Genomic DNA, 53,877 nt, shown 5'->3' with positions numbered 1-53,877 from the left:
AAAGGGAGAGGTGACCGTGTTCGGCCTCGGTCCGAAGTGCGACGACTTGCAATGCCTGGGTGCGATGCGCCTGGGTGAGCAGAAGCTGATTGACGTACTTCTGGAAGGCGGGGCGGGGTAGGTGTGCCGCAAGTGAGTGCGGCACGAGTGGATCACTTTACTTTCAATGCTGCCTGAATCAGATCTGCGTAAGCTGAGAGCCTTCCTAATTCTTCTTGCACAATTGCATGGCGCTCCGGCGAGTTTGAGACTTTAGCTTGGATCAACACCAAAGCAGCAGCCACTGCGGCTTCGCGGGCATCAGCCGTGGTTTCGCTGCCGTAACCATCCCGTGCGCGTAGGTTTTTGAAGAATTCAGACATATTTGTTGCCTCTGGAGATTTAACTTCACCAATACCGGCAACGCGCCACTATTTCAATCCCGCCTTTAGGCTTACCTGAGACAATTTATGACAACCAAGCAACCCGACTGGGAGGCAATCGAACGTGCCTACCGGGCGGGCCTGCTTTCCATCCGAGAGATCGCCTCTACTCAAGGCATAACCCATGGCGCCATCAACAAGCGCGCCAAGCGGGATGGATGGGGGCGAGACCTCAAGGCGAAGATCCAGGCTAAGGCTGATTCGCTGGTATCCAAACGCACGGTATCCACTGAGGTATCCACCAAACAGGCGGATACCGAAAGAGAGATCATCGAGGTAAACGCTGAGGTCATCGCCAATGTGCGGATGGCTCACCGTGGCGATATCTCGCGCGGCCGCCGGCTCACGAACAAACTGCTGGATGAACTGGAAGGCCTGACAGATAACCGTGAGCTGTTCGAGGAGCTGGGCGAGCTGATGCGCGACCCGGACGACAACGGCTTCGATAAGCGCAACGAACTGTATGGCAAGGTGATCAGCCTGCCTGGCCGCTCCAAGGCGATGAAGGAAATGGCCGAGACGCTGAAGACCCTGATCTCCCTGGAGCGCCAGGCCTACGACCTCGACACCAAATCTGGCGGCAGTGACGCCGACGCGCTCTCGAAACTGATGGACGATCTATCGAAGGAAGCCTGACATGAAGCCCGAGCACTTGAAGCTGCTCCGGGATAAGCGCTGGCGGTTGAACAACCTCTACTTCATCACGGACAAGCAGGGCAAGAAGGTCCGCTTCCGGATGACGGATGAGCAGATCGAATACTTCGACGGGATGCACACTCGGAACATCATTCTGAAGGCCCGGCAGCTCGGCTTCACAACAGAGTGCTGCATCATCCAGCTCGACGCGGCCCTGTTCGAGTCCGCCAAGTGCGCCCTGATCGCTCACACCCTGAACGACGCAAAGCGCCTGTTCCGGGAGAAGGTCAAATATGCCTACGACAACCTTCCTGCTGAGATACGCGCTGCCAACCCTGCTTCTAACGATGCTGCTGGTGAGCTTGTGTTTAGCAAGGGCGGATCGCTCTACGTGTCCACGTCCTTCCGGGGCGGGACTCTACGGTATCTGCACGTATCCGAGTTCGGGAAGATCTGCGCCAAGTTTCCGCACAAGGCGCGGGAGATCGTCACCGGCGCCTTCGAGGCCGTCGCCACCGATTGCTTTGTCACGATTGAATCGACGGCGGAGGGCCGGGCGGGCTACTTCTTCGATTACTCGCAGAGCGCGGAACGGCAGCAACTGGCCGGTGCACCGCTCGGCAAGCTGGATTGGAAGTTTTTCTTCTTCTCCTGGTGGAAGAACAAGGCCTACTGGCTTGACCCGACTGACGTTGTCCTCCCGCAGCGCCTGACCGACTACTTCAACGAGCTGTTCGCGAAGCACGGCATTGACACGAACCCAGGCCAGCGAGCCTGGTACGCCGCCAAGGAGAAGACTCTTGGCGACGACATGAAGCGGGAATACCCGTCACTGCCGGCGGAAGCCTTTCAGCAGTCGATCGAGGGCGCCTACTATGCCAAGCAGTTCACCAAGCTGTATGGCGCGCAGAGGATCGGCCCGCTACCGGACAACAGTCATCTGCCGGTCCACACGATTTGGGATATCGGCGTCGGCGACTCCACGGCCATCTGGTTCGTTCGGATCGTCGGCGAGGAATACCACGTCATCGATTTCTACGAGAACAGCGGCGAAGGCCTGCGGCACTACATGAAGGTGCTCAAGGATCGCAAATACACGTATGGCGATCACTGGGGCCCGCACGACATCGACAACCGCGAATTCGGCAGCGACGGCAAGACCCGGCGCGAACTGGCCCGTGAGGGCTACGAGATCGACGGACATAAATACAGCCTCAAGTTCAGCGTTGTTCCAAAGCTCGGCATCGACGAAGGCATTGAGCAGGTTCGGGAGATCCTTCCGGCCTGTGCCTTCGATGAGTCCAAGTGCGAGCTGGGTATTTCCTGTCTGGAGAACTACCGAAAGGAGTGGGACGACAAGCGGGGCTGCTGGAAAGACAAACCACTTCACGACTGGTCATCGCACGGCGCGGACGCCTTCCGCTACTTCGCCGTCTCGATGGGCCGACGCAAACGCACAGGCGGAACACGCCGAATTGGAGGCTTGGCCTGATGCCAGTGCAATCGACAAACCCCGACTACGACGCGCACATCGCCGAGTGGGAGATGATGGACGACGCGCTCGAGGGCGAGTGCGCCGTGAAGCGCAATGAGCGCAATCTGCCAAAGCCGAGCGGCATGGTTGAGGCTGAAAAGCTCGACGGCGTCGGCAACAAGTACCTGTATCAGAACTACACCAATCGGGCTCAGTACGAGCACTGGGTGCGCGACTCGCTGCGCTCGATGATGGGCCTGGTCTCCAGGCTTATCCCTGAGATTGAGCTGCCTTCCGGTCTGAAGGGGTTGGAGGACAACGCTACGGCGGATGGCTTCGGCCTGAAGCAATTGTTCTTCCGCATGGTGCGCCAGGCCATTTCCCACGGCCGGGTGCCGCTGGTGGTGAACATTGATGAGAGCGGCGAGCCGTATTTCTCCACGTACGCCACCCGCAACGCGATTAACTGGGATACCGCTGATCAAGGTGGCCGGCAAGACCTGGTGCTTTCGGTGTTCCGCGAGTTCCGCAAGAAAGGCGGGGATCGCTACAGCCATGATTGCGACACGGTGTTCCGAGAGTTCTTCATGCAGGGCGACGTTTGCCACACTGCTGTGCGTAATGAGGGCGGTGAGCTCGTCGAGGATGAGAAACCACTGGGCACAACAGGTACGGACAACCGCCTGGTCAAAGGCCTGTCGTACTTGCCGGTGATCTACTGCGGATCGACCGACAACTCGCCGGACGTCGACGAGGTACCGTTGCTGACCATGGCACGGGCCGCGCTGAAGTCCTACCAGTTGAGCGCTGACTACTTCACGTCGTTGCACTACACCAGCCATCCACAGCCGTGGGTAGCAGGGATGGATGATGTGGAGCTGAGCGTCACCGGCCCATCCGCTGCTTGGGATCTTGGTCCGACGGGCTCCTGCGGCTACCTTGAGTTTCAGGGCGCCGGCATCGAAGCTGTCCGCAAGGCAATGGATGACCAAAAGAACGCCGCGCTTGAAGCCGGCGCCAAGGTCATGGACGTGGGCGGCACTGAGTCGGGGGAGGCCCGGAAGACGCGCCAGAACGACCAGCACGCCACGTTGCACAGCATCGTCATCACTGTGGCCGAGGCGGTGGAGCAGGGCCTTCGATACGCCGCCGAGTGGAAGGGCTACGACCCCAAGCAGGTCAAGTTCAAGGTTAACCCTGAGTTCGTTACCCCGGTGGTCGACGCCCAGGTGCTCGCTGAGCTGCTGAAAGGCGTGATGGCCGGCACGATCAGCGCCGACACCTACTGGCAGTACCTCACCACCGGCAAGTTGCCGGAGCGCCCATACGAAGACGAAGCCGAACTGATCAGCGATGAGCGCGAGTCGGCCGGCATCAACTTGGACAAAGACGATGCCATCGACAAACCTGGTGCAGGCGGACAGCCAACTGCTGGAGCAGACGACGCGCCACTCGGTAATGCTGGAGCGACTTAAGGCCGGCGAGGTCAAGAAGTTCGAGAAGTACCTGCGCCAGATCGACAAGCTGGTGCGGGATCAACTCACCCGCAAGGAACTGACCACCTACAGCCGGGACCGCCTTGAGCAGTTCCTGGCCCGGGTCGACGGCAAGCTGCTGGAGATATACAAGGCCTACGGCGACCTGGTGCAGGCCGATCTGGTCGATATCGCGCTGTACGAGGCGAGCTTTGAGGCCAAAAGCCTGAGCAATGCACTGTCCATCGACGCGGTGGTGCCGACCAACACGGTCATCCGTGCGGCGGTGTTCTCCTATCCGCTTCAGGTAAAGGGCATCGACGGCGGCAAGCTGTTGAAGAGCTTCGTCAGCGGCTGGACGCGGACCGAGACGATGCGCGTCACGAACACGATCCGGCTGGGCTTCGGCCAGGGTCAGGCCAATTCCCAGATCATCCAGGCGATTCGCGGCACCGCGGCGCAGAACTTCACGGACGGCGTCCTGGCGGTGAGCAACCGCAATGCTGCCGCCGTGGTGCAGACGGCAATCCAGCACGTAGCCACCACGGCACGAATGGAGACGCTAAAGGCCAACAGCGACGTGGTGCTGGGCTATCGCTGGGTGTCGACGCTCGACCGCAAGACCTCGCAGCAATGTAAGGGCCTGGATGGGATGCGTTTCGACCTGGGCAAAGGCCCGCTGCCGCCGGCGCACATCAACTGCCGGTCAACTACGGTGCCGACCACCAGGCTTTCGGAGATGTTCGCGAAGGACGCCACGCGCGCCTCGGTGGGCGATAACGGCGGGGCCCAGGTCGACGCTGGCCTGAATTATTACGAGTGGCTAGCAACGCAACCGGCGAGCTTCCAGGATCATGCCCTCGGCCCGGTCCGGGGCAAGTTGTTCCGCGATGGAGGGCTGACGCCGGAGAAGTTCGCCAAGCTGCAGCTCGACAAGTCGTTCAAGCCGCTGACCCTGGCGCAGCTTAAGGACGCCGAACCTGACATGTTCACCCGAGCAGGCGTTACACTCGGCGCTCAACCAGGTTGAGATAGCACATGCAGATCATCGTTGAGGACGGGAAGGGCAGGCCAGACGCGAATAGCTTCGTGCCGCTGGAGAAGCTGACCTTCTACCGCGACTACTACGGGTTCCGGATACCTGAAGCTGAGGCTGACCAAGTCGAACTGCTGCTGCACGCTGCGGCCGACATCAACGGCCGCCAGTGGAAAGGGCGCAGGGCCAACCCTGACCAAGCAATGGCTTGGCCCCGGCGTGACTGCAAAATCGAATACCAGACGCTGTCCGAGACGCTCGTGCCTTTTGAGCTTGAGTGGGGCCAGGTGCGGCTGGCGGTCGAGCTGTACGCCGCAGAGCAGGGCTTTCAGATCGAAGAGCCGACCCACTGCACTGAGCCGAATGGCCGGCGCACTCGACTCAATCGTGATACGCCTGGGCTGCGCATGCGTCCGCCACCATACGCGCCGAGTAGGACGCAGTTTGCTGATTTTCTGCTGATGCGCGGGCTGAGTGTCGCGAAGTAGCGTGGCTGCAGTGACTTGTTATTTGGTATAACGCCACCTTTAAATGGAGGCGTCATGAAGTGGATTACAGTGGCATGTTGCTCAGTAGCGTTCCTGATAATCGGAGGGTTTGCCGGACTTACTATGGGAATAAATCTTCATCCTGAGTCTACTGTTAGATTTGTTCCGAACTGGGGGAGTCTAGGGGATTGGGTTGCTGGTATTGCTGCAGTGCTGACATTCGGAGCGGCTTGCTTCGCGATGACTACCTGGAGAGTTCAGGAGCGTAATCGGCTTGTGCTTTTGTGGAAAGCTGACCTCGTAGATTATGCATTTACGTTGCCTTATTTGAAGGAGCGACTTGTTTACTCTGACGACAAGGATCTGGTAGATAAAATTGCAGCTAAATTTTACTGCTGTGTCAAAAGTTATATGTTAATGATTGAGTATGCCACTCCCGAAAAGGCTGAGTTCTACAAGCTGATATGGAGCGAGGCTTTCCATGCTCATAATGGATACGTAACAGGCGAGATCGAACGGTCCGTCACTAAGGAAGCTTTTACCAAGGCTTACCTAAATCAGTTCATTTAGTTGAGATCATTCACACCAAACCGCCCAATGGGCGGTTTTTTTATGCCTGCAAAGCGGGCCGACCAGACCCAAGGGGTGCACGAAGTGGCAGACGAAAACCAGATTGATCTTGAAGACCCGGCAGTTAAATCCGCGATCGCCGAAGCGGTGGAAGCGGCCACCCTGGGCCTCAAGAACAAAAACACCGAGCTGCTTGGCTCGCTCCGGACCACCAAAACTGAACTGGACGGTTTCAAGTCCCAGTTCGAAGGCCTGGACATCGCCGCCGTCAAAGGGCTGCTGACCAAGGTTGGCCAGGATGAAGAAACCAAGCTCATCGCTGAAGGCAAGCTGGACGAGGTGATTACCCGCCGTACCGAGCGCCTGCGCACCGATTACGACACAAAGTTGGCCGCCGAGAAGGCCCGCGCCGACAAGGCCGAAGCCTTCGCTGCCAAGTACAGCGACAAGGTGCTGGCAGATTCCATCCGCGCTGCCGCCATTAAGGCCGGCGCACTACCTGAGGCTGCAGAGGACATCATCCTGCGCGCCCGGGGCACTTTCAAACTCAGTGAAGACGGCGAGGCGATTGCCACCGACCGTGACGGCGAGGTCGTTTACGGGAAGGACGGGAAAACCCCGCTGTCGCCGCTCGAATGGGCGGAATCTCTGCGTGAAACAGCAACACACCTGTGGCCAAGGGCTCAGGGTGCCGGGCAGACCGGCGACAACGGTGGCAAGGCCACGAAAAAGTGGGGTGAGTACACGGAAACCGAACGCGCTGCGATCGCCCGTGACAATCCTGATCTCTTCAAGAAAATCCAGGCCACCAAAGGAACCTAATCCATGGCAACTACCCAACTGACCGACATCTTCGTCGGCGACTACTACGCCTCGCTGGCGCCGGTTAACAGCCCAGAAAAGACCGCTGTGTATGAGTCGGGCATCGTGACCCGCTCGCCTGTTCTGGACGCTATCGCTTCCGGCAGCCAAGGCACCGCCGAGATCAGCTACTGGCAGGATCTCAACGCTGATGAAGCCCCGAACATCAGCAACGATGACCCGAACGATCAAGGCGAAGTCGGTAAGGTCACCCAGGACAGCATGCGTGCCCGCGTTCTGTACCTCAACAAAGGTTATGGCGTTGCCGACCTGACCGCTGAGCTGGCCAACACCGAGCCTCAGCAGCAGATCCGCAACCGCTTCGGCACCTACTGGACCCGCCAGTGGCAGCGTTACACCCTGGGCGCGGCTCGCGGCATCATTGCCTCGAACATCGCCAACAACGGCGGTGACATGGTCATCGACGCCGGTGCGACCATCAGTGCGAATGCCTTCCAGGATGCCGCGTTTACCGCCGGCGATGCCGCTGACCAGTTCGGTGCGATCGGCGTGCACTCGGTGGTGATGAACCAGATGGTCAAGCAGGACCTCATCGAGTATCTGCGTGACTCCGACGGCAAGATCATCCTGGCCACCTACCTCGGCAAGCCAGTGTTCATGGACGATGCCCTGGTGTATGGCGCGGGCAAGTACCTGTCCGTGTTCTTCGGCCAGGGCGCTTTCGGTTACGGCGAAGGCACGCCGAAGGTGCCGGTAGAGCTGGAGCGTAAGCCTGGCGGCGGTAACGGTGGTGGTGCCGAAGTGCTGTGGGAGCGGAAGACCTACATCCTCCAGCCTGCCGGCTTCAGCTGGAAGGGTTCCGAAGCTCAGAACCTCAGCCCAACCGCGACTCAGTACGCCTCCGCAGGCAACTGGGAGCGTGTGTTCAGCCGCAAGCAAGTCCCGTTCGCCGCTGTCATCAGCGGTACCACCACGCCGTAATCCGGCCCACACAACCTGGCGTCTTTATGGGCGCCGGGGTGTTTTTGAGGTGACTCATGAAAGTGATCTACACGGACAAGCCGGGCAAAGAGCGCGGCGTGTGCTACCGCCTGCTGAGCGAATTCTTCGGTGTCATCGGCGCCGCTACCGAGGTGGTGGTCGATGGCGATGCCCCGGACATCTACGACGCCTACCAAGCGGCCGGCATTAAGGTGTCCGACGGCAAGGAGCCAGAGAGCAAAGAAACCGACCCTCTGAAAATGAAGGTCCCCGAGCTGAAAGAATGGCTGACCGAGAAGGGCATTGCCTTCGACCCGTCCGCCAAGAAAGAAGACCTGCAGGCCCTGGTGCCAGCGGAATAAGGACAAGCACATGACTGACTTCATCACCGTTGCCGATGTTGATGCCTCGCTGGGTCCTGACTGGGCTGGCACCGGTGATCCGGTCCTTGCCGTAGCCATGGCCAACGCCTGGCTCACGGCCAAGATTAAGCGGGTTGTTCCTGATCCGGTTCCGGGCGAGATCAAAACAGCCGGCGCCCAGGCCGCCAAAGAGGCGGCGGCGGGCAAGCTGTACACGTCCACGCAGAAGGAAGTGCAGAGCAAGACGGTATCGGCGCAGTCCGGCACGTCGGTGAGCAAGACCTACGTGGCAGGCTCTACCGATCAGTCGGCGGGCGTGAACTTCGCGTTGGCCTTGCTGGAACCGTGGATCAAGCGTTCCGGCGTGATGATGCTGAGGAGGATCTGAAGCCCATCAATTGCGCCAGCCTTGTTTCAGCTCCTCATCGAACCATTGCTCGGCATCGTACGAGGCTCCCATGGTGCTCCTGAAATCCAAATATTGGCCATGACCATGTTCTTTCAGCCAACTGACGAACACACCAAATGACGGGTGCCAATTTGCTGGCCTTTCTTGCGTCTCCGCCCATTCATGAACTAGGCGCCGAATCGCAATTTTGCATTCTGGTCTTTTCATTAACAGCTCCTTTGTGAGTTAGGGAGTATTGCATATGGGCATGCGCGAAGAGATCCAGGCCGAACTGGCCGAGTCGTTCGATGATCCTGATGGGCTGGCTGACGCTGTCAAGCCGGTGACGGGGGTACGCAAGGTTGCAGGCGAATATGACCCAGACCTGGGCGGCGAAACGCCGGATACCACCGTGACGTACGCGGGGCGCGGTGTTCTGGGCAGCTATCTTTCCAAGGAAATCGACGGCTCCCTCATCCAGACCACCGACAAAAAGCTTCTGGTGCTGCAAAACGAGCTGTTCGTGTCAGAGGGTGGCGTGTCGACGACGGTGCCGGCAGCGCCGGTCATTGGCGACATCATCAACGGGTTGCGGGTGATGAATGTATCCGCTGATCCGGCAGACGCAACGTGGACGGCCCAGCTGAGGAAATGACATGGCGAATAAGTACGCGAACATGAACGGCAGCTTTGCCGAGAACATTCGTGACTTCGCTGAGCGGGCCCAGGCTGGTATCGATGCAACCATCCGAGAGATCGTTATCGAGATCGGAAGCAGCGTTATCCGCATGTCACCGGTGGGCAATCCTGAAATATGGGCCGCGAACGTAGCTCACCGCCAGACCAACACCCGCGCAGCCGACGACTATGACTTCAAGGTCGCAGTGCGCAACACGATCATCAACCTGAACGAATCAAACTTCACCAAGGCCGGTAAGCTGCGGCGCGGGGTCAAGTACGCAAAGCCCCTGACAAAGACCGAGCGCGACGAGAACTTCAATGTGAATGGCCTGGTGGCGGGCAAGGATTACGTCGGTGGGCGGTTTCGGGGGAACTGGCAGTTTTCCATCGGTACGCCGGCGGAGGGCACGCTTGACCAGGTTGACCCGGCTGGTGGTGTGACGCTGGCCAAGCTGCGACTACAGGTCCAGGCACTTACGGCCGGCGAGACAGCCTACATCGTCAACAACCTCCCGTACGCAATCCCGCTTGAGTACGGACACTCGACCCAAGCACCCGGCGGCATGGTCCGAATCACTCTGGCCCGATTCCAGCAGATCGTCGACGAAGCCACAAGGAACAACCAGGTATGAGCCACGCCATTATTGCTTCGATCTATGAGGCCAAGCTGATTGCCTGGAGCAAGGCCCGGACGGTACCCATCAAGGTCGTGTTCGAAAATACTCAGTACGACCCGGCGGATGCTGAGACCTATCTGCGGGCGTTCATGCTCCCGGGCGACACCGCTAGCAATACGCTTGCTGGCGACCACCGCGCTTTCATCGGCGTCTACCAGGTCAGCATCGTGGCCCCGGCCGGCACCGGCAAGACCAAGACGAACCCACTTGTGGCTGAGTTGACCACGCTATTCCCGCTTTATGCGCGAGACACAAAGGCAGGCCTCACTGTCGTTACTATGTCGCCAGTTGATACTGGTCCGGGCATTCCTGATCCGCCCACATATACCGTGCCGGTGTCGTTCGAGTATCGAGCCGACATCGGCACCTGAATACGCCCGTTGGGCAAACCCCGAAACCCGCCTCTGCGCGGGTTTTGTCATTTCTGAAAAGAGGAAACACCCATGGCCGGCATCCAAATGCCCAACGGCGCTACCTTCGAGATTGCAGCCACCTACGGCCCCGCGATCCCATTCAGCGCCTTGACGAACGCCAATCCAGCCGTCGCTACCGCTGCAGCGCATGGCCTGGCCGAAGGCGATGTCATCGCCGTCAACTCCGGCTGGACTCGCCTTGAAGGGCGAGGCGTTCGTGTCGGCGAGATCGCCAGCGGCACTTTCGCGCTGGAAAATGTGAATACCGTCAACGTTCAGCAGTATCCGGCCGGCTCGGGCATTGGCTCAGTGCGGGAGGTGACCGGTTTCACTGAGATTTCGCAAATCACCGAGCTGAACTCCAGCGGCGGCGATCAGCAGTTTCTGACCTTTGGTTTCCTGGCCGACGACGATGATCGTCAGATGCCGACCACCAAAAATCCGATCACGCTGACCATCACCGTCGCCGATGATCCTTCCAAGCCCTATGTGGAGGTCTGCGAGGCCGCCGATGACGACAAGCAAGCGCGCCTGCTCCGACTCAACCTTCCTGGCGGCAGCAGCATCATCTACAACGGCTACGTGTCGATCACCTCGACGCCGACCATGTCCCGCAACAACTTGATGACACGTGTCATCAGCATCGCCCTGACCGGTCGTCCAACCCGCTACGCGGCCACGGTGTAATCCATGGCCAAGTTCAAATTGATCCAGAAGCCGACCTTCAAGGCGCCGGTGATGATCCAGCGCGCGGGCTACAACGCTGAAAAGGTTGAGTTTGAGTTCAAGTACCTGGACCGCACCGCGCTTGCCGAGCTGTATACCGGCTGGAACGAGCGGCACGACGAGCTGAGCAAGCTGGTCGGCGACATGGACCTCAAGGCTTTCACCGCTGCCCAGATCGCCCTGCAAGCAGACCAGCTGATGGACGTAGTGGTGGGCTGGGATATCGAAGAGGAATTCACGCCTGAAAACGTGCGCATCCTCGTTAACTCGATCAACTCGGCGCCCAAGGCAGTGCTGAACGCGTACGCCGAGGCCTTCAGCGAAGCCCGCTTGGGAAACTCCTAAGCGCCTCGCGCGCACTGTATGAGCCAGGGCCGTCAGATGCAGATCTGATGGCCTTCGGTTTATCGCGCCAGGACATCCCCGACAGGGAAGTCGGAATCTGGCCGGACAACTGGGAGGCCTTCAAAGTCTTCGAGGCCATGAGCACCCAGTGGCGCACAGGCGCGTGCGGCGCAACAGGCATGGACTACAGCGTTCTCTCCGGTGTGATTCGGATGTGCGGCGTACCGATCAGCCAGCGACAAACCATTTTCAGCGACTTCCGGCGGATGGAGGCTGAAGCCCTGCAGGTGATGGCGGAACAGAGAGAAAACAAATGAGCACCAATTTCGCTTCCCTGGGTATTGCGGTCGAGTCGTCCCAGGCCGCAAAGGCTGCTGATGATCTGGATAAACTGGTCGATTCCGCTGAAGGCGCCCAGAAGGCCATTGATGACTTGGGCAAAACAGGCGAAGGCCTGGCCAACACCGGTAAAAAGGTTTCCCAGGCAGAAGCGGAGATTGCGCAAGGCATCGATAAATCGACGGCGGCAAGGGACCGTCAAGCCGGGGCAAGTCGCAAAGCAACTGACAGCGCAGTAGCGGAAATCTCCGTCATCAGTCAGCTCGACAAGGCGATGACGGGCAATATCTCAAGCATGGAGTCACTGGTTCAGGCCGAAGGTTTGCTGGAGCGCGCCCGCAAGGGCGGCTTGGTCACCATCGAGGAGCAGGCGAAGTACCAGGATCACCTGGGTAAGGCCTACGACAAGATTGAAAAAGCGGAAGCCAAAGAGCTGGTCCAGAAGCAAAAGCTGATCGAGGCTGAGAATCGCCAGATTGAGGCACTGAAGCGCACCGTCAACGGTATTGATCCAGTGACCGCCAAGTTGGCGAAGCTGGAGGCGCAGGAGAAGGCGCTAAACGACCTGCATAAAACGGGTCAGATCGACGCCGATCGTTACAACGAAGCCTTGGCCAAGATCGGTAAGGATAGGGCGGGGCTCACCGAGGCGGCCGGTGCATTCGACAAACTGAAGCTCGGCACCCGCCAGGCTCAGGAAAACGTAATGCAGCTCGTCAACGCCATTCAGGCTGGCGACCTGGGTAGCGGGGCGCGAGCCATTGCTCAATTGGGCGCCGGCGCTGGTGTGTCAGCGAAAAGCCTTGCAGGGATGCTGATCCCGGCCGGCCTTTTGGTCGCTGTAATTGGGTCGCTGGGCTACGCCTACTTCGATGCGATGAAGCAGGCGCGCGAGTTCAATGCCGCGATCAATGGCGGTACGAATGGTGCTGGGCAGACCATCGCCAGCCTGAAGGACATGGCCGACGGCGCCGGGCGCGTCACCGGCAACCTGTCCGGCGCGCGCGAGGCAGTCGTTTCGCTTGCATCTGGAGCAGCTACCAGCAGTACGCAGATGCGTAATCTGGCTGAAGCTGCTGCGGCTGTGAGTGAAGTAACCGGGCAGGGCGCTGGCGAACTTGCCAAGTCCTTTGCCAGCGCTGGCGATACAGCAACTGAAGCCGCCAGCAAGATCAGCAGTCAGTACGGATTGCTCACCCTTGAGCAGTACCAGGTGATCAAGGGGCTGGATGACCAGGGCGACAGCCAGCGTGCCCTGGATGTGCTCAGCGAAGATTTGAATCAGGCCGCCTTGACGCGCCTGAACACCTACCGCGAGTCGTTATCCGACGTAGAGCGCGATTGGGACAACATCAAGAACGCCATCAAGGGCGCTTACGCCGAAGTCCGGTCGGAGATATTCCCAGACCTGGCAAAGCAGATCGAGATCACTCAGCGAGTGCTGGATACGCGCAAGGGCGGCGGGTTTGCGGGGGCTATCTCTAACGGGCTGAGTTCTTTGAACTCGGCTCTTGGTCTGGGCACCGGTGAGCATGACGACTCAAATGAAGCGCTTGAGAAAAAACTTGCTGAACTCAGGGCCAGACAGACGGCAAGCGCTAATCTGGCAATCGCCACGGGCGAAAACACCGACGCGAACCAGAAGGCCATTGAGGCTCAGAAAGCGCTGGATGCTCAGCTCGACAATATCAATCCGCTGAACAAGCGTAAGGCGGCTCAGGACAAGCTGAATCAGCAGTTCAGAACGTTGTACGAGAACGCTGAGAAAACAGGTCAGAAGTCCCCGCTGCTCAACGGTGTCAATTATGACGGCGGTAAGTTCTCTGGCGGGGCCTACGACACTCTCCTGAAAGGGATTCAGGACAAGAATAAAGACCCGAAGGCAGCCGGCACGCAGGTCGACCTTACGGGCTTCAACAACGCCAAGAACGACCTGGCGGCGATCACCGACACCTACAAAAACTACCAGAAGGAACTGGAAGCGGCGCAGAAGGCAGGACTGCTGTCCGAGGAAGACTATCTGCAGCGGCGCCAGGCGCTGATCGGCAACCAGCTCGACCAGACGACGGCAGCCTATGAGTCCGAGATTTCGGCGCTGGAGGCCGCGAAGGGCAAGAAAACTACTTCAGCAGCGCAAAGTATCCAGCTTGACCAGAAGATCGCTGACGCGCGCGCAGGGATGGTCAAGGCGCAGAAAGACGCTGACAGCCAGCTTGAAGTGCTGGCGACCAATGAGACCGGGCGTCTGGCAAAGCAAGAGCGGGCGATCAGCTCCTACGTGTAAGCATTTGGTCAGCAACAGCGCGCCCTGGAGCTCGCTGGGCAGCGTGCCGTATTGGGCGTGGGGCAGGGTGACCGCCAAAATGCACTTAACGGTGAGTTGAACAGCCAGCAAGACCGGTTTGCTCAGCAGTCGCTGGACCTGGAAAACCAACGCTCCGATCCTTCTCGGTACATGTCGGACGAAGAGTTCGCCCGCAAGTCGCAAGCTCTCGCAGATGCGAATAAGAAGGCTACCGACCAAATCCGGCAGAACTACGCGGATGTGGAGGCAGCCCAAGGCGACTGGACGAAGGGCGCGACATCGGCCTGGGCCAACTACCTGGATTCGGCGCAGAACGTAGCAGGGCAGACCAAGAGTCTATTCGGCAATGCGTTCAGCTCCATGGAAGATGCAGTAGTCAACTTCGCCACGACTGGCAAGTTCTCGTTCGCTGACTTCACGAAGTCGGTTCTCGCGGACATGGCGCGCATTGCTACCCGGCAAGCAGCCTCCGGGCTTCTCGGCTCACTTGTAGGGCTCGGTATATCTGCCGCTGGCTCGTACTTTGGCGGCGGGGCTACCACGTCAGCAGGCTCGACAGCGGCAGGGTACAGCCCTGATGTATTGGCGGGCTGGTCTGGCGTTACCCAGGCCAATGGCGGCGCCTGGTCGGGCGGTGTGCAAATGTTCGCCGACGGGGGCGCCTTCACCAACACCATCGTCAGCAAACCCACCGCATTCGGTATGTCCAACGGCAAAACCGGGATCGCTGGCGAGGCGGGGCCGGAGGCGATCATGCCGCTGACACGGACGTCCAGCGGAAAGCTTGGCGTAATAGCAATGGGTGGCGGCGGGGCCGGCAGTACGCAGATCAACGTCGAGGTGCACATCGATGGCGACGGTAACGCCTCATCGAGTGCGGATACACCTGGCTATGACCTCTTCGGCAAAGAACTGGCCGCGTTCGTTGAGCAGAAGTATCAGCAGATGCGCAACAAGGACATGGGCCAGGGCGGCGTCATCAACAAAGCAATCAAGGGGCGCTGATGGCAATCGAACGATTTACGTGGGCAACAGAGAAGGGCGCGGAGGGTGAAATAACTCAGCGTGTCCGGACCAAGCAGTTTGGCGATGGGTACACCCAGTCGGTGGAGGACGGAATCAACAACCGGTCGCAGTCTTGGCCGGTGACCTTTACCGGGCTCAAGCCCCGCATCAAGGACATCATGGCTTTCCTCGATCGACACAAAGGGGCAAGGGGCTTCCTATGGGAGCCACCCTTGGGAGATCTGGGTCTCTACAAGTGCAACGGCTATAAGCCGGTGCACCGCGGCGGCCAGGTCTACGCCATCACCGCCACCTTGGAACAAACCTTTCATCCCTGAGACCTACCCATGGCACTGATCACGGACATCCAGAAGCTGGAGCCCGGCGGCGAGATTCGCCTGTTTGAAATCGACGGGACCGAGTACGGCGCCGATTATTTGCGTTTCCACGGACACGCGATTCCGCATACGCCGGAAGAGTTGTTGGCCTACGAGCACTCGGAAGAGGCCCTGCCGGCCAAGTCGATCTGGTGGCAGGGCGAGGAGTACGCAGCTTGGCCGGTGCAGATCGAGGGTATTTCATCCAGCAGTGACGGTACCGCTTCGCGGCCTACGTTCGCTGCGGGCAACATTAACGGACGCGTCACTGCGCTGTGCCTGGCCTTCGAGGACATGCTCAAGTTCAAGCTGACCGTGCGCGAAACCTTGGCACAGTACCTGGACGCGGCCAACTACCCCCACGGCAACCCAGCCGCTGACCCAACCCAGGAAGCACTGGAGATCTGGTACATCGACCAGAAAACCAGCGAGGACGGAGAGGCCGTGGTCTGGGAGCTTTCCTCCCCGGGTGAGATCGATAACCACGGGCTACCCGGGCGCCAAATGACGACGTTCTGCCATTGGGCAATGACCAACGGTTACCGGGGGCCGGACTGCGGATACACCGGCGCCGCAATGTTCGACGACGAGGACAACCCCACGGACGACCCGGCGCTTGACCAGTGCAAAGGTTGTCTGTCGTCCTGCAAGTTGCGCTTCGGCGAGAACAACGAACTTTCATTCGGCGGATTTCCTGCCGTTTCCCTGATTGCCCGGAGCTGACCATGCGCAAGCACATCATCGCGGCGATCCAGGCGCACGCGGCGGCGGAGCATCCGCGCGAGTGCTGCGGACTGCTACTGGCCGCCGGGCGCGCGCAAAAGTACTTTCCGTGCCGGAACATCGCTACGGAGCCAAACGAAGAGTTCCGGCTTGATCCAGAGGACTACGCCGCGGCGGAAGACCAGGGCGAGGTGATCGGCATTGTTCACTCGCACCCGGACGCCACCAGCAGGCCGTCACCGCACGACCTGGCCATGTGCGAAGCCACGGCCTTGCCCTGGCACATTCTGTCCTGGCCCGAGGGCGACATGCGCACGATCACGCCAATGGGCAGCACACCGCTTCTCAACCGTCCATTCGTACATGGGGCCTGGGACTGCTGGCAGGTCTGCGCTGATTGGTACCAGCGCGAGTGGGGGTTGGAATTCGAAGCCTTCCAGCGCACTGATGGCTGGTGGGAGAGTGCGGAGAACGCCAGCCTGTACGAGCAGCACTACGAGGCGGCTGGCTTTGTCTGCGTCGACCGACCGCAGCGCGGTGACATGATCGTTATGCAGGTTGGCCGGACTGCTCACCCGAACCACGCTGGCATTTACCTTGGCACCGACCCGTCACTGCCTGGTGAGGATTCAGGCGTTTTCGGACCTGGCCCTTTCCTGCTGCACCACCTATACGGCAGGCCGTCAGAGATAATTGTCTGCGGCGGCCCTTGGCATGACCGTACGCGTCTGATCCTCAGGCATAAGGACGCAAAACAACCGTGACGCGGCGGGGGCACGCAAGTCTTGCAGAATTGGCATTCCGTCCACGTTTGGTGGCTGATCAGTACATCTGTTGAGTGATGGCAAATTGACCTTGCGCAACGACAACTGTAGATTCCTCGCGAAAGAGCGGCTCGCTCGTAGCGAGTGAGCAAGAACAATCATCGGATGAAGGGAATCAACTTGGCCAAATTTATGTGGTTCGTCACCATCGTAATGTCGTTTATAGGTGCGGTTGTGGGCTTTGGCGGGATGATGCTTGCGAAAAGCGCTCCGCAGGAAGCGGCCGCAGCTGCAATGGGGCTGACCTGTGCAGTGATTCCTTACTGCATTGCTCGGGCATTCACTGAGCTACGCTCGTTGTAAGGTCAGAAGCAGACTCATGAATCCCGGCCAAGCGCCGGGTTTTTTGCATCTGGCTTTCCCAGTGCTACAGTCCCGCAAAACCAACGAGGGAACGACATGCGGATTTTATTATCAGGTACAGCGATGGTGGCGCTTGTTTTGTCTTCAGGCATTGCACTTGCTGCAAAACCATCCGATGAAACGCTCAGTTATTGCACTTCCGTTTCAGAGATGGCCGCTTCGATTATGAAAAATAGGCAGAATGAAGTTTCAATGGCCAAAATGATGAAAGCCTCTGCTGGAGACCCATCTGTCGACGCGCTTGGGGCGGAAGTCATCAAGGACGCTTACAGCACTTCGGCCTTCCGTACGGAGGAAAACCAAAAAAGGGCGGTAAGCGAATTTGAAAATAAATGGTTTTCTATATGCCTGAAGGCGAAAGACAAATGAGGGCTCTGGGCTCGGTACGTAAGCTTGTTTTGGCCTTCATTATTTGCTCGTCGGCGGCGATGCTCGCGGGGTGCATGGCGCCCACGATGAATGAGGCGCGCCAGAGCGGACCTTACAAGGTAATGAGCTCGAAAAAGGCCGACGCCGCGCTGGCAAAGTGCGTTCAGTACGAATGGCAGAACCAGCCGATCTTCGGCGGCGCGCCTGGCGCAACGCTTCAGCCGGGGCGTGACACCGGATATACGGTATTCACTGAGGGCTCTCAGTACTTCGTTGATATCCAGCCAAAGGGCACCGGCTCAGAGGCGAAGTATTACGTCGTTGTGGGTAATTGGATCGCAAATAAACGATTGACCGCGCTGCAAGGCTGCTTGTAGCGACACATCAAATTGTTCAAGGCTCGCTTCGGCGGGTCTTTTTTTTGCCTGGAGAAAATCACATGGCGGCACTTTCCATCAATTACCAGCCAATGACCACAATCCTGCTCTACGGCCAGCTTCGGCAGTTTGGGCGCTCATTCCGAATGGCTGTGAGGTCTCCCGCCGAAGCGGTGAAAGCTCTGTGCGTGCAAATACCCGGTTTCGAACGCTTCCTGTCCAACGCCAAATCCAGAGGGATCGAGTTCGCTGTATTCCGTGGCACTAAAAACCTGGGTGAAAAAGAACTGGGGTTTGTTGGGGAGGGGGATATACGCATTGCTCCAGTCATCACCGGCAGCAAACGCGGCGGAGCACTTCAAACCATCATTGGGGCCGTGCTGATCGTTGTCGGCGCAGTAATTACTGGTGGCACCTTTGGTGCGGGCGCACCATTTGGCTCGGCCCTAATCATGATGGGCGGCTCAATGGTGTTGGGAGGGGTTATCCAAATGCTCAGTCCTCAGGCTGGCGGACTCAAGACCAGCGCAGCACCAGAGAACACCCCCAGCTACGCCTTCGGCAGCGCCAAGAACACCACGGCATCTGGCAACCCGGTACCGCTGTGCTACGGCAAGCGCCGGGTGGGCGGCGCAATCATCAGCGCCGCTATCTACGCCGAAGACCAGATGTAGCCAACATTTGCAGCACCGCAGCCGCCCACGAGGCGGTTTTTTATTGCTTGGAGAAAAAGATGGGCGACGACAGCAAGATCGACATCCACGGCGCCAAGGGCGGCGAAGAGAAGCCTAAGACGCCAACGGAAGCCCCTGACAGTCTGCGCTCGGTTGCTATTGCCAAAATGCTCATCGCTGTGGGCGAGGGGGAGTTCGAAGGCACACCAACCGCCAGGGACATCTACCTCGACAACACTCCGCTGCAAGACCCCCAGGGGAACATGAACTTCCCGAACGTGAAGTGGGAGTGGCGCACCGGGGCCGTGGACCAGACCTATATCCAGGGGATCCCATCGGTCGAGAACGAGACCACCATCAGCACTGAGCTGCGCAGCGGCACGCCATGGGTTAGGGCGATCAACAACACCCAGCTTTCCGCTGTGCGCGTACGCTTCGCCTGGCCGGCGCTTCAGTCCGTCGATGCCGGCGGCAACATCAACGGGTACCGGATTGAATACAAGGTTGAGCTGGCCACTGATGGGGGCGCCTATCAGCCGGTGCTGAGCGAGGCTGTCGATGGCAAGACCACCAGCGTGTACGAGCGCACTCGCCGTATCGATTTACCCAAAGCCACGACCGGCTGGTTGATGCGCATCACCCGCATCACACCAAACCAGAACAACAACAAAATCTCGGACACCATGCAGATCGCCGGTTTTACCGAGGTGATCGACGCGAAGATCCGCTACCCAAACACGGCGCTGCTCTACATCGAGTTTTCCGCCGAGCAGTTCCGTAGCATCCCGGCCGTGACGGTCGAGACCAAGCTGAAAAAAATGCAGGTGCCGAGCAACTACGACCCTGTGTCTCGGACTTACTCGGGCGTTTGGGACGGCACCTTCAAAAAGGCCTGGACCGACAACGCTGTCTGGATGACCTACGACATCACTACGGCCGACCGCTTCGGCCTGGGTCGCCGTATCAAGCCCTGGATGGCAGACAAGTGGGAGCTGTACCGGATTTCGCAATACTGCGACCAGCTTGTGCCGGACGGGAAGGGTGGCCAGGAACCGCGCTTCATCTGCAACTTGAACCTGCAGAGCAAAGCCGATGCATGGTCACTGCTGCGCGATATCTCGGCGATCTACCGAGGCATGACCTACTGGGCCCAGGGCCAGGTGTTCACTCTCTCGGATATGCCACGCGCAACGGACTTCGACTTTGCCTACACCCGGGCAAACGTCATTGACGGCAAGTTCACCTATTCCAGTGCGTCAGAGCGCACACGCTATACCCGGGCGCTGGTCAGCTACGACAACCCGTTGAACAACTACGACACGGACGTCACCGCCGTGACCGATCAGAAGCTGCAGCGGCGCTACGGCGACAATCCGCTGGAGATCAGCGCTATCGGCTGCACCCGCGAATCCGAGGCCCAGCGCCGCGGCAAGTGGGCGCTGCTGACCAACTCCAAGGATCGGGCCGTAACCTTCAAGGTTGGCCTGGATGGCCGTATCCCGCTGCCTGGCTACGTGATCCCGATTGCTGACGAACTGCTGGCCGACCGTGCCATTGGCGGCCGTATCTCAGCTGCTAACGGCAAGGTCATCAAGCTGGACCGCGACACCCAGGCCAAGCCCGGAGACCGACTGATCCTCAACCTGCCTGACGGCAAGTGCGAGGGGCGTACCGTGGAAGTGGTCAGCGGTCGGCAAGTCACGGTCACCGTGGCCTACTCAGTGACGCCTGAGCCGGAACTTGTGTGGGCACTGGATGCTGATGACTTGGCCGTCCCGCTTTACCGGGTGGTCAGCGTTGCGCGGCCAGAGCCTGGCGTGTTCGAAATCTCGGCCGTGCAGTACGACCCGAGCAAGTTCGCGCACATCGATACCGGTGCGCGCCTTGAAGAACGCCCGATCAGCGTAATCCCGATCACCGTGGTACCGCCGCCGGCCAGCGTCACGCTCACGTCGAGTTACGCGGTAGATCAGGGCATAGCCATCAGCACCATGAACATCTCATGGCCCGCTGTTGCTGGCGCCGTCGCTTATGACGTGGAGTGGCGCAAGGACAGCGGCAACTGGATCAAGGTGCAGCGCACGGGATCTACCAGCGTTGATGTAACCGGGATCTACTCGGGCGCCTATCTCGCCCGTGTGCGCTCGGTGAGCGCCTTCGAAATTTCGTCGATCTGGAAAAGCTCTAGCCTGACCAACCTTGAAGGCAAGACAGGCCTACCGCCGGCGGTGTCGTTCCTGACCACCACCAGCCTGGTCTATGGCATCGGCATTCAATGGGGCTTTCCACCAGGTGCAGAGGACACTGAGCGCACGGAACTTTGGTACAGCCAAACGGCTGACCTGACGACCGCGATAAAGCTGAGCGACTTCAGTTACCCGCAGGCCAAGCACGAAATGCACAGCCTGCTGGCTGGCGCGAGTCTGTTCTTCTGGGCTCGCCTGGTGGATCGGACCGGCAACGTCGGCCCGTTCTTTCCTGTACCTGGTGCGGTCAATGGTCAGGCCAGTTCGGATCAAGCCGAGTATGAAAAATACTTTGCGGACAAGATCGGAAAGGGCGCCCTGTACCAAAGCCTTCGAGAAGAGATCGAGCTGATTACAGGTGATGGTCCAGGGTCTGTGAATGAACGCCTGGAGGAGGCCAAGCAGGAACTTGAAGACCTGATCAAGAAAGTGAGCGATGCCCTTGCTTACGACCCGGCAAAGCCGTATTTGAAGGGCGACATCGTGCGTCTGGATCAACGCCTCTACCAAGCGAAAGGCCCTGTGCCTGTCGGCGCAACGCCGCCCGACGCCACGTACTGGACCGATATTGGCACCATCATTGAGACCACTGACGCGCTGGTGTCGCAGGTCCAGATCATCGAAACCAAGATCGAGGAAATCGACGGCAAGGTGTTGGCCACCGCTACCTCCGTCGAGGCGTTGCGTTCTGCTGCTCGGGGAGATGATGGCGCTGGCGATCTGGCCGACGCAGTCAAGGGTTGGACATCCACGGCGGATCTTGCCGTTGAGCGTAAAACCCGAGCCAGCGAAAATGATGCGATGGCCCAGCAATTGCTGACCTTGGGCGCACAGGTTGGTGACAACAAGTCGTCGCTGACGGTGCTTGAGCAGGTGGTTGCCACCAACCGCGAAACGTCCGCAACGCAGATCACCCAACTCAAGAGTGACCTGTCTGCGGTTGATCAAAAGGCGATCGGCAATGCTCAAGCGATTAATGGCCTCGATACGAAGGTCACCAACTTGGACGGGCGGGTCACGGCCCAGGCATCCAGTAATGAATCACTGCGTGCTTCGGTGCGTGGTGACGACGGCGCGGGCGAGCTGGCGGGGGCGTTGAAAGCGTATGAGTCCACCGCAAGTATCGCCCAGCAGATGCGTGTTGAAGCATCTCGCGAATTGGCAACTGCTGAGCGGCTGACTACCTTGCAGGCCGGGATTGATAACGCGAAGGGGCTTATTCAGCAGGAGGAGCTGGTTAGGGCCACCGCGATCGAGGTTCAGTCTAAACGGACTGATACGGTCCAGGCCAGTTTGGGCCAGACCAATGCGTCGGTTCAGCAGGTGAGTCAGGTCGTAGCGGGTCTTGACGGCAAGGTATCGGCACAGACAACCATCAAGGCCCAGACCAATGTGGACGGAAAGAAAGTAATGGCGGGGCTCGCTCTGGGCAGCGATGGGGAGACGTCCGAAATTCTGGCGTTTGCTCAGCGATTCGCCATTATCGACGAGGTCAGTGGCGCTGCAACTTTCCCGTTTGTGGTTTCTGGCGGGCAGGTATTCATTAGTTCGGCAGTAATTAAGACGGGCATGATCACCAATGCCATGATCGGTAATTACATCCAGTCAAATAACTACGTGGCAGGGGGCAGCGGGTGGAGGCTTTCATTCGACGGCACGTTTGAAATGAACGGGAATATTGCTGGTCTTGGCACCATGAGGCTAACCAATACATCCCTTAAATTCATCTACACCAACGGTGTGGTTGGTATTGATCTGAGTCTCTAATATGGTCGGATTAGTAATAAGGGATCGCGATACGGGGCTGGTTAAAGTCGATATGACTATGAGTATTAGCCAGACCCAAGGATCAGTGGTTACCAACTCTGCAAATGGTTCAATAGCGATCCCGGCACCGCCCCCTGGAAAGGTCCAATTTCCAATCGTCGTTCCTCTTCAGGACAGGCAGCTCGAAAAGGGAAAGGTCCCGTCGGTAACGATATCCAACGGGGTTCTCTCTTGGATCTACTCGTACAACACCAACGGCTGGGGTAATTTTTCAGCCAATTGCATTATTTACTACGGTTATTATTAATGGCTAATCTCGTAGTTAAAAAACAAGATGGCAGTCTTCTGTTTGATACGGCCAAAATTACCTATGGTCTTGTGAAAAGCGGAAATCTAAGCGTCATCGAGACCTGGTGGCGTCGGAGTTTTAAAGGAGGGAACGTAGATCCTAATTGGGGTGGAAATTGGACAAGCTCAGGTGTAAGTCCTAGCGTTGCCTTGTCAGATGTTATTTATGGCTTCACTGTGGTTGGAGCCTCGTCGCCAATCGTGTTTCTCACTGGCAGCGGTTGCTTGCAGGGGACAAAGATTTCCGGCGATTCAATGACTTTTCTTTACACTAACGCAAGCGTAAATACTAAATTCTATTGCTTTGATTTGATGAAGGACGCTATTGCGGGGTCTCCGTACTTGAAAACCCGGCAAACGGACAGTGCAATGACGTTTAACTCTCTGCAACTGGCCTTGAATGTAGTTGCATCCATTCAAGCGCCTCCGCCGACGGGAACGCAGGAGTCGCAATATCCAATCCCATCGGGTAGCAGGCCATACGCGAATGCCGTCTTGAATGTTGAGCAGCGCGAAACACCTCCCGGTTACCAGTCAAATATATTTACCGCCAAGGTAACGATTAATATCAAGCCGGGCGTTGAGTACGCCGCGTACCTTCCCTGGAGTAGGGGGTGTCAGATCTGGTTGTACGGTCTCAACGAGTCGAAGCGGACCTATCGTTATGGGGGAAGCGAGGGGTGTGGCGGTGTCGTAGGAGGCATTCAGTTTATGTTCGGGCCTGCTGGGGGGACACCTCAAGATCACCCGACGGTTGTGAGTGGTACTCCAATGCCACCAAACTTTTCGCAAATTGCAACGGATAGGCTACCGACCGCTTTAGTGATCGAGACGGCCAACCTGCCATTTCCCTTCAACTGATTTATTAGCTCAAAGAGCCCGCCGAGTGCGGGTAATTTTTTGCCTGGAGAAAAATATGGCTTCTTGGTTTTCAGAAGGAACCGTCACCGTCAATAACGGCAACACCGTTGTGACTGGTGTCGGTACCAAGTTTTCAAACTGCCGCTCTGGCGATATGTTTGTCGGTCCAGATAACGGCGTCTATCAGGTTATAAACCCGTCGAGCGATACCTCCGTGTCGATCTCGCCGGCTTATCGCGGAGCCAATGCCTCCGGTGCGTCCTACGGCATTGTCCCTGTAAACGGCTACCCAAAGGCCCTGGCCGATGCGGTCAACCTGATGGTTCAGCAGTGGGGAGCCACGCTCGCAGGACTTGGTCCCGTCTCCAGTATGGCGGTTGTCCCGTTTGCAAATGGTGGTACAGGTACTACCACCAAGGCAGCAGCCAAGGTGGCACTGGACCTGGGTACCGCTTCTGCAAAAAACTTTGGCCTTACTAACGGCGACCTGATCCCGGCGGGCGTGCTCAGCGGGATGTTTTCCAATGTTGCCCCAGACGCCTATCAAATGGACAGACCTGGCGAGCCTGGGCAACAGGGCGCTTTCTACAAGTTTCTGAATAACGGATCTTCGTCTGGGCTGAGCTACTCAACCCTGATTCGAATTCCGTACAACGTTGGATATGAGGCGCAAATCTTCATTCCCGTTTCGCAAGGCACCGGTTCGCTGCTCTTCCGCACCACGCCTGGTGCTGCTGGAACCTTCGGCCCCACGTATAGCGTTTACCACACAGGTAACACCACCCGCGGTTCCGGCGGTGCGCTTTCGGCGGCTTCACCCATCCTGAGAATTGCTGATGTGTCCGCCAGCGAGCGCCGCGACCTCCAAGAGGAATCGTTTCTCCCTGCCGGAGAATGGGGTGTGGCCAACGATGAAGCGCGCGGCGTTATTGTTGAGCGCCTCGGCGTTGGCGAGTATCGGGTGACGGGAAGCCTTGGCCTGGCACTGGAGGGCTGGCGCACACAAGATCCGCACTCGCCTGATGGAGGTCGTGCACTGGGCATAACCGAAAGCGAGCAGGCCGATGGCGGGGCTGTCGTAATCCGTCTTTTCAAGCAGCGCTGGACGCTCACTGATGACGGAGAGATGGTGCCGGGCCGGGGGGCGCCAATGGATGTTCCGCCGAATAGCTGGATCGATGTGCGGCTTGAAATGCCCAAGGTCGATACGCCGCCGCCACTCAGATCGACCGAAGAATAGCAGCCCGCCAACTGAGCGGGCTTTTTTACGCCTGGAGAAAAGCATGTCGACCACCGAAACCCGCGGGGTACGCAACAAAAACCCCGGAAATATCGATTACAACCCGGCCAACCAGTGGCAGGGCCAGTTGAAGCCTGACCCTGCGTTAGAGAAGCGCTTCGCCAGGTTCGATACGCCCGAGAATGGTATTCGCGCCCTGGGCAAGCTGCTGCTGACTTATCAGCGCAAACATGGCCTGAAAACTGTGAAGGCGATCATCAGCCGGTGGGCGCCGTCGGTAGAGAACGACACTGCGGCGTACGTGCGCGCGGTTGAAGCGAATACCGGTACTCGGCCTGGGGCGGAAATTGACATGGCCCGAACAAAGGTCATGACGGGCTTCGTCAAGGCGATCATCCACCATGAGAACGCCGGGTACGTTTACCCCGACGAAGTGCTGGCGGAAGGCGTGCGGCGGGCACTGACATGACGCCAGTGCAGAGGATTGCCGGCCTGGCGGTGCTGGTTCTGTTGTTGATGGCCAGCGCCGCCGGCGTGACTTGGCAGGTTCAGGACTGGCGACTGGGCAAGCAACTGTTCGAACGGCTCTCGGCCCAAAGCGCCGCGCACCAGGGTCAGCTCGACGCCATAAGCAACGAAGCCTGGCGGCAGCAGAAGGCCGAGCAGGATAAGCGCTTGGCCATCGAGCAGCAGATTGCAGTGCAGGACCAACAACACACTCAGGAATTATCCGATGCTCAACGCAATCAGGCTTCTCTTCGCGATCGCCTTGCCACTGCTGATGTCCGGCTGTCAGTCCTTCTCGACGGCACGGACACAGCCAGTCGCTGCGACGTGCCTGCCGCCCCCGGCGCCGCCGGCGTGGTTCATGCAGCCCGTCGAGCCCAACTTGACCCAGCGCATGCGCAACGAATTATCGCCATAACTGATGAAGGTGATAACGGCTTGATAGCGTTACGAGCATGCCAAGATTACGTCCGAGCTATCAACCACTCGCATTGAAACTCATAAACCCGAATGTGAGATAAGGCATATCATTCGGATTCATTCAGCAGCGGGGTCGTGAAAAAAACGCATCCGATCAACGTTGCAAATAAAGCTAACGTCTCTTCCAACTCCGGGTCTTCAAATATTATCGAGCGCGAATCTAGGGCGCATAGAGCACCATATAGCTGCCCATTAGGAAGGAAGATGGGAACACCTGCATAGCTTTCTATCGCATACCGTTTAACCACAGCACGACTCGAGTATCTACCGTCTTCACTGATTTTAGGAATAAAAAGCGCCTTAGGATCTCTACGGAGCTCGCTGCAAAGCGTGATTTCCAGTTCCAGTGTATCCCCAGCCTCTATCCCCATATGCATCGGGTCGTAAGCTGAGCAGACGATCCAGTCTGCTTCGGTGAACTTCGCGATCCCGGCAAATCGCATTCCAGTAAGGCGTGTTACAAGTTTTAAAATGCTAGTGATAGCTTCCATCTCAGCCAACGCTGAACGCTCGTTTAAATTCAGCACAGAGTGCAAGCTGATTTCGGGCCTATTCATATTCCACCTGTGCTGTTTTTAATTGGGCGCGCCGCATTGGCGTCTGAGATCCTACGATCAGCCGAAAATTGCGTTTGGCTGATTTACTACGTCCTGAATCGAGAAACCAAATCGTTTAGGTTAACGGCCAAGCGAGAAAGCTCGTTGCTCGCTGTAAGTGTCTGGCGGGTGCCTTCACTGCTCTGCACTGCAAGGTCGCGGATGCTTATCAGACTACGATCAACATCCCGTGCGACGTGAGCTTGTTCCTCGGATGCGGTTGCAATTTGGATATTCCGATCGTTAATTTCGAGCACGGAATTAATAATTTGCCGCAACGACTGGCCCGCTTGTTCTGCAGTATCTCGCGTGCTGTAGACCTCGGATGTGCTCTTTTGCATAGATTCAACCGCGGCAGAAGAGCCTGCTTGAATCGTGGATATCATCTGTTCAATTTCTTGCGTCGATGTTTGTGTTCGGTGTGCCAGCGCACGAACTTCGTCTGCGACTACTGCGAAACCGCGACCCTGTTCTCCTGCACGAGCCGCTTCTATTGCGGCGTTCAAAGCGAGTAGGTTTGTTTGCTCAGCAATCGCCCTGATCACGCTCAAAACTTTAGTAATGTCTTGCGCCTGGCCCGCGAGTTCTTTCACCTGATCTGATGACACCTCTACCAAGCCTGTCAGGCCGCGCATCGCTGTCAAGGTCTCAGTGACTTTTTGATTCCCGAGATCTGCAGATATGCTTGATTGCATCGCTGCTTCAGATGTGGAATTGGCGTTCCGTGCAACCTCTTCAACAGCCGCGCTCATTTCAGTTACTGCGGTAGCAGCTTGCTCGATTTCGCTATTTTGCTGCTGAAGTGTGCGATCAGCGCTTTCTGTGATCGAGGTCATTTCGACGGCCGCGGTGCTCAGTTGGGTTGAAGCTCCCGAAATTTCCAAAATGGTGTGTCGCAAATTTTTCTGCATAAGATTCAGTGCATGCATCAAACGCGAAGCTTCATCTGAACCTGTTACTTCAAGATCATGGGTGAGGTCGCCAGCAGCGATATTTTCCGCCAATTTAAGTGATGAACTGATTGGGCCTACGATGCTATTAGTGAACAAGATCGCCAGTGCTATGGTTAAGACAAATGCCACGATCAGCACTGCTATCAGGACTTTTACGCTATGGGTATATACGTCGGTCGCGTCTACTCCAGATACCACGGCCTGGCGTGCATTTTGCTCTCGCAGCAATGTCAGTTGCTCTTGATAGACGGTCGCTCTTTGTGCCTGTTCTGTATTGGCAAAGATCAAAGCCTGATCATGATCAGATGAATCCAAAGCGATTACTTTTTTGAGGCCGTCGACGTAAGCATTCATAGCCTGATTGGCCTTCGCGAACTGGATTTCGTCCTGCTCACCAGACATTAAATGTGCACGATAGAAATCAGTCTTCGCCTGAAGTGTCTGTATAGCTTCTTCGACCTTTGACAGCGAGAAATCATGCACCTCTGCCGTGGTACTTGAGAGCATGCGGATACTTTCAAGACGGGCGTGGAGGAGGGCGATCTGAATATCGTCAATGACCTGAATGCTTGGAAGGGAGTTTTGCTCAATGGCCTGTTCTGTAGCGCGTAGCCGATCAATTTGCAGATAAGAGAAGCCCGCCAAGCTGATCAGTAGGAGTGTGATTAAGCCAAAACAGACGAAAGCTCGCCGCGCGATACTCAAGGATCTCAATTTCATTTAGGCCTCCGAGGGCCGGATTTAGTAGCGTGGCATTTCCACGTAATTTCAAGGATCACGAACGCAGGCAGCATTTTCATGCGGCATACTGACTTCCAGCTGCAGCTTGCAGGCATATACCTGAAACGAGGTATGCAAAAAAATGTATTGGAATGATAGATGTGCTAAATAATTGCGCGCTAAGTAATTTCGTGTGCGCTCGCTATGTGCGGTTCACCATTTTTTTGGCTACGGCACGTCCGGGGCGTGCCATGCTAAAAGCGAGCATTTACAAGCACGGCACCTTGCAGGACTCTCCAGACATGCTGACGTATGGGGGGCGTTTGGATTTGGACAGAGCACTATGGACAAGCGGCTTGCAGGTCTTTCATTTCTACTTACCCTTGGTTGGGTGACCGCTGTCGTGTTCGTCATGTGGTTTTTCAGCGGATAGATCCAATTCAATAAGCTCTGAGCCCTGGTTCCTAACGTTGCCCACAGCCTTGCTAACAGGGAACCACTCAAACTCTTCAGTGGGCTGGCATAGGTCCTTTGCGATTTCTTCCGCGCGAGCAGGCGAAATATCAGGATCAAGCCATTCGTTGGCGTGCTCCGGAGTAAGAACCAATGGGCGGCGGTCGTGAATATCAACCATGCCCTGATCGCTGGCAGCAGTGATGATGACGAAACCGTCACCTCCGTGCGGGTCAAGGCCTAGATGTACCTGGGCAAGTGCTCCGAAGAACATCGGTTTTCTGCTTTTGAGCCGAATGAAATATGGCTGCTTCTTTTTCGGGTCGCCCGGGTCTTTGACCCACTCATACCAGCCTTCGCTAGGTACGATCGCACGGCCAGTCGGCCAAAGCTGTTTGAAAAATTTACCAGTCGTGACGGTTTCTACCCGAGCATTTATCGGGTCAGGTCGTTTGCCTTTAGCCCAGAAGGGCGCCCACCCCCAGTGCACAGCGTCAATGTGCAACCCATCCTCTTTGCTGTGCAGCAGTTGCACACGCGTCGACGGTGCGACGTTGAACCGGTTTATAGGTTCTGCGTCGTAGCCACTGAAAAGCTCGATCTGAGGGCTCAGCTCCTCGATATAGATCGCCATCCCCTCGTACTGAACGAATCGGCCACACATAGACTTCTCCACACGTCGGGTGCCTGGAACGGTTTTACTGTCGCCCATCTCTATACGGTAGACCTTCACGTGTGCGATTCGTCATGACCTTCGATATTCGGCAAATAAGCGAGCTTAGAGCCTGGCTTGCCCTCGATGATGACCCTGCGTTTGTTAGCGGGACGCCCGAGTACAGGTACGAGACCCGCCTGGCAATGACTGATGGCCTCAAAAGCCGAGGAATCATCGACACTGCCGAGTGGCGCGAGCTGGTGTCCGAGGCCAGCACCGCGTACACCGAAGAGGTGGCTTGAACCGCCCGCTTGTCAGATATCTCTTACACGAAATTGACCACAAGCCATCTGCGCTATTAACTGTACATTCGTACAGTATCTGTAAAAGGCTGCGTCATGAGCTTCTCAATTTTAGGTCCTATCGCCGAGGGTGGCACGAAGCTGCCCTTTTGCTCTTTTCGGGTGCCCGCCGGCTTTCCATCGCCGGCGGCCGATCACATCGAGCAGCACATCTCATTGGATGAGGTCCTAAATATCAGGGCGCCGCACGTCTATCTCATCGCGATTACTGGCGAAAGTATGCAAGGGGCGGGAATTTTTGAGGGAGACTTGGCAGTTGTGGACCGGTCAATTGAGCCGGTCCACGGGCACATCGTTGTCGCTCTCTTGAATAATGATCCTGTATGCAAGCGACTTTGCAAACGTGGGAAAGAGGTGATTCTTTTATCTGAAAACCCAAAATACCCAGCGCGGTATGTCCTGGAGGGCGATGAGCTATCGATCTGGGGCGTGATCACCAGCACAGTGCGTAGTCATGTCTAAATCGCCTGTATTCGCACTTGTCGATTGCAACCGTTTCTACGCTAGCTGTGAGCGCGTGTTTCGCCCGGATCTGGCGCGCGTCCCAATCGTTGTCTTGAGTAACAATGATGGCTGTGTCATTGCGCGTAGCTATGAAGCTTCTCCCTTCGTCAAAATGGGCGAACCGTATTTTCAGATTAAGCACAAGCTCAGACAGCACGGAATTGTGGCCTTCTCGTCGAATTATGCGCTGTACGGGGATATGAGCCAGCGCGTCATGAGCGTGATTGAATCGCTGGTGCCAGCCGTTGAGGTGTATTCGATTGATGAAGCATTTGCAGACCTGACCGGGATTGCCGGTTTGGATGCTCTGGGCCGACAGATCCGTGCCCAGGTGCTCCGATGTACCGGCATTCCGGTTGGTGTAGGTATTGCCCATACAAAGACTTTGGCCAAGCTGGCCAACCACACGGCAAAGCGACTGCAAGCTCAAACCGGTGGCGTGGTGAACATCACCGATCCGGTCAAGCGCGATTGGGTGCTGCGTAATACTGACGTCTGCGAAGTGTGGGGCGTAGGCCGCAAAATGAAGCTCCACCTCGACGCCATGGGCATAAAGTCAGCGATGGACCTGTCCAAGGCAGATCCTTGGACGCTCCGTAAGAAATTCAGCGTAGTGATCGAAAAGACGGCGCGGGAGCTGGCCGGCACATCGTGTCTGGAACTTGACGAGCCCGACCCGCCCAAGCAAGAAATATGCTGCAGCCGGATGTTCGGCAAACGGCTGACCGATCTGCCGCCGATCAAGGAAGCGGTAGCCACCTACATGATGCGGGCGTCAGAGAAGCTCCGCGCCCAAAACTCACTTTGCAAAAAGGTCCGCGTCTGTATCCGCACAGGCATGTTCAATCCGGAGGAGGCGAAGTACGCCAACGGCGTGGTGGTGGATATGCCATACCCCACCGATGACGTGCGCCTGCTCACGAAAGCCGCTGTTGATGCGCTCGACAGGATTTTTCGGCCGGGTTTCAAATACAGCAAGGCCGAGGTGATGCTGCTCAACCTGTGTCAGCCAGGCGAATACACAGATGATCTTTTTGCAATATCGCAGCCGACCGAGGCAACCCAGGTCATGAGCGTCCTTGATCAGATCAACGAGAGGTGGGGAAGGGGAACGCTTCGTTCTGCTAGCGTGCCCACCAATCCCGACTGGGGTATGCGTCGGGAGATGATGAGCCAGAGTTACACCACCAAGCTGGACCAGCTTTGGGCTGTAGCCTGCAAGTAGCTGTTATTCAGGACTCATCAGTACCGCCAGAGTCAGTTTGATGAACTCCTCGTTATCGTCGATGGCTTGAAGAGCGCCTCGAACATTTTCTGCTACCTCGGCGGAGCCGCGCTGCTCCACCCAGTTGGACAATTCCAGGATGGACGCTTCGAGGGCGAGTTGGTTTTCGTAGAGCTTAGAAAGCAGGGAAGGGAGTAGATCTGAATTCGGCATTGGTGTTCCTCCGGAGAGTGAACAGCGTAGTAGTGCGTGTGTTTTTTTGGTAGTTGTGTTCGTTCGGCAGGACGCCGGGGAAGGGATAATTGCGGAACAGCTTGTAAAACTGCGGAACAAAATAGATAAGGGCCTGCATGAAGTTCATCATGCAAGCCCTTGATATCTGTGGTGCCCGAACCCGGAATCGAACCGGGACGCCCTTACGGGCGGGGGATTTTAAGTCCCATGCGTCTACCAGTTTCGCCATTCGGGCGGTAGCGCGGTGTAGCAGGGTTGGGAATATATAGATCCTGTCGCTTCGGCGCAACCTCGAAGCGCGCTTTCCTGCATAAAGATACCGATGAAAAAGCGTGGCAGATCAGTGATCTACAGGGCCTTTGGGTTAAGTCCTGATGAATGCTTGCGCCGCAGGAACACGCCTCATAAATGACAGTCATAGCGACATGCCATCCCGGCAAATCGCAAAGGAGTCAGTTGATGCTCAGTGTCCGTAGGCGTTCTTGGATGATGGCTGCAGGCGTGGTGGGGCTGTTGGGTGCGGCGATAGCTGGCCCGGCGCAGGCGGCGAGTGCGGTGCGGTGGGGAGAGTTCAGTGCATCGTCGACAGACAGATTGACGGGCGCCTCGGTAGAGGCGGGCAATACCTATGTGTTGAAGTCGTCGAGTATTTCCGTCGGCGATATCGAGGCGTTGCAAGCGGCGCAAAAGCGTAGCGAAAGCGAGCTGCAAAGCCTGAAAACCAAAATGGATGATCAGGATCGTGCATTTGACGAGTTCAAGCGTAAAGACGGGTCGAGTTCCAGCAGCAGTGATAGCCAGTTGTCGAGTCTCAAGCGCACGGTGGATGAGCAGAAAAATACGATAGATCGGCAGAAAGACGAAATCGCCGGCCTCAAGCGCGGCCTGGATGATTTGAAGCGCAGTGTGGAAACGTTGAGCAGCAAGGTGAAGTAAAGGAGAGGGCTTGCTCGGGAAAGCGGTGCTTCAGTAACTGGCTCAGTGCCTGACGTACCGCATTCGCGAGCAAGCCCGCTCCCACAAGATTTGTGTAATGCGCTGTGCCCGCGTTCAGTCAATCAGTGCCAGCAGGTCGGTAGTACCCACGTCCACGCCAGCCTGGGTCAGCAGTGTTGTCACCTGGCCCCGGTGGTGGGTCTGGTGGTTGAAAAAGTGCACCAGCAGGCTGAAGAAGGGCTTCTCGCCTGCCACGCCGCGCATGTTGTGGTAGCGCAGGCGCTGGTCCAGATGAGACTCCTGCAGCGTGTTGGCCCAATCAATGATCAATTGATCCAGCCAGGCGCGATGGGCTGACAGTTCACTCAAGTTGGCAAAGGCCAATTGCTTGAGATCCACCGGTGTAGGGATGTCACTCAACGGTGCCAACGCGCGAAAGCCCGCCGGATGTTCGGCAAAGCGCTTGAGCCAGACTGTGTCACCCAGCGTCAGGTGGTTCAAGGTGCCGAGGATCGAGCCGAAAAACGCCTGGCGATCCACCGTCAACTCCGCGTCGGTCAAGGTGCCGGCGGCGGCGTAGACCTTACGGTTCATCCATTGATTGTAGTGGGCCATCAACCCAATATGCTCGATGCGGTTCACCGCGGTTCTCCCTTGACGGCATGGTGGCGACATCATAAAGCTTGCCCGCCCGGCGGTCATGGTGTTCCATCGCAGGCGAACTATGTTTGATAAACGCCATTATTGCGCCCCGGGAGGGCGACACCATGAATACCAGCGATCTACTGGAACAACTGTGGCGAGCAGGGCAGCAAGGCGGCGGCGCTTCGGGCGGCGGCCTGGGCGGATTGCTTGGAGGTTTGTTGAAAAACGCCGGTACCGGCAATGCATCAGCCGGTGGCGGCTTGGGTGGTTTACTGGGTGGCCTGGGTGGCTTGTTGGGCGGCGCTCCGGCAGGCGGCACGACCCAGACGCGTAGCAGCGGCGGAATGAATTACGCGGCGCTGGCATCCCTCGGCATGGCCGCCTTCCAGGCGTATCAAGCGTGGCAACGTCAGCAGGCGACTGCGCCGCAGCAAGCCATCCAGACCGTTGACCAGCTTGAAGGGCCTGAAGCCGAAGCCCATAGCCACGGCGTACTGCGTGCAATGATCGCAGCAGCCAAGGCGGACGGCAGGATCGATGAGCAAGAGAAAAAGATGATCTCTACCGAGATCGGCCTTCATACCGACGATCCACAACTGCAGCAGTGGCTCGACGCCGAAGTCGCCAAGCCACTGGATGCCGCAGATTTCGCTGAATATGCCAAGGACCCGGCAATCGCTTCGGAGATTTACCTGGCCAGCGTCCTGCTGGTCAATGATCAGCAGGACGCCGAGCGAAACTACCTGGACGATCTGGCCGGGCAGCTGCAAATCGACCCCCAGTTGCAGGTACACCTGGAGCAACAGGCCAAGGCCTAGAACCTGAAAGTAGCCCCAGTGGTCAGCCACTGGGCACGGTCCCCAGTCAAACTGCGCCCGACCACCAGGTCCACGTCGACAAACTTGCCGACGTGGAATCTCGGCCCCGCCTGCCATGCTTGTTCACCGCCTTCCTGGCCATAGCGTTCGCCAATCAACGTCAACACCTGCGCAAGCTGGTATTCGAAACCCATGCCCCAGGTCAGGCGGTGCTGTTGCGCGCCGTCGTTATAGGCATGGGTCCAGCCGGCATTCAGGTTCAGGCGCAATGCATCCATGGCCTGCCACGTTAACGGCAGGTTGAAGTCAGCGCCGTCGAATGCGTGCTGACGATCGAGGGCAATGTGCGCCCCGGCGGCGATTGCCAGCTCCAGCCCCAAGTCTTCTCGCGACAACAACTGCGCCTTCACCTGTGGGCTGACTTGCGTTTCGCCCTTTCCCGCGTCAGTGGCCCGCGATAGAGCCGCGCCCCACTGCACCCATGGCATACCACTGAACGTGCAGGCCGGGGACAAGGTTTCGTTGTGCGTACTGCCTGCGTGCCGATTGGCGGTGTGCCAGGCATCGATGTTGCATTCGCCAGGCGCATTGATCGCGCCATCATCCACCACGTAGGCGCCGCCGGCAGCATTCGCCTTGGAAACCAGGGCGAGGATTAACAGCGTGCCCAGCGTCACGCCGATAAAGATCAGGTTGCGCTGCAAGGCGCGGCGCTTGGCCGGTGGCAAGAGCAGCAGGGTGGGACGCGCCCTGCGCAAATGGCGCGCGCGATATTTGGCAAACCCGTCCGGGTGCTTCGGGTTGTGTGGGGTGTGCATGGTGCACCTCGCTTGAATTCAGCTTTCTACGGTCAGCACCGAAATGCCGCTGGCTTTGGCCTGGCAGACCAGCTCCGAGGTATCGTCACCGCCGGGCAGGGCGATGATCAGGTCGGGGCGGCTGTCGGCCAGCATGAAGTGGTTGCGTTGGCGTTCCGCCTGTTTGCCGTGGCGCTGCCAATTGGGTGGGTAGCGCACCACGTCGATACCGATTTCCCGCGCCCATTCCTCGATCTCGCTGCCGAGGAACTGGTTGCCGCCGTGGATCAACACCTGCACTGGGTGCAGGCGGTGGTAAGCGTCCAGCACGTGGCGGGACTTTTTGGTGTCGGCGTAATGACGACCTGCACAGATCAAGACGCGCATAGGGAGCATCCTTGTATTGCACGGTGGCGGCCGGGCGACCACCACCGTTTGAATGGCGGGGGATCAGTACCACTGCTTGAAGCGGCGGATGTAGATCGTTTTCATCAGTTGAGCGACGCAGCAGTAAGCCAGCAGGGTGCCTACCAGCCATGGGAAGTACGCCATCGGCAGCGGTTGCAGACCCACCAGGGTGCCTAGCGGCGAGAACGGCACGTAGATGCCCAAGGCGATCACAATGCAGGTCATCATCAACACCGGCCATGCGGCCGTGCTCTGGAAGAACGGAATCTTGCGGGTGCGCAGCATATGCACCACCAGGGTTTGCGAAAGCAGCCCTTCGATAAACCAGCCGGACTGGAACAGCGTCTGCATTTCCACACTGTTGGCCGAGAACACGTACCACATCAGGGCAAAGGTGGTGATGTCGAAGATTGATGAGGTCGGCCCGATCCAGATCATGAAGCGGCCGATATTTTTTGCATCCCACTTGCGCGGTTTGGCCAGGTACTCCTTGTCCATCTTGTCCCACGGCAGAGCCAATTGGGAGATGTCGTACATCAGGTTCTGCAGCAGCAGGTGGATCGCCAGCATCGGCATGAACGGAATGAACGCACTGGCTACCAGCACCGAGAACACGTTGCCGAAGTTGGAGCTGGCGGTCATGTTCAGGTACTTCATGATATTGCCGAAGGTTTCGCGGCCCTTGAGCACGCCTTCTTCCAGCACCATCAGGCTCTTTTCCAGCAGGATGATGTCGGCCGACTCCTTGGCGATATCCGTGCCGCTGTCCACCGAAATACCCACGTCGGCATCCCGTAGCGCCGGTGCATCGTTGATGCCGTCGCCGAGAAAGCCCACCGTATGGCCGTTGGCTTGCAGCGCCTTGAGCACACGGGATTTTTGCAGCGGTGTCAGCTTGGCGAACACCGTGCGTTCTTCCACGCGGCGCAGCAGGGTGGCGTCGTCCATGGCTTCGATTTCCACGCCCAGCAGCGGCTGGCCGGGTTCGAGGCCAACCTGGCGGCAGATCTTGCTGGTGACCACCGCGTTATCGCCGGTCAACACTTTGACCGCCACGCCAATCTGTTGCAGCGCGGCAATTGCCGGGCCCGCGGTTTCCTTCGGCGGGTCGAGGAAGGTCAGGAAGCCCTGGATCACCAGGTTGCGTTCATCGGCAGTGGTGTATTGCTGACGCGCCAATGCCTTGGGGATATGGCGGGTTGCGACCACCAGTACCCGGAAACCGTCTTCGTTGTAGTCGTTGGCAATCGCCAGCAGTGCCTCGCGACGGCGATCGTCCAGGGGTACGGCGGCGCCGTCTTCCAGGGTGTGGGTTGAAATGCTCAGCATCTCTTCCACGGCCCCTTTGCACACCAGCAACTGGTCACCGGCGGCATCCTTGACCACGATCGACAGGCGACGGCGTACAAAGTCGAAGGGCAATTCATCGACCTTGCTGTAGGCAAATGGCACCTGGAACTTGGGGTTTTGCGCCGAGAACTGCACCACGGCCTGGTCCATCAGGTTCTTCATGCCGCTCTGGTGAAAGCTGTTGAGCCAGGCCAGGGACAGCACCGCGTCGTCGCGCTGGCCGAAGGCGTTGACGTGATGCTCAAGGATGATCTTGTCCTGGGTCAGGGTGCCGGTCTTGTCGGTGCACAGCACATCCATTGAACCGAAGTTCTGGATCGCGTTGAGGCGCTTGACCACCACTTTGCGCTTGGCCATGGCTGTAGCGCCTTTGGCCAGGTTGGCACTGACGATCATCGGCAGCATTTCCGGGGTCAGGCCGACGGCCACCGCCAGGGCAAACAGGAAGGCATCGCCCCAGTCCCCCTTGGAGAAGCCATTGAGTAAGAACACGATCGGCACCATCACCAACATGAAGCGGATCAGCAGCCAACTGACACTGTTCACGCCACGGTCGAAGGCGGTTTGCACCCGCGAGCCGACAATCGCCTTGGCCAGGGAGCCGAAGTAAGTGCGCGGTCCGGTAGCCACCACCACCGCCTTGGCGCGGCCGCTCACCACGTTAGTGCCCATAAAGCAGATGTTCGGCAGGTCCAGCAGATTGCCTTGGTCGGCGGCGAGGTTGGAGGCGGATTTTTGCGTGACATCGCCCAGGGTGTCGTACTTCTCCACCGGCAAGGCTTCACCGGTCAGCACGGCCTGGCTGATAAATAGGTCGCGTGACTCGATCAGGCGGATGTCGGCGGGGATCATGTCGCCGGCCGACAACTGCACGATGTCGCCGGCCACCAGATCGCGCATCGGCACTTCGCGCAAAGTGGGCTGGGCGCCGACCTCTTCGCGACGTAGCACGGTGGCGGTGGTGCGTACCATCGCCTTCAGGGCCTCGGCGGATTTGGCCGAGCGGTGTTCCTGCCAGAAGCGCAGCAGGCTGCTGAGCAACACCATGGTCATGATGATGATGACTTTGGTCAGATCGACTTCTTCACCCGCCTGCAGTGGCAACCAATAGTCGGTGACAAAGCTGATGCCGCCCAGGGTCAACAGCACGTAGATGAACGGGTTGTTCAGTGCCTGCAGGAACTGGACGATGGCGTGTGGCGGCTTGTCATGGGCGACTTCGTTATAGCCTTCCCGTTGCAGACGCGCCGAGGCGTCCAGTTCGGTCAGGCCGTCCTGGGTGGCTCGTACATTGGCGAGGGTGGCCGCCAGGCCATTCTGGGCTTCACGGGCGGCGCGCATCGACAGCTTGGTGTCGGCAGCGGTGCCATTTTTCTTGTGCAGAGGCGTGTTTTTTACGGCGCTCATTGTCTGTACTCCTGTCGCCAATTCTCGACAAAACATACCCGGTACTTACCTGCATACAGGCGAGCGAAAGCATGCCGAGCCGCGGACTTCGCGATCGGTTTAAATAAAGTGTTCAGGTAACTTCTACAATGCCCGCTAACAGCGCATTAATTAACTTGCGCGCAGCGGGCTCCTACTGGACTTGTTCATAAAGAACTCCAGGGCATCAATAAGAAAGTTGTTGTTTCCAGCCAGGTCAGGCGGCGCGAGCGCTCACGTAAAGACCGAGCATCAAGCTGGCTTGCGCCAGGCTGGAAACCTTGGGTCTCTGTGGGTCTTGAGGGTCGGCGTGATCCCAGTGCTGCACCAGTTGGCCGCTGTCAGGGCAGATACGCCAGTGCGCCAGCGGCGGTACCGGGCGTACTTGGGAGGAGGGTGCAGCAAAGGCCGGGCGGGTTGGCCTGAAGCCCACGGGCTCGCGGCACAGCTTGGCGCGCAAGGCTGCGGCCAGTGTAGGTACATCGGGTAAAGCAATGAGTTGGAAGGTCATAACACACCTCGGGACCGGACACGCGACCGGTGAGGCAGTTACGGTGGAGCATCGAGCTCTAGCGCAGCTTACCGGACCTGGAAGGCGAGTCCTGTCATATTCTGGGTTTGGCGCCCGATGCCCGCAGAGGCGGTGCTCGGACAGCGACTAGATACTGTGTCCATTGGCTTCTTTTGTGAGGTTTAAAAAAGGCCCCAGTTGCGGGCACGGGCAATCTACTCAGAGCGTTACAGAATGTCAACGCATGATTAACTAAATTAGTCCGCGTTCAGAGTTTGTTCAGACAAGAGGCATGTTCAAGTTACTGGCCAGATAACTTTATATACCTTGCGCGGCGAGTATCGCCAGATAGATCAATACTAAACCGCACGCCGCATAACTCACGCGTTGCCAGGTCGGTGATGCGTTCTTGCGCAGCAGATTCACCAACGCGGCGGTGAGAAAACACGAGAGCACCGACGCCAGCATGAATCCGGCAAAAAACATCAGGGTCTGCCCCTGGCTGGGGGTTGCGCCGACGATGCCGGACAGGGCGCTGCCCAGGGCGCCCCAGTAGACAATATTCTTCGGGTTGGCCAGGGAGATCGCCGCGCCTACGGCCAACGCATTTTTGCCTGAGCTGGCAGGGACGTTGTCGGTTGCGGGTAACTGCCACGCATCAATCAGGCTGCGGATGCCCAGCCAGGCCAGGTACAGCGCGCAGAAGATCGTCAGTGGCACTCGCACCGCATCATGCTGAATCAGCAGTGCGATACCGGTGAGGCCGATCACTGCCCAGACTGCATCGCCTACGAGGGAACCAAACTGCACCATCAGGGCCGGTGTGAAACCATGCAGCAAGCCGCGACGCAGGGTCTCTGCCAGCACCGCGCCAGGAGACAGGCAAAACACAAAACCGAATACCAGCGCATAGACAAAGATCGACAGCATGCCCGTGTCCTTTCAGGAAAGTGCGAAAGCATACGTCAGCGCAGGGTTAAGAAACCATGCAGATTTTAATGGTCCACGATCCAAATGTGGGAGGGGGCTTGCCCCCGATAGCAGTGTGTCAGTCAGCTCATCTGTAGCTGACCCTCCGCTATCGGGAGCAAGCCCCCTCCCACATTGAGGCTATACGCTCAAGTTCAACCTTCAATTCATCCGCGCCGAGGCTGGCAAATGGCAGCGCAAAAAACGCCTCGCAGCGAGCGGCAATAATGTCGAGGGTGGCCTTGAATGCAGCGTCTACCTGGGCTTCATCACCCTGCACGTGGGAAGGGTCCTGCAACCCCCAATGCGCCTTCACCGCCGCACCGAAATACACAGGGCAAGCTTCCCCGGCCGCGTTGTCGCACACCGTGATGACCACATCCGGCGGGCTGCCTTCAAAGGCGTCATTGCCCTTGCTGTACAAACCTTCGGTGCTGATGCCGGCTGCCTGCAGCGTGCTCAGGCTGCGGGGCAAAACCTGGCCCTTGGGGAAACTGCCGGAGCTGATCGCTTCGAAGCCCTCAGGCGCCATGTGATTGAACATGGCTTCGGACAAGATGCTACGGCAACTGTTGGCGGTACACATGAACAGCACTTTCATTGCAGGCTCCTTTAAACGCTCAGGCGCAAGGCGAGGGCAGCGAGGGTGATCAACAGCACCGGCAAAGTCAGCACGATTCCGACCTTGAAGTAGTAACCCCAAGTGATAGTGATGCCTTTGCGTGCCAGGATATGCAGCCACAGCAAGGTGGCCAAACTGCCTATGGGGGTGATTTTAGGGCCCAGGTCGCTGCCGATCACATTGGCGTAGATCATCGCGTCCTTGACCACGCCCACAGCATGGCTGGACTCGATGGAGAGTGCGCCGATCAGCACCGTCGGCAGGTTATTCATCGCCGATGAGAGCAGTGCCGTCAGCACCCCTGTGCCCATAGCCGCGCCCCACACACCATAGGTGGCGAAAGTGTCGAGCCAGGTGGCCAGGTAGTCGGTCAGGCCGGCGTTACGCAGCCCATACACCACCAGGTACATGCCCAGGGAAAAGATCACGATCTGCCAGGGCGCTTCCTTGAGGACTTTACGCGTGGAAATCTTATGGCCCTTGGCGGCAATCACCAGCAGCAGTACGGCGCAGGCGGCGGAAATCGCACTGATGGGAATGCCCAGAGGTTCCAGGGCGAAACAGCCGATGAGCAGAATACCCAGTACCCACCAACCGGCGCGGAACGTCGCGGGGTCGTGGATGGCACTGGCGGGGTCTTCCAGGTCGGCCGGGTCGTAGGTCTGGGGAATGTCCCGGCGGAAAAACCACAGCAGCACTGCCAGGGTCGCGGCCACGCTGACCAGGTTCACCGGCACCATCACGGCGGCATATTCGTTGAAGCCGATCTTGAAATAATCAGCCGAGACGATGTTTACCAGGTTCGATACCACCAATGGCAGGCTCGCCGTATCGGCGATAAACCCCGCGCCCATGACGAATGCCAGGGTCGCTGCCGGTGAAAAACGCAGGGCCAGCAGCATCGACATCACGATGGGCGTGAGAATCAACGCCGCACCGTCATTGGCAAACAGCGCCGACACCAGCGCACCCAGCAGCACCATATAGGCAAACAACCGCCGTCCGCGGCCACGCCCCCAACGCGCCACATGCAGGGCTGTCCAGGCAAAGAAGCCGGCTTCGTCCAGCAACAGGCTGATGATGATCAGTGCGACGAAGGTACCGGTGGCATTCCAGATGATGTGCCACACCACCGGGATGTCCGCCAGGCTGATCACCCCGCAACCCAGGGCCAGGATCGCGCCCAGGCTGGCACTCCAGCCCACGCCAAGGCCCTTGGGCTGCCAGATGACCAGTACGATGGTGACGAGGAAAATCGCAATTGCGACAAGCATGAATAAACGCTCCGATGGCTCAGCAGCAGGTGCTGGCCCGTTGTGGTCTGTCGCCCATTGCATCCAGACGCAGCGCGTCGTTCTGCAACCATGGCTGGTTGGCTTGCAGGGTGGTGTCCAGCACCTGTGTGACCCAGGCGGGCAGTGCCGGGTTGATGCGGTAGTAGATCCATTGCCCTTGACGGCGGTCCAGCAGCAGCCCGCAACTGCGCAGTTGCGCCAGATGACGGGAGATCTTCGGCTGGCTATCGTCCAAGGCATGGATCAGTTCGCATACGCAAAGTTCGCCTTCGCGCAGGATCAATAGGGTCATCCGAGTGCGGGTGGCATCAGCCAGGCACTTGAACAGGGTGGGAGGAGAGAGGAGATCCGACATGATCAGGGTATCCATATATGGTTATTCGAATATACGTATTTCCATATGTTTCGGTCAAATCCTGTTTCAGTTGATGTGGATCAAATGCCCGTGAAACAGCCACAACTGTTTGAAATTAAAATGAAACACAAAGGTCCTACAGTGCCTGCTCATTGCTGATGAAGGAAGAACCCGCGTGACCCGTGCCACTCGCAACCTGCGCAAGACCCTGGATTCCGTCGCGGAAAATAACGAAACCGCGGCGTTCGACCTGATGCGCGCCGTGGAAAAACTCGGTGACGAAGTGCTGCGCCAGCGCCTGCTCAACACCATCCACCGGCTGAACCAGGACGCGTACGAACTGCGTGAAGCGCGGGATTCGGTGGAGCAGGTTTCGGTGAGGCTCGCCTGAGCAAGATCGTTCAAGACAAGCCCCTGATTGCACTGGCATGCTTGTCGACTGTCCGTCGATGAGCCGTTTCCATGCCCACTGCATTACCTCATTACGCCTTCACTCGCGGCGCCATCGCCGTTATTCCCTTGTCTCTTGCCTGCGCCCCGTGGGGGTTGCTCGCCGGCTCCATGGCCATCGATGCGCAATTTACCCCGCTGCAAGCCCAAGGCTTGTCTGCCATCGTGTTTGCCGGTGCGGCGCAGTTGGTGGCCATCGGCATGGTCAAGAGCGGTGCCAGCCTGATATCCATCGTACTCACCACTTTGTTACTGACCTCCCAGCATCTGCTCTATGGCATGCACATGCGTCCCACGCTGTCGTCGCTCAATGTCCGGTGGCGCATGAGCCTGGGTTTCCTGCTGACCGATGAATTCTTTGCCCTGGTCAACCACTATGACCGCCAGACCTTCAATCGCTGGTACGCATTGGGCGTCGGCCTGACGTTTTACATCATCTGGAACCTCTTCACCCTGGCCGGCATTGTGTTGGGCAAAAGCATTCCGGGCCTTGATCAGCTGGGGCTGGAGTTTTCCATTGCCGCAACCTTTATCGCCCTGATCACTCCGGTGGTGCGTGATGTGCCGACCGTGGTGTGTGTCGCGGTCTCGCTGCTGTGTTCGGTGTGGTTGAGTTATTTGCACTGGGAGTCGGCGGTAGTGGTCTCGGGTGTACTGGGGATGAGCGCAGGTTTTGCCTGCAAGCGATTGGGAGTTGGGCAGCGATGATTTACCTGATGATTGTGGCCATGGGTCTTGTGGTGTTTTTCAACCGCTACCTGTTTATCGAGCCACGTTTGCCGGTGAGGCTTAATCGTGGCGCCCGTGAGTTCCTGGGCTTTGCCGTGCCGGGGATGCTTACGGCGATCTGCGGGCCGATTATTTTTCTGGCAGATCACCGGCTCAACCTGAGCCCGAGCAACCCTTACTTGCTCGCAGGTATCTGCGCCGTGGCCTTGATGTTCTGGACGCGCAGTGTGCTGATCACTGTGCTGTTGAGCATGGCGCTGTTCTATCTGTTTCGCTGGTGGTTCTGACGCCAGGGCAAAAAAAAGCCCGCGGGAGGGCGGGCAGAAGGGAGACTTCCGAAAAATGAGCTTGGCCACTATAGACGGCGGGTTGGCCCGTCACAGTGAAACAAAGTTCATGGGCGCGTCAGTTGGCCGCGGCACAGTGGTAGAGTCACGGTTTTTCCAAGGAAGCACAGGCATGTTCAAGATGGTAATCGGCGCATTGGTACTGGCCGCACTGGCCGGTTGCGCGGGCTCGAAGATGAAAGAGGCGCGTGCAGGCAGCCCCTATAAAACCCTGGCATCGGACAAGGCCACCCTGGTGGTCGCCCAGTGCATTCAGTTCGGCTGGCAGGATGAGCGCGTGTTCGGCGTTGATGCCGGCGGTTTCAAGGAGCCCACCGAGGCAGGTGGCTACACCGTCTACACCACGGCCGGCGACTACTTTGTTGACATACAAAGCACAGGGGCGGGTTCTACCGTCAAATACTATGCCGTGGAGGACAACATGCCAGCCAAACGTCGCCTGGCAGCGCTTGCCACTTGTCTGTAATACCTTGCCTTGACCCGATTCCGAAACGCCTGGCGGGACAGCCGCCGGGCATTGCCTTATGATTCAATCGCTCGCTCGACGTTATGGCTCTTTACCGGTACACGGATGTCGAGGCTTAAACGTCGAGCGAGCACCTCTTTGTTCAGCCTCAACGCGGCATAAAACCCAAGTGCCAGCGCCGCGGAATCATCAATGTCACCAGCCCCAATAACCCCGCCAATGCACCACTGACCCACAGTGCGCGCAGTCCCATTTGCTGCTCCAGCAGTGCGCCGATCACGGCACCGACAAACATTCCGGCCCACGGAATCAATTGCACGCGCCAACCATTGCGACGCTCGCCCATTACCCAGCGCCCCAGCCCGCGACCAAAGCGTGAGAGCGCCCCGGTGACGTAAGTGAGCCCCACGGGTAATCCGTTCACTTCTTCGACCGCCGCGTTGAGCATGCCCATGGCAATAATTGCCGCGAGCAACGCGGGCAAGGTGTCGGTCGCCGGCAACAGCGCCGCGCCGCAGAGCAAGGCGCCGATGCACAGCAACAACGGCAGTGCGTGGCGCTTGCTGAAACGGCTGACCACCACACCCAAGGCATTACCGACCACAAAGGTGGCAACCAGCAACACCAGACGCCCGGTGAGCCCCAGGTCACCCGCGCTGATGGCCACCGCCAGGCGCGTGGTGTTGCCGCTCATGAACGAGACGAAATCGCCGCTGGCCATAAAGCCAATGGCATCGGTCATGCCCGCCAGCACCGACAGGCAGGCCACCAGCATCAAGCCCACGCGGCCACGCCAGCGCTGGCGATGGGCGAGCGTGGCATTGGTGTAAGGCTTGCGGGACGAAGGCAGCATGGGGCTGGGTTCCACGATGAGATTATTCGGCCACTACCGTAGGACGCTTTGCGTGTATGCGCAATGACTTCAGGCACGTTCCAGTTGCCAGCCTGTGGGGTGCCAGGTCAGATGATGAGTCGGCTCGATCGCCTGCAAGAATGCAGGGTCGTGTGACACGGCCAGCATCGCGCCGGTAAATCCCTTCAAGGCCTGCTCAAAGGCAAGCACCGACTCCAGGTCCAAGTGGTTGGTGGGTTCATCCAGGAGCAACAATTGCGCTGGTGTATCACGCCACAAGGCAACGGCCATGGCGGCTTTCAAGCGCTCGCCACCGCTGAGTTGCCCGGTCGGCCGCGTGACCCGCGAAGCATCCAGCTGCAGCAGCGCCAGGCGCGTGCGCAGTTCGGCTTCGGCCAACGGCGTGTCGAGCAGGTTGAGCTGCTCGACAACGCTGCACCGGTCATCCAGCAACGCCAACTGCTGATCGATATAAGCGCTGGGCACCGCCACTGTGCACCCGCCACTGATCGCCTGCCACTGGCCTGCGAGTAATTTGAGCAGGGTGGATTTACCGCAACCGTTCGGCCCGCGTACGGCAACGCGTGCGGCCCCCGACAGGCTGATCGTCAGGTAGGTGCCCGACGCCTTGGGGTCGAGCCAGGGCAATTGCGCACGTTCCAGAGTCAGGACCTGCCGGCCGTTGGGTACTGCCGAGCCTGGCAAGGCGAGCAGGGTCGGCGTCTCATCCACTACGCGCGCGTAGGCTTGGCGCACCTGGGCGTCGAGTTGGTGTTTGTGATCGTGGTGGGCACTGCGCACCGTGCTGACGACTTCCTTGGCTGCGCTTTTCCAGCGGGCCTTGGTAAAACGGTCGACGTTGGCGGTCTCGGCCTGCTTGCGTGAGCGCGCAGCATGGCGCTGGAGGCTGTCATGGTCTTTTTGCAAGCGCCGACGCTCACGGCTACGTTCCTGGCGCGCATGTTCCCATGCGGCGATAGCGGCGTGCTGTTGGGTATCGCGTTGCTGTCGATAGGCAGCGTAGTTGCCGCCATACACCTGAACGCCAAGGGGCGATAATTCGATGATGCGCGCCATGGTGTCGAGTAATTGGCGGTCATGGCTGACCACCACCAGGCCGCCGCGCCAATCAGCCAGTTCGCGCAACAGCCACTCGCGCCCGGCGCTGTCGAGGTGGTTGCTGGGTTCGTCCAGAATCAACAACTGCGGCGCCGCCAACAGCGCTCCGATCAGCGCGACCCTGGCCAGTTGGCCGCCGCTGAGTCGGTCGGATTGAGTGTCGGCGGCAAGTGTTGGCAAGCCTGCGGCATCCAATGCCAGGCGCAGACGCTCTGCGAGGTCCCAGCGATCATCGATCAGTTCCAGATCGCCCAGGCGGCCATCGCCGCGTGCCATACGCTCCAGGGCGGCCAGGGCAGGGGCGGTGCCGGTGATATGGGCGACAGTTTCTCCCGCTTGAATCGTCAACGCCTGGGGCACATAGATCAGGCTGAGCGGTCTTTTCAACGTGCCTGAAGACGGTTGCAGGATGCCGGCCATCAACTTCGCCAGGATACTTTTACCACGGCCATTGCGCCCGACGATGCCGGTGTGGGTGCGATCAATGGACAGGTTCACGTCCTCCAGCAAGGTTTCGCCATTGGCGAACTGGAAAGACACATGTTGCAGGGAAACAAGAACGGGCAGCCGGTTGACGTCAGTCATCAGCACCTCCAAAAAAATGTCGAACAGGCCAACAAGCGCGCCAGGCGGCTCGTTGCGGATACATTTTGGAAGGCTTAGTTGTTCACGTCGGCGCTCGTCCCATAAATCAGAAGGGGCGCAAAGGCTAACCCACCTTGGCTTTGTGCGGCAAGTCTTCGGCCAGCTTCTCCAGGAACATCGCCAGGGCGACTTCCTCGGCTTTCAGACCCTTGCGCACTCGTGGCTTGGGCAGTTTCGACAGTTCGCCGAGGCTGAAATGCTCAAGCACCGCGGGGTGGATGTAGCACTTGCGGCACACGGCGGGCGTGTTGCCCAACTGCCTGGCCACGTCCTTGACCATTCCTACCACGTGCCGCTTGGCGTCTGACTCCGGCTGCCACGCCAACTCGCGCAACACCGCCAATGCCATCGCCGTGCCCGCCCAGGTGCGGTAATCCTTGGCGGTGAAGTCTTCGCCGGTGAGTTCGTGCAGGTAAGCGTTGACGTCATGGGAACTGACGGTGTGGCGTTCACCGTCTTCGTCCAGGTACTGGAACAGGTTCTGCCCGGGCAATTCCATGCAGCGCTTGACCACGCGGGCCAGGCGTCGGTCCTTGACGCTCACTTGGTGCTCGACACCGCTTTTGCCGCGAAACTGAAACTGGATTTCGCTGCCCTTGATGTCCACATGGCGATTGCGCAGGGTGGTCAGGCCGTAGGATTTATTCTCGCGGGCGTATTGGATATTGCCGACGCGGATCAGCGTGGCGTCCAGCAACGTCACCACCGTGGCCAGCACCTTTTCGCGGGTAAAGCCGGGCTCGGCGATTTGGGCTTCCAGCTGTTTGCGCAATTTTGGCAAGGCGCTGCCGAATGCCTGCAACCGCGAATACTTGTCGCTGTCACGCACTTCGCGCCAGCGTGGGTGGTAACGGTATTGCTTGCGGCCACGGGCGTCGCGGCCGGTGGCTTGCAGATGGCCGCGCGGGTCGGCGCAGATCCACACATCGGTGTAGGCGGGCGGTACCGCCAGCGCGTTCAGACGTTTTATTTCATCAGCATCGGTAATGCGCTGGCCTTTTGCGTCCAGGTATTGAAACTTGCCCCGCAGCTTTTTACGGCGGATTCCAGGCTGGGTGTCATCCACATAATGCAGGTCACGGGGCAGGTCGGCGGGCAACGAAGAGTCGGGCATGGTGCGGGTTCCTTGGCAACAAATCAGGCCGGTATGTCTGATTGACCGCAGCGTTTTGCGGTCGTGCCAATTGCTTAAGCCAGCACCGCCACCGCCTTGATTTGCGCCCACAGCACCTGGCCCGGATGCAGTTGCAGCTGGTCGCGGGAGAAACGCGTGATACGTGCCAGCAATGGTGTGCCGCCGGCATCCAGGCGTACCAGGACATGGGCGCTGTTATCCGCCCCCATGTCCTGGATGACGGTCACGGGCAAACGATTGAGGATGCTGCTGTGTTCGTCCGCTTGCAGGTTGAGGCTCACATCCCGTGCCTGGATCTTGACCCGCAACGGTTTACCCACCGCCACCGGCGCATGGGCCACGCGAATCTGCAATAGGCAGTCAGGCAGCTGCAGGGTGAGCAACTGATAGTGCGCGTCGTAGGCAATGACGCTGCCGGCGATCACCACGCCGGCATCGTCGCCCAGGGCCAGGGGCAAATCGAGGCGCGCCAGGGTTTCGCCGATGGGGCCGCTGGCCAGGGCCTTGCCGTCGCTGAGCAGGACGATATGGTCGGCCAGGCGCGCGACTTCATCCTGGGCATGGCTGACGTAGAGCACCGGGATATCCAGCTCGTCGTGCAGGCGCTCCAGGTACGGCAGGATCTCGTTTTTGCGTTTGCTGTCCAAGGCGGCCAGCGGTTCATCCATCAGTAACAGCCTGGGGCTGGTGAGCAAGGCCCTGGCGATACCGATGCGCTGACGCTCGCCCCCGGACAGGTGTTGTGGGTGACGCTCAAGCAGGTGACCGATGCCCAGCAGCTCGGTGGCCTGGGCCATATCCACACGCCGTTGCGCGCGCGGGATGCGCTTGAGGCCGAACTCCAGATTGGCCCGCACCGACAGGTGAGCAAACAGGCTTGCCTCTTGGAATACATACCCCAAGGCACGTTTATGCGGTGGTACGAACAGCCCGTTGCGGCTGTCTTGCCAGACCTCATCATTGATCTGTACAAAACCCTCCTCGGCGCGCTCCAAACCGGCGATACAGCGCAGGCAAGTGGTCTTGCCGGAGCCGGACTGTCCATATAACGCGGTCACCCCACGCCCAGGCAATTGCAGGTCCACGTCCAGCGCAAAGGCGGAATATTTCAAGTTCAGGCGTATATCAATCATCGCGATCAGCTCCAGCCCATCCTGGTTTTGCGGCTGGAGTACAACGCCAGCAATACGAGGAACGCGAACACCACCATGGCGCCGGCCAACCAATGGGCCTGGGCATATTCCATGGCTTCGACGTGGTCGTATATTTGCACCGAGACTACTCGGGTCTTGTCCGGGATATTGCCGCCGATCATCAACACCACGCCGAACTCGCCGACGGTATGGGCAAAGCCGAGGATCGACGCGGTGATAAAACCCGGGCGTGCCAGGGGCAGGATCACTGTGAAAAACGTGTCCCACGGATTGGCGCGCAAGGTCGCGGCTACTTCCAATGGGCGTGTACCGATGGCGGAAAAGGCGTTCTGCAACGGCTGCACCACGAACGGCATGGAATAGATCACCGAGCCGATCACCAGCCCGGCAAAACTGAATGTAAGCGTGCCCAGGCCCAGCCATTGGGTGAACTGGCCGAAGTAACCGTTGGGGCCCATGGTCAACAGCAAGTAGAAACCGATGACCGTTGGCGGCAGCACCAACGGTAATGCGACTACTGCACCGACGGGGCCGCGCCACCATGAGGTGGTGCGCGACAGCCACAGGGCTATCGGAGTGCCGATGATCAACAGGATCACAGTCGTCAGTGACGCCAGTTTGATGGTCAACCAGATCGCGGAAAAATCAGCACTCGACAGGGGCATTTACAGCTCGTAGCCGTAGGATTTGATGATGGCAGCGGCTTTCGGGCCTTTCAGGTACTCAACCAGCGCCTTGGCAGCGGCGCTGTCCTTGCCTTTGTTGAGGATCACGGCGTCCTGTTTGATCGGGTCATGCATGGATGCCGGAACAATCCACGCCGAACCGCTGGTGACTTTGCCGTCTTTATAGATCTGCGACAAGGCGACAAAGCCCAGCTCGGCATTCCCGGTGGATACGAACTGATAGGCCTGGGTGATGTTCTGGCCTTCGACGAGCTTGTCCTTGACCTGCGCGGTCAAACCTTGCTTGGCCAGTACCTGGGTGGCGGCCAGGCCATAGGGCGCGGCTTTGGGGTTGGCGATGGACAGGTGCTTGAATTGATTGTGCTTGAGCACTTCACCTTTGGCGTCCACGTAGCCTGCTGTTGCCGACCACAGCGCAAGGGTGCCGACGGCGTAGGTAAAGCGCGACCCCTTGACCGTCTGGCCTTCGCTTTCGAGCTTCTGGGGGGTAGTGTCATCGGCGCTGAGGAACACCTCGAACGGCGCGCCGTTCTTGATCTGGGTGTAGAACTGCCCGGTAGCACCGTAGGCTGCGATGAGCGTGTGGCCGGTGTCTTTTTCGAAGTCGGCGGCAATTGCCTGGATCGGCGCGGTGAAGTTGGCGGCCACGGCCACCTGCACTTCACCGGCATGGGCCGAACCCAGCACGAACACGGCAAGCAGGGGGGCCAGGCGCGAGATACGGTTCATCGTGAAGCGACTCCTTGGGCTGTACGGGGCGTTCAGGTAGAAGGCTCTACCGCTATGTATGGGAATATATAGCGGTTGGCCATTGTCGGTACAGTGCAAAGTTGCCGCTGATGTCAGTGGCGCGCGAGTCCGGTCAATGCCTGCTCGGACAATTGACGCGTCAGGTCATAAGTGGACAGGTCTTTGCCAAGCCCCAGTGCCTGGCCCGCCCACAGGTTGCTGAAACCTGCTTCATCCTTGGCCTTGAGCGGCATTAACGCACCTCCGGCTTTGGGGAATGCCGGGGCGCTCGGGTTGATCGGGCCGAGCTCCCGCATCACGCGGTTGACGATGCCCCGCGCCGGGCGGCCGGTGAAGAGGTTGGTCAGTGCCGTCTCACTGGCATGGGCATGGCGCAGCGCGTGGTGGTGCGAGGCGGTGATGCTGGCTTCGGGCGTGAACAGGTACGCCGTGCCGATCTGGACTGCCGAGGCGCCCAGGGCAAGGGCCGCGACGATGCCACGCGCATCACCGATGCCGCCTGCGGCAATCACCGGCACGCTGACTGCGTCGACCACTTGCGGCACCAGTGCCATCAACCCGATCTGGCTGTTCAGGTCATCGCTGAGGAATAGGCCACGGTGCCCACCTGCTTCAATGCCCATGGCAATAATTGCGTCGCAGCCGTGTTTTTCCAGCCAGATCGCTTCCTCAACGGTGGTGGCCGATGACAGCACTTTGGCGCCCGTGGCTTTTACCCGATCGAGCAAGGACTTTTCCGGCAGACCAAAATGAAAGCTCACGACTTCCGGGCGCAGTTGTTCCACCAACTGGCACGCCGCGTCGTTGAACGGTGCGCGATTGGACACGGGGGTGGGCGCATCAAAATCGGCACCAAGTTCGTGATAGTAGGGTTGCAGCACATCCTTCCAATGGCGGTCACGCTCTTCATCGGCCACAGGCGGCTGATGGCAGAAGAAGTTCAGATTCAACGGCCGTGTACTGGCCTGGCGGATGACAGTGACCGCTTCACGCAGTTGCTCGATACTCAGCGCTGCGGCAGGCATGGAACCCAGCGCCCCCGCGCGTTGGGCAGCGATGACCATGGCGGTGGTCGTCGCGCCGGCCATTGGCGCCTGGATGATCGGCACGTCGATGCCCAGCAGGTCGAGAATACGGATGTCTGGCCAGGTGCTCATGGGATGCGTCTCCAGCGTTAGTAGGGCATTTCGCTGTTTTAGCAGGGCCGTTGGCTCCGGGCCACTCTGTTTTATTCACTGGACGAGAATGGCATTTTATGAGGAGGGGGTTTCGCGCTTCAGCAGCTCACGTTTGCGCTCCACCCCCCAGCGGTACCCCGACAGTTCGCCATTGCTGCGTACCACACGATGACAGGGAATCGCCACCGCCAGGTGGTTGGCACCACAGGCCTGGGCCACGGCGCGAAAGGCGGTGGGCGCACCGATGTGCTTGGCTATCTGGGCATAGCTGGCAGTACTTCCTACCGGGATTTCGCGCAATGCCTGCCATACCCGTTCCTGAAAGGCAGTGCCGCGCAGGTCCAGAGGCAGATCCAGGCCCAGGGCAGGGGCTTCGACAAAGCCCACCACCTGGGCGACCAGTTGTTCGAAATCCTGATCCGCGCCAACCAACTCTGCCTTGGGAAACTGATCTTGCAGGTCGCGCACCAGTTTATCCGGATCATCCCCGAGCAAAATCGCACACACGCCACGCTGACTCTGCGCCACCAGAATTGCGCCCAGCGAGCATTGGCCGACGGCGAAGCGAATGGTGTTATTGACGCCGCCGCCTTTGTAGTCCTTGGGTTTCATGCCGAGTAGCTGGTCAGCCGCTTCATAAAAACGGCTGTTGGCGTTAAAGCCTGCGTCATACAGGGCGTCTGTCACCGACTGCTGCCCCTTGAGGCCATCGCGGACCTTGCGTGAGCGCAGGGCGCTGGCGTAGCGCTTGGGGGTCAAGCCGGTGCCGGCTTTGAACACACGGTGGAAGTGGAACGGGCTCAACCCGGCCTGGCCTGCCAGTACATCCAGGCTCGGGGGCGTTTCAGCCTGTTCGATCAGCCGGCAGGCGTCGGCGACTAACTGCGCATGGTAAGCCGCCAGTTGAGTCTGATCGCCCGTAGCGCGTTTGCTGGCACGATAACCCGCGGCTTCGGCCTGGGCCGGTGTGTCGAAGAACTCGATATTCTCAGGGCGTGGCAAACGCGAAGCACTGCTGGGGCGGCAATACACGCCCGTGGTTTTCACGCCGTAGACAAACAGGGCATCTGCCTTGGCATCGCGGGCAATGATGGCGGCCCAGCGCGGATCGTGTTCGTTGTTCATGGCCTGCACTCCAGACGGTTCAGGGGCAGATTAAGCGGGTCGCCCACCGGTAAAACTCCGAAGCTTGCGGTCAAATTAGCCGGCGGTGCGAAAGGTCAGGTTGATGCGCTGTGCCCCCATGACCGGATGCTCGCCGGCCTTGATCGGCATCACCCCATGAAAGCGCAGGCGATCAACCCCGCCCCACACCACCACATCGCCATGGAACAGCGAGACTTTTTGCGTTTTGTCACTGCGCTCATGGCCACCGAACAGGAAAATCGCCGGCAGGCCAAGGGACACCGAGACCACCGGCGCGCTGTAGCTGCGCTCGTTCTTGTCCTGGTGCAGGGACATCTTTGCCCCTGGCACGTAACGGTTGATCAGGCAAGCGTCAGGCAGAAAGTCGCGGAAGCCGGCCTCGGTTGCCGCCGCCATGGCCAGTTGGCGCAACGCATCCGGCATGGCCGGCCAGGGTTGCTGGTTGCGCGGGTCGAGTGGGCTGTAGCGATAGCCGCGGGTATCGGTGGTCCAGCCCAGTTCGCCGCAACTGCTCAGCGCTGCCGACATGGTAAAGCCACCGGGCGTGACCATTTGCCGAAAGGGGGACTGGGCCAGCACGCGCCGCAACTCAGGTAGCAACCGCTCAATCCAGGGCAGGGCATAGCCCCTTAGAACGTAGGACTCTTCACCGATCTGCTCGCGCCCGGCAGGTTGTTGCAGGGCATCATCGGCGAACAAATCGGCAGTAGGGCCCGGCATGACTTACAGCGCCTTGCTCACGGTGATGTCGGTAATTACGTCGCTGGCATCGTGACTTTCCGCCAGGGCTTGCTTGGCTTCTTCGACGCTGTTGCTTTGCAACTGGGCAAATTCGAAGCGGCGTTCGCCGTTGAGCTTGTACTTGATGACGTATTTGGTCGTAGGGGTCACTGCTTTTTTCCTGTCAGTTGCTGGTTCAGCTCAGCTTGGTGCTGGTGCGGCGAACGATGCGGATCTTGTGGGACAGCGCAGGCTTGCGGGTCACGCTGATGGCGCGACGGGTCACCACATCAAGGGTGATGTTCCAGAAGCCGGTGCTGGGTGCGGTGATCTTGGCCGGGAATTTATCGAATGCACCGCCGTGG

General features: G+C 58.6%; 63 protein-coding genes, 1 tRNA gene and 1 pseudogene (2 of these 65 only partly in view). 38 read left to right on the top strand and 27 right to left on the bottom strand.

Translation table 11 applies throughout. The features are described 5' to 3' along the window. Nucleotides 1-121, top strand: the end of a protein-coding gene (locus E4O98_RS18420) for a hypothetical protein (RefSeq protein ID WP_248135856.1). 134 nt of this gene lie to the left of the window's left edge; 121 of the gene's 255 nt are visible here — the last part of the coding sequence; its start codon lies beyond the left edge, outside the window; it ends in the stop codon at nucleotides 119-121. A gap of 31 nt (nucleotides 122-152) precedes the next feature. Here the strand turns inward: E4O98_RS18420 and E4O98_RS18415 are convergent, their stop codons facing one another. Next, on the bottom strand, nucleotides 153-362 hold the full coding sequence (locus E4O98_RS18415; RefSeq protein ID WP_248135855.1) for a hypothetical protein: 210 nt from the start codon (nucleotides 360-362) through the stop codon (nucleotides 153-155). A gap of 87 nt (nucleotides 363-449) precedes the next feature. Here E4O98_RS18415 and E4O98_RS18410 point away from each other — a divergent pair, with 87 nt between their 5' ends. From E4O98_RS18410 to E4O98_RS18365, 10 genes are all read left to right on the top strand, one after another. Continuing rightward, nucleotides 450-1,058, top strand: coding sequence for a hypothetical protein (locus tag E4O98_RS18410; RefSeq protein ID WP_248135854.1), 609 nt, complete (start codon nucleotides 450-452; stop codon nucleotides 1,056-1,058). A 1-nt stretch (nucleotide 1,059) separates the two neighbouring features. Beyond that, a complete protein-coding gene (locus E4O98_RS18405) occupies nucleotides 1,060-2,550 on the top strand; it encodes a terminase (RefSeq protein WP_228308538.1) in 1,491 nt (496 codons plus the stop codon). Then, nucleotides 2,550-4,007 (top strand): DUF4055 domain-containing protein, encoded by a 1,458-nt coding sequence (locus tag E4O98_RS18400; RefSeq protein ID WP_248135853.1) that lies wholly within the window; start codon nucleotides 2,550-2,552, stop codon nucleotides 4,005-4,007. Before E4O98_RS18405 ends, E4O98_RS18400 begins: the two co-directional genes overlap by 1 nt. Next, nucleotides 3,943-5,037: a minor capsid protein gene (locus E4O98_RS18395; RefSeq protein ID WP_248135968.1), complete on the top strand. Its 1,095-nt coding sequence runs from the start codon at nucleotides 3,943-3,945 to the stop codon at nucleotides 5,035-5,037. Before E4O98_RS18400 ends, E4O98_RS18395 begins: the two co-directional genes overlap by 65 nt. A gap of 8 nt (nucleotides 5,038-5,045) precedes the next feature. Continuing rightward, a complete protein-coding gene (locus tag E4O98_RS18390) occupies nucleotides 5,046-5,531 on the top strand; it encodes a DnaT-like ssDNA-binding protein (RefSeq protein WP_248135852.1) in 486 nt (161 codons plus the stop codon). A 54-nt stretch (nucleotides 5,532-5,585) separates the two neighbouring features. After that, nucleotides 5,586-6,101, top strand: coding sequence for a hypothetical protein (locus tag E4O98_RS18385; RefSeq protein WP_248135851.1), 516 nt, complete (start codon nucleotides 5,586-5,588; stop codon nucleotides 6,099-6,101). 84 nt (nucleotides 6,102-6,185) lie between these two features. After that, nucleotides 6,186-6,923: a hypothetical protein gene (locus E4O98_RS18380; RefSeq protein ID WP_248135850.1), complete on the top strand. Its 738-nt coding sequence runs from the start codon at nucleotides 6,186-6,188 to the stop codon at nucleotides 6,921-6,923. 3 nt (nucleotides 6,924-6,926) lie between these two features. Then, entirely contained in the window at nucleotides 6,927-7,904 is a 978-nt protein-coding gene (locus E4O98_RS18375; protein ID WP_248135849.1) for a phage coat protein, read from the top strand. Nucleotides 7,905-7,960: 56 nt separating this feature from the next. Then, the gene (locus E4O98_RS18370; RefSeq protein WP_248135848.1) at nucleotides 7,961-8,266 is read left to right on the top strand and encodes a HeH/LEM domain-containing protein; all 306 of its coding nucleotides are present in this window, start codon (nucleotides 7,961-7,963) and stop codon (nucleotides 8,264-8,266) included. A 10-nt stretch (nucleotides 8,267-8,276) separates the two neighbouring features. After that, the gene (locus E4O98_RS18365; protein WP_248135847.1) at nucleotides 8,277-8,654 is read left to right on the top strand and encodes a hypothetical protein; all 378 of its coding nucleotides are present in this window, start codon (nucleotides 8,277-8,279) and stop codon (nucleotides 8,652-8,654) included. 6 nt (nucleotides 8,655-8,660) lie between these two features. Here E4O98_RS18365 and E4O98_RS18360 read toward each other — a convergent pair whose 3' ends face one another. Beyond that, nucleotides 8,661-8,882 (bottom strand): hypothetical protein, encoded by a 222-nt coding sequence (locus E4O98_RS18360; protein ID WP_248135846.1) that lies wholly within the window; start codon nucleotides 8,880-8,882, stop codon nucleotides 8,661-8,663. Between the two features lie 34 nt (nucleotides 8,883-8,916). On the opposite strand from E4O98_RS18360, the gene E4O98_RS18355 reads away from it, so the two are divergent. The 19 genes and pseudogenes from E4O98_RS18355 (at nucleotide 8,917) to E4O98_RS18265 (ending at nucleotide 26,316) form a co-directional block, all read left to right on the top strand. Continuing rightward, complete coding sequence (locus tag E4O98_RS18355; protein ID WP_248135845.1) at nucleotides 8,917-9,309, top strand: hypothetical protein; 393 nt, start codon at nucleotides 8,917-8,919, stop codon at nucleotides 9,307-9,309. A gap of 1 nt (nucleotide 9,310) precedes the next feature. After that, complete coding sequence (locus tag E4O98_RS18350) at nucleotides 9,311-9,967, top strand: hypothetical protein (RefSeq protein WP_248135844.1); 657 nt, start codon at nucleotides 9,311-9,313, stop codon at nucleotides 9,965-9,967. Next, nucleotides 9,964-10,383 (top strand): phage tail terminator-like protein, encoded by a 420-nt coding sequence (locus E4O98_RS18345; protein WP_228308528.1) that lies wholly within the window; start codon nucleotides 9,964-9,966, stop codon nucleotides 10,381-10,383. Before E4O98_RS18350 ends, E4O98_RS18345 begins: the two co-directional genes overlap by 4 nt. Nucleotides 10,384-10,455: 72 nt before the next feature. Further along, a complete protein-coding gene (locus tag E4O98_RS18340) occupies nucleotides 10,456-11,112 on the top strand; it encodes a phage tail protein (RefSeq protein ID WP_248135843.1) in 657 nt (218 codons plus the stop codon). Nucleotides 11,113-11,115: 3 nt separating this feature from the next. Continuing rightward, nucleotides 11,116-11,496, top strand: a complete 381-nt coding sequence (locus E4O98_RS18335) for a phage tail assembly chaperone (RefSeq protein ID WP_248135842.1) — start codon at nucleotides 11,116-11,118, stop codon at nucleotides 11,494-11,496. A gap of 47 nt (nucleotides 11,497-11,543) precedes the next feature. Beyond that, a complete protein-coding gene (locus E4O98_RS18330; RefSeq protein WP_103734558.1) occupies nucleotides 11,544-11,813 on the top strand; it encodes a DUF1799 domain-containing protein in 270 nt (89 codons plus the stop codon). Continuing rightward, nucleotides 11,810-15,145 (top strand): annotated as a pseudogene (locus E4O98_RS18325) (phage tail tape measure protein). The gene E4O98_RS18330 and the pseudogene E4O98_RS18325 overlap by 4 nt, the downstream one beginning before the upstream one ends. Beyond that, nucleotides 15,145-15,483: a phage tail protein gene (locus E4O98_RS18320; RefSeq protein WP_248135841.1), complete on the top strand. Its 339-nt coding sequence runs from the start codon at nucleotides 15,145-15,147 to the stop codon at nucleotides 15,481-15,483. Before E4O98_RS18325 ends, E4O98_RS18320 begins: the two are co-directional and overlap by 1 nt. A 9-nt stretch (nucleotides 15,484-15,492) precedes the next feature. Then, a complete protein-coding gene (locus E4O98_RS18315; protein WP_248135840.1) occupies nucleotides 15,493-16,245 on the top strand; it encodes a phage minor tail protein L in 753 nt (250 codons plus the stop codon). Nucleotides 16,246-16,247: 2 nt separating this feature from the next. Continuing rightward, nucleotides 16,248-17,009, top strand: coding sequence for a C40 family peptidase (locus E4O98_RS18310; protein ID WP_248135839.1), 762 nt, complete (start codon nucleotides 16,248-16,250; stop codon nucleotides 17,007-17,009). A 165-nt stretch (nucleotides 17,010-17,174) separates the two neighbouring features. Next, nucleotides 17,175-17,372 (top strand): hypothetical protein, encoded by a 198-nt coding sequence (locus E4O98_RS18305; RefSeq protein ID WP_169906054.1) that lies wholly within the window; start codon nucleotides 17,175-17,177, stop codon nucleotides 17,370-17,372. 96 nt (nucleotides 17,373-17,468) lie between these two features. After that, complete coding sequence (locus tag E4O98_RS18300) at nucleotides 17,469-17,801, top strand: hypothetical protein (protein WP_169906056.1); 333 nt, start codon at nucleotides 17,469-17,471, stop codon at nucleotides 17,799-17,801. Continuing rightward, nucleotides 17,777-18,178, top strand: a complete 402-nt coding sequence (locus tag E4O98_RS18295) for a hypothetical protein (protein ID WP_248135838.1) — start codon at nucleotides 17,777-17,779, stop codon at nucleotides 18,176-18,178. The genes E4O98_RS18300 and E4O98_RS18295 overlap by 25 nt, the downstream gene beginning before the upstream one ends. Nucleotides 18,179-18,240: 62 nt before the next feature. Then, a complete protein-coding gene (locus E4O98_RS18290) occupies nucleotides 18,241-18,852 on the top strand; it encodes a tail assembly protein (RefSeq protein WP_248135837.1) in 612 nt (203 codons plus the stop codon). A gap of 59 nt (nucleotides 18,853-18,911) precedes the next feature. Further along, nucleotides 18,912-22,865 carry a phage tail protein gene (locus tag E4O98_RS18285; RefSeq protein WP_248135836.1) on the top strand — a complete coding sequence of 1,318 codons (3,954 nt, stop codon included), beginning with the start codon at nucleotides 18,912-18,914 and terminating at the stop codon, nucleotides 22,863-22,865. 306 nt (nucleotides 22,866-23,171) lie between these two features. Further along, complete coding sequence (locus E4O98_RS18280) at nucleotides 23,172-24,074, top strand: hypothetical protein (RefSeq protein WP_248135835.1); 903 nt, start codon at nucleotides 23,172-23,174, stop codon at nucleotides 24,072-24,074. Between the two features lie 55 nt (nucleotides 24,075-24,129). Continuing rightward, nucleotides 24,130-25,314 (top strand): hypothetical protein, encoded by a 1,185-nt coding sequence (locus tag E4O98_RS18275; RefSeq protein ID WP_248135834.1) that lies wholly within the window; start codon nucleotides 24,130-24,132, stop codon nucleotides 25,312-25,314. A 43-nt stretch (nucleotides 25,315-25,357) separates the two neighbouring features. Next, entirely contained in the window at nucleotides 25,358-25,783 is a 426-nt protein-coding gene (locus E4O98_RS18270; protein WP_248135833.1) for a structural protein, read from the top strand. Continuing rightward, on the top strand, nucleotides 25,780-26,316 hold the full coding sequence (locus E4O98_RS18265) for a lysis system i-spanin subunit Rz (protein ID WP_248135832.1): 537 nt from the start codon (nucleotides 25,780-25,782) through the stop codon (nucleotides 26,314-26,316). Before E4O98_RS18270 ends, E4O98_RS18265 begins: the two co-directional genes overlap by 4 nt. A 32-nt stretch (nucleotides 26,317-26,348) precedes the next feature. Here the strand turns inward: E4O98_RS18265 and E4O98_RS18260 are convergent, their stop codons facing one another. From E4O98_RS18260 to E4O98_RS18250, 3 genes are all read right to left on the bottom strand, one after another. Then, a complete protein-coding gene (locus tag E4O98_RS18260; RefSeq protein ID WP_248135831.1) occupies nucleotides 26,349-26,858 on the bottom strand; it encodes a GAF domain-containing protein in 510 nt (169 codons plus the stop codon). Between the two features lie 86 nt (nucleotides 26,859-26,944). Beyond that, nucleotides 26,945-28,570 carry a methyl-accepting chemotaxis protein gene (locus tag E4O98_RS18255; protein ID WP_248135830.1) on the bottom strand — a complete coding sequence of 542 codons (1,626 nt, stop codon included), beginning with the start codon at nucleotides 28,568-28,570 and terminating at the stop codon, nucleotides 26,945-26,947. Between the two features lie 373 nt (nucleotides 28,571-28,943). Then, nucleotides 28,944-29,687: an SOS response-associated peptidase family protein gene (locus E4O98_RS18250; RefSeq protein ID WP_248135966.1), complete on the bottom strand. Its 744-nt coding sequence runs from the start codon at nucleotides 29,685-29,687 to the stop codon at nucleotides 28,944-28,946. Between the two features lie 389 nt (nucleotides 29,688-30,076). Between E4O98_RS18250 and E4O98_RS18245 the strand changes: the two genes are divergently transcribed. Beyond that, nucleotides 30,077-30,502, top strand: coding sequence for a S24 family peptidase (locus E4O98_RS18245; protein WP_032880717.1), 426 nt, complete (start codon nucleotides 30,077-30,079; stop codon nucleotides 30,500-30,502). Next, nucleotides 30,495-31,769 carry a translesion error-prone DNA polymerase V subunit UmuC gene (gene umuC / locus E4O98_RS18240; RefSeq protein WP_248135829.1) on the top strand — a complete coding sequence of 425 codons (1,275 nt, stop codon included), beginning with the start codon at nucleotides 30,495-30,497 and terminating at the stop codon, nucleotides 31,767-31,769. The genes E4O98_RS18245 and umuC overlap by 8 nt, the downstream gene beginning before the upstream one ends. Nucleotides 31,770-31,772: 3 nt before the next feature. Here umuC and E4O98_RS18235 read toward each other — a convergent pair whose 3' ends face one another. Both E4O98_RS18235 and E4O98_RS18230 read right to left on the bottom strand, forming a co-directional pair. Beyond that, a complete protein-coding gene (locus E4O98_RS18235; protein WP_228308661.1) occupies nucleotides 31,773-31,982 on the bottom strand; it encodes a hypothetical protein in 210 nt (69 codons plus the stop codon). A gap of 169 nt (nucleotides 31,983-32,151) precedes the next feature. After that, nucleotides 32,152-32,238 (bottom strand) — tRNA-Leu (locus E4O98_RS18230). Nucleotides 32,239-32,462: 224 nt separating this feature from the next. Here E4O98_RS18230 and E4O98_RS18225 point away from each other — a divergent pair. Then, a complete protein-coding gene (locus E4O98_RS18225; RefSeq protein WP_228308390.1) occupies nucleotides 32,463-32,939 on the top strand; it encodes a hypothetical protein in 477 nt (158 codons plus the stop codon). A gap of 114 nt (nucleotides 32,940-33,053) precedes the next feature. Here the strand turns inward: E4O98_RS18225 and E4O98_RS18220 are convergent, their stop codons facing one another. After that, nucleotides 33,054-33,581 carry a DinB family protein gene (locus E4O98_RS18220; RefSeq protein WP_248135828.1) on the bottom strand — a complete coding sequence of 176 codons (528 nt, stop codon included), beginning with the start codon at nucleotides 33,579-33,581 and terminating at the stop codon, nucleotides 33,054-33,056. Between the two features lie 125 nt (nucleotides 33,582-33,706). On the opposite strand from E4O98_RS18220, the gene E4O98_RS18215 reads away from it, so the two are divergent. Beyond that, nucleotides 33,707-34,402, top strand: coding sequence for a tellurite resistance TerB family protein (locus E4O98_RS18215; protein ID WP_248135827.1), 696 nt, complete (start codon nucleotides 33,707-33,709; stop codon nucleotides 34,400-34,402). On the opposite strand, the gene E4O98_RS18210 is transcribed toward E4O98_RS18215, so the two are convergent. From E4O98_RS18210 to E4O98_RS18175, 8 genes are all read right to left on the bottom strand, one after another. After that, nucleotides 34,399-35,220, bottom strand: a complete 822-nt coding sequence (locus E4O98_RS18210) for a hypothetical protein (protein ID WP_248135826.1) — start codon at nucleotides 35,218-35,220, stop codon at nucleotides 34,399-34,401. The genes E4O98_RS18215 and E4O98_RS18210 overlap by 4 nt on opposite strands. Nucleotides 35,221-35,238: 18 nt before the next feature. Beyond that, a complete protein-coding gene (locus E4O98_RS18205) occupies nucleotides 35,239-35,586 on the bottom strand; it encodes a DUF2493 domain-containing protein (RefSeq protein WP_005788155.1) in 348 nt (115 codons plus the stop codon). Between the two features lie 63 nt (nucleotides 35,587-35,649). Next, on the bottom strand, nucleotides 35,650-38,364 hold the full coding sequence (mgtA, locus tag E4O98_RS18200) for a magnesium-translocating P-type ATPase (protein ID WP_248135825.1): 2,715 nt from the start codon (nucleotides 38,362-38,364) through the stop codon (nucleotides 35,650-35,652). A 235-nt stretch (nucleotides 38,365-38,599) separates the two neighbouring features. After that, nucleotides 38,600-38,893 (bottom strand): hypothetical protein, encoded by a 294-nt coding sequence (locus tag E4O98_RS18195; RefSeq protein ID WP_078821317.1) that lies wholly within the window; start codon nucleotides 38,891-38,893, stop codon nucleotides 38,600-38,602. A gap of 318 nt (nucleotides 38,894-39,211) precedes the next feature. After that, the gene (locus E4O98_RS18190; RefSeq protein WP_103735132.1) at nucleotides 39,212-39,823 is read right to left on the bottom strand and encodes a LysE family transporter; all 612 of its coding nucleotides are present in this window, start codon (nucleotides 39,821-39,823) and stop codon (nucleotides 39,212-39,214) included. Between the two features lie 148 nt (nucleotides 39,824-39,971). Beyond that, nucleotides 39,972-40,463: an arsenate reductase ArsC gene (locus E4O98_RS18185; RefSeq protein ID WP_032875512.1), complete on the bottom strand. Its 492-nt coding sequence runs from the start codon at nucleotides 40,461-40,463 to the stop codon at nucleotides 39,972-39,974. An 11-nt stretch (nucleotides 40,464-40,474) separates the two neighbouring features. Further along, entirely contained in the window at nucleotides 40,475-41,758 is a 1,284-nt protein-coding gene (locus E4O98_RS18180) for an arsenic transporter (RefSeq protein WP_078821319.1), read from the bottom strand. 19 nt (nucleotides 41,759-41,777) lie between these two features. Then, on the bottom strand, nucleotides 41,778-42,134 hold the full coding sequence (locus tag E4O98_RS18175; protein WP_032880957.1) for a metalloregulator ArsR/SmtB family transcription factor: 357 nt from the start codon (nucleotides 42,132-42,134) through the stop codon (nucleotides 41,778-41,780). 175 nt (nucleotides 42,135-42,309) lie between these two features. Between E4O98_RS18175 and E4O98_RS18170 the strand changes: the two genes are divergently transcribed. From E4O98_RS18170 to E4O98_RS18155, 4 genes are all read left to right on the top strand, one after another. Continuing rightward, the gene (locus E4O98_RS18170; RefSeq protein WP_005788169.1) at nucleotides 42,310-42,525 is read left to right on the top strand and encodes a hypothetical protein; all 216 of its coding nucleotides are present in this window, start codon (nucleotides 42,310-42,312) and stop codon (nucleotides 42,523-42,525) included. A 71-nt stretch (nucleotides 42,526-42,596) separates the two neighbouring features. Next, the gene (locus E4O98_RS18165) at nucleotides 42,597-43,292 is read left to right on the top strand and encodes an AzlC family ABC transporter permease (RefSeq protein ID WP_005788171.1); all 696 of its coding nucleotides are present in this window, start codon (nucleotides 42,597-42,599) and stop codon (nucleotides 43,290-43,292) included. Continuing rightward, nucleotides 43,289-43,600: an AzlD domain-containing protein gene (locus E4O98_RS18160; protein ID WP_005788173.1), complete on the top strand. Its 312-nt coding sequence runs from the start codon at nucleotides 43,289-43,291 to the stop codon at nucleotides 43,598-43,600. Before E4O98_RS18165 ends, E4O98_RS18160 begins: the two co-directional genes overlap by 4 nt. 172 nt (nucleotides 43,601-43,772) lie before the next feature. Beyond that, nucleotides 43,773-44,126: a hypothetical protein gene (locus E4O98_RS18155; protein ID WP_005788175.1), complete on the top strand. Its 354-nt coding sequence runs from the start codon at nucleotides 43,773-43,775 to the stop codon at nucleotides 44,124-44,126. Nucleotides 44,127-44,274: 148 nt separating this feature from the next. Here E4O98_RS18155 and E4O98_RS18150 read toward each other — a convergent pair whose 3' ends face one another. The 11 genes from E4O98_RS18150 to E4O98_RS18100 all read right to left on the bottom strand — a co-directional run. Next, entirely contained in the window at nucleotides 44,275-44,979 is a 705-nt protein-coding gene (locus E4O98_RS18150) for a YoaK family protein (RefSeq protein ID WP_032875504.1), read from the bottom strand. Nucleotides 44,980-45,048: 69 nt separating this feature from the next. Further along, nucleotides 45,049-46,683 carry an ABC-F family ATP-binding cassette domain-containing protein gene (locus E4O98_RS18145; RefSeq protein ID WP_248135824.1) on the bottom strand — a complete coding sequence of 545 codons (1,635 nt, stop codon included), beginning with the start codon at nucleotides 46,681-46,683 and terminating at the stop codon, nucleotides 45,049-45,051. Between the two features lie 124 nt (nucleotides 46,684-46,807). Beyond that, nucleotides 46,808-47,857, bottom strand: a complete 1,050-nt coding sequence (locus E4O98_RS18140) for a DNA topoisomerase IB (RefSeq protein ID WP_248135823.1) — start codon at nucleotides 47,855-47,857, stop codon at nucleotides 46,808-46,810. Between the two features lie 74 nt (nucleotides 47,858-47,931). After that, nucleotides 47,932-49,011: a molybdenum ABC transporter ATP-binding protein gene (modC, locus tag E4O98_RS18135; protein ID WP_223018342.1), complete on the bottom strand. Its 1,080-nt coding sequence runs from the start codon at nucleotides 49,009-49,011 to the stop codon at nucleotides 47,932-47,934. 5 nt (nucleotides 49,012-49,016) lie between these two features. Next, nucleotides 49,017-49,697, bottom strand: coding sequence for a molybdate ABC transporter permease subunit (gene modB / locus E4O98_RS18130; RefSeq protein ID WP_005788186.1), 681 nt, complete (start codon nucleotides 49,695-49,697; stop codon nucleotides 49,017-49,019). Next, complete coding sequence (gene modA / locus E4O98_RS18125; RefSeq protein WP_148854598.1) at nucleotides 49,698-50,447, bottom strand: molybdate ABC transporter substrate-binding protein; 750 nt, start codon at nucleotides 50,445-50,447, stop codon at nucleotides 49,698-49,700. It abuts the gene before it with no gap. A gap of 113 nt (nucleotides 50,448-50,560) precedes the next feature. Further along, the gene (locus E4O98_RS18120; RefSeq protein WP_248135822.1) at nucleotides 50,561-51,625 is read right to left on the bottom strand and encodes a nitronate monooxygenase; all 1,065 of its coding nucleotides are present in this window, start codon (nucleotides 51,623-51,625) and stop codon (nucleotides 50,561-50,563) included. Between the two features lie 96 nt (nucleotides 51,626-51,721). After that, entirely contained in the window at nucleotides 51,722-52,771 is a 1,050-nt protein-coding gene (gene ada, locus E4O98_RS18115; RefSeq protein ID WP_248128684.1) for a bifunctional DNA-binding transcriptional regulator/O6-methylguanine-DNA methyltransferase Ada, read from the bottom strand. A gap of 75 nt (nucleotides 52,772-52,846) precedes the next feature. Beyond that, complete coding sequence (alkB, locus tag E4O98_RS18110; protein ID WP_032875491.1) at nucleotides 52,847-53,512, bottom strand: DNA oxidative demethylase AlkB; 666 nt, start codon at nucleotides 53,510-53,512, stop codon at nucleotides 52,847-52,849. Between the two features lie 3 nt (nucleotides 53,513-53,515). Next, the gene (locus E4O98_RS18105) at nucleotides 53,516-53,683 is read right to left on the bottom strand and encodes a hypothetical protein (RefSeq protein WP_164699482.1); all 168 of its coding nucleotides are present in this window, start codon (nucleotides 53,681-53,683) and stop codon (nucleotides 53,516-53,518) included. Nucleotides 53,684-53,708: 25 nt separating this feature from the next. Further along, nucleotides 53,709-53,877, bottom strand: the 3' portion of a protein-coding gene (locus E4O98_RS18100; RefSeq protein WP_003173824.1) for a DUF1883 domain-containing protein. It continues 134 nt past the right edge of the window; only the last 169 of its 303 coding nucleotides appear in the window; the start codon falls outside the window, past its right edge — the gene reads right to left on this strand; its stop codon occupies nucleotides 53,709-53,711.

This window comes from Pseudomonas sp. W2Jun17 (assembly GCF_023127795.1).
Taxonomy (GTDB): Bacteria; Pseudomonadota; Gammaproteobacteria; order Pseudomonadales; family Pseudomonadaceae; genus Aquipseudomonas; species Aquipseudomonas synxantha_A.
Note: the sequence above shows the minus strand (reverse complement) of the source record. Positions and strands in the feature narration are given on the sequence as shown.

Excerpts from the sequence above, each read along its gene's own strand:
- E4O98_RS18385 (WP_248135851.1), top strand. The coding sequence starts at position 5,586 with ATGAAGTGGATTACAGTGGCATGTTGCTCAGTAGCGTTCCTGATAATC.
- E4O98_RS18410 (WP_248135854.1), top strand. The coding sequence starts at position 450 with ATGACAACCAAGCAACCCGACTGGGAGGCAATCGAACGTGCCTACCGG.
- E4O98_RS18345 (WP_228308528.1), top strand. The coding sequence starts at position 9,964 with ATGAGCCACGCCATTATTGCTTCGATCTATGAGGCCAAGCTGATTGCC.
- modB (WP_005788186.1), bottom strand. The coding sequence starts at position 49,697 with ATGCCCCTGTCGAGTGCTGATTTTTCCGCGATCTGGTTGACCATCAAA.
- E4O98_RS18390 (WP_248135852.1), top strand. The coding sequence starts at position 5,046 with ATGCAGATCATCGTTGAGGACGGGAAGGGCAGGCCAGACGCGAATAGC.
- E4O98_RS18140 (WP_248135823.1), bottom strand. The coding sequence starts at position 47,857 with ATGCCCGACTCTTCGTTGCCCGCCGACCTGCCCCGTGACCTGCATTAT.
- E4O98_RS18295 (WP_248135838.1), top strand. The coding sequence starts at position 17,777 with ATGCCTGAAGGCGAAAGACAAATGAGGGCTCTGGGCTCGGTACGTAAG.
- E4O98_RS18365 (WP_248135847.1), top strand. The coding sequence starts at position 8,277 with ATGACTGACTTCATCACCGTTGCCGATGTTGATGCCTCGCTGGGTCCT.
- E4O98_RS18250 (WP_248135966.1), bottom strand. The coding sequence starts at position 29,687 with ATGTGTGGCCGATTCGTTCAGTACGAGGGGATGGCGATCTATATCGAG.
- E4O98_RS18405 (WP_228308538.1), top strand. The coding sequence starts at position 1,060 with ATGAAGCCCGAGCACTTGAAGCTGCTCCGGGATAAGCGCTGGCGGTTG.
- E4O98_RS18175 (WP_032880957.1), bottom strand. The coding sequence starts at position 42,134 with ATGTCGGATCTCCTCTCTCCTCCCACCCTGTTCAAGTGCCTGGCTGAT.
- E4O98_RS18180 (WP_078821319.1), bottom strand. The coding sequence starts at position 41,758 with ATGCTTGTCGCAATTGCGATTTTCCTCGTCACCATCGTACTGGTCATC.
- E4O98_RS18330 (WP_103734558.1), top strand. The coding sequence starts at position 11,544 with ATGGCCTTCGGTTTATCGCGCCAGGACATCCCCGACAGGGAAGTCGGA.
- E4O98_RS18375 (WP_248135849.1), top strand. The coding sequence starts at position 6,927 with ATGGCAACTACCCAACTGACCGACATCTTCGTCGGCGACTACTACGCC.
- E4O98_RS18215 (WP_248135827.1), top strand. The coding sequence starts at position 33,707 with ATGAATACCAGCGATCTACTGGAACAACTGTGGCGAGCAGGGCAGCAA.
- E4O98_RS18235 (WP_228308661.1), bottom strand. The coding sequence starts at position 31,982 with ATGCCGAATTCAGATCTACTCCCTTCCCTGCTTTCTAAGCTCTACGAA.
- E4O98_RS18400 (WP_248135853.1), top strand. The coding sequence starts at position 2,550 with ATGCCAGTGCAATCGACAAACCCCGACTACGACGCGCACATCGCCGAG.
- ada (WP_248128684.1), bottom strand. The coding sequence starts at position 52,771 with ATGAACAACGAACACGATCCGCGCTGGGCCGCCATCATTGCCCGCGAT.
- E4O98_RS18255 (WP_248135830.1), bottom strand. The coding sequence starts at position 28,570 with ATGAAATTGAGATCCTTGAGTATCGCGCGGCGAGCTTTCGTCTGTTTT.
- E4O98_RS18290 (WP_248135837.1), top strand. The coding sequence starts at position 18,241 with ATGGCGGCACTTTCCATCAATTACCAGCCAATGACCACAATCCTGCTC.
- mgtA (WP_248135825.1), bottom strand. The coding sequence starts at position 38,364 with ATGAGCGCCGTAAAAAACACGCCTCTGCACAAGAAAAATGGCACCGCT.
- E4O98_RS18340 (WP_248135843.1), top strand. The coding sequence starts at position 10,456 with ATGGCCGGCATCCAAATGCCCAACGGCGCTACCTTCGAGATTGCAGCC.
- E4O98_RS18150 (WP_032875504.1), bottom strand. The coding sequence starts at position 44,979 with ATGCTGCCTTCGTCCCGCAAGCCTTACACCAATGCCACGCTCGCCCAT.
- E4O98_RS18315 (WP_248135840.1), top strand. The coding sequence starts at position 15,493 with ATGGCACTGATCACGGACATCCAGAAGCTGGAGCCCGGCGGCGAGATT.
- E4O98_RS18165 (WP_005788171.1), top strand. The coding sequence starts at position 42,597 with ATGCCCACTGCATTACCTCATTACGCCTTCACTCGCGGCGCCATCGCC.
- E4O98_RS18155 (WP_005788175.1), top strand. The coding sequence starts at position 43,773 with ATGTTCAAGATGGTAATCGGCGCATTGGTACTGGCCGCACTGGCCGGT.
- E4O98_RS18225 (WP_228308390.1), top strand. The coding sequence starts at position 32,463 with ATGCTCAGTGTCCGTAGGCGTTCTTGGATGATGGCTGCAGGCGTGGTG.
- E4O98_RS18310 (WP_248135839.1), top strand. The coding sequence starts at position 16,248 with ATGCGCAAGCACATCATCGCGGCGATCCAGGCGCACGCGGCGGCGGAG.
- E4O98_RS18415 (WP_248135855.1), bottom strand. The coding sequence starts at position 362 with ATGTCTGAATTCTTCAAAAACCTACGCGCACGGGATGGTTACGGCAGC.
- umuC (WP_248135829.1), top strand. The coding sequence starts at position 30,495 with ATGTCTAAATCGCCTGTATTCGCACTTGTCGATTGCAACCGTTTCTAC.
- E4O98_RS18205 (WP_005788155.1), bottom strand. The coding sequence starts at position 35,586 with ATGCGCGTCTTGATCTGTGCAGGTCGTCATTACGCCGACACCAAAAAG.
- E4O98_RS18195 (WP_078821317.1), bottom strand. The coding sequence starts at position 38,893 with ATGACCTTCCAACTCATTGCTTTACCCGATGTACCTACACTGGCCGCA.
- E4O98_RS18265 (WP_248135832.1), top strand. The coding sequence starts at position 25,780 with ATGACGCCAGTGCAGAGGATTGCCGGCCTGGCGGTGCTGGTTCTGTTG.
- E4O98_RS18280 (WP_248135835.1), top strand. The coding sequence starts at position 23,172 with ATGGCTAATCTCGTAGTTAAAAAACAAGATGGCAGTCTTCTGTTTGAT.
- E4O98_RS18145 (WP_248135824.1), bottom strand. The coding sequence starts at position 46,683 with ATGACTGACGTCAACCGGCTGCCCGTTCTTGTTTCCCTGCAACATGTG.
- E4O98_RS18355 (WP_248135845.1), top strand. The coding sequence starts at position 8,917 with ATGGGCATGCGCGAAGAGATCCAGGCCGAACTGGCCGAGTCGTTCGAT.
- E4O98_RS18285 (WP_248135836.1), top strand. The coding sequence starts at position 18,912 with ATGGGCGACGACAGCAAGATCGACATCCACGGCGCCAAGGGCGGCGAA.
- E4O98_RS18270 (WP_248135833.1), top strand. The coding sequence starts at position 25,358 with ATGTCGACCACCGAAACCCGCGGGGTACGCAACAAAAACCCCGGAAAT.
- E4O98_RS18360 (WP_248135846.1), bottom strand. The coding sequence starts at position 8,882 with ATGAAAAGACCAGAATGCAAAATTGCGATTCGGCGCCTAGTTCATGAA.
- E4O98_RS18120 (WP_248135822.1), bottom strand. The coding sequence starts at position 51,625 with ATGAGCACCTGGCCAGACATCCGTATTCTCGACCTGCTGGGCATCGAC.
- modA (WP_148854598.1), bottom strand. The coding sequence starts at position 50,447 with ATGAACCGTATCTCGCGCCTGGCCCCCCTGCTTGCCGTGTTCGTGCTG.
- E4O98_RS18320 (WP_248135841.1), top strand. The coding sequence starts at position 15,145 with ATGGCAATCGAACGATTTACGTGGGCAACAGAGAAGGGCGCGGAGGGT.
- modC (WP_223018342.1), bottom strand. The coding sequence starts at position 49,011 with ATGATTGATATACGCCTGAACTTGAAATATTCCGCCTTTGCGCTGGAC.
- E4O98_RS18210 (WP_248135826.1), bottom strand. The coding sequence starts at position 35,220 with ATGCACACCCCACACAACCCGAAGCACCCGGACGGGTTTGCCAAATAT.
- E4O98_RS18185 (WP_032875512.1), bottom strand. The coding sequence starts at position 40,463 with ATGAAAGTGCTGTTCATGTGTACCGCCAACAGTTGCCGTAGCATCTTG.
- E4O98_RS18245 (WP_032880717.1), top strand. The coding sequence starts at position 30,077 with ATGAGCTTCTCAATTTTAGGTCCTATCGCCGAGGGTGGCACGAAGCTG.
- E4O98_RS18190 (WP_103735132.1), bottom strand. The coding sequence starts at position 39,823 with ATGCTGTCGATCTTTGTCTATGCGCTGGTATTCGGTTTTGTGTTTTGC.
- E4O98_RS18370 (WP_248135848.1), top strand. The coding sequence starts at position 7,961 with ATGAAAGTGATCTACACGGACAAGCCGGGCAAAGAGCGCGGCGTGTGC.
- E4O98_RS18275 (WP_248135834.1), top strand. The coding sequence starts at position 24,130 with ATGGCTTCTTGGTTTTCAGAAGGAACCGTCACCGTCAATAACGGCAAC.
- E4O98_RS18300 (WP_169906056.1), top strand. The coding sequence starts at position 17,469 with ATGCGGATTTTATTATCAGGTACAGCGATGGTGGCGCTTGTTTTGTCT.
- E4O98_RS18260 (WP_248135831.1), bottom strand. The coding sequence starts at position 26,858 with ATGAATAGGCCCGAAATCAGCTTGCACTCTGTGCTGAATTTAAACGAG.
- alkB (WP_032875491.1), bottom strand. The coding sequence starts at position 53,512 with ATGCCGGGCCCTACTGCCGATTTGTTCGCCGATGATGCCCTGCAACAA.
- E4O98_RS18350 (WP_248135844.1), top strand. The coding sequence starts at position 9,311 with ATGGCGAATAAGTACGCGAACATGAACGGCAGCTTTGCCGAGAACATT.
- E4O98_RS18160 (WP_005788173.1), top strand. The coding sequence starts at position 43,289 with ATGATTTACCTGATGATTGTGGCCATGGGTCTTGTGGTGTTTTTCAAC.
- E4O98_RS18305 (WP_169906054.1), top strand. The coding sequence starts at position 17,175 with ATGAAGGGAATCAACTTGGCCAAATTTATGTGGTTCGTCACCATCGTA.
- E4O98_RS18335 (WP_248135842.1), top strand. The coding sequence starts at position 11,116 with ATGGCCAAGTTCAAATTGATCCAGAAGCCGACCTTCAAGGCGCCGGTG.